This is a genomic window from Motilimonas thetidivivens, assembly GCF_046452435.1.
GTDB lineage: Bacteria > Pseudomonadota > Gammaproteobacteria > Enterobacterales > CBDFNC01 > Motilimonas.
Genome location: NZ_JBKFDK010000025.1, coordinates 1 through 55,789 on the forward strand (window position 1 = coordinate 1; position 55,789 = coordinate 55,789).

Annotated in this window: 57 protein-coding genes; 38 read left to right on the forward strand and 19 right to left on the reverse strand. The window is 46.1% G+C overall.

Annotated features, from left to right (window positions below):
- Nucleotides 1-348 precede the first annotated feature (348 nt).
- The 3 genes from ACK8OT_RS16075 to ACK8OT_RS16085 all read left to right on the forward strand — a co-directional run bounded on the left by ACK8OT_RS16075 (nt 349) and on the right by ACK8OT_RS16085 (nt 4,782).
- Nucleotides 349-1,590: a glycerophosphodiester phosphodiesterase family protein gene (locus ACK8OT_RS16075; RefSeq protein ID WP_410197588.1), complete on the forward strand. Its 1,242-nt coding sequence runs from the start codon at nt 349-351 to the stop codon at nt 1,588-1,590.
- Nucleotides 1,591-1,888: 298 nt separating this feature from the next.
- Nucleotides 1,889-2,941, forward strand: coding sequence for an alpha/beta hydrolase family protein (locus ACK8OT_RS16080; RefSeq protein ID WP_410197523.1), 1,053 nt, complete (start codon nt 1,889-1,891; stop codon nt 2,939-2,941).
- 200 nt (nt 2,942-3,141) lie between these two features.
- A complete protein-coding gene (locus tag ACK8OT_RS16085; protein ID WP_410197524.1) occupies nt 3,142-4,782 on the forward strand; it encodes a SulP family inorganic anion transporter in 1,641 nt (546 codons plus the stop codon).
- A 36-nt stretch (nt 4,783-4,818) separates the two neighbouring features.
- Here the strand turns inward: ACK8OT_RS16085 and ACK8OT_RS16090 are convergent, their stop codons facing one another.
- Entirely contained in the window at nt 4,819-5,481 is a 663-nt protein-coding gene (locus ACK8OT_RS16090) for a cupin domain-containing protein (protein ID WP_410197525.1), read from the reverse strand.
- 257 nt (nt 5,482-5,738) lie between these two features.
- Entirely contained in the window at nt 5,739-6,011 is a 273-nt protein-coding gene (locus ACK8OT_RS16095; RefSeq protein WP_410197526.1) for a RidA family protein, read from the reverse strand.
- Nucleotides 6,012-6,197: 186 nt separating this feature from the next.
- Between ACK8OT_RS16095 and ACK8OT_RS16100 the strand changes: the two genes are divergently transcribed.
- The 5 genes from ACK8OT_RS16100 (at nt 6,198) to ACK8OT_RS16120 (ending at nt 9,277) form a co-directional block, all read left to right on the forward strand.
- Nucleotides 6,198-6,773 carry a hypothetical protein gene (locus tag ACK8OT_RS16100; RefSeq protein WP_410197527.1) on the forward strand — a complete coding sequence of 192 codons (576 nt, stop codon included), beginning with the start codon at nt 6,198-6,200 and terminating at the stop codon, nt 6,771-6,773.
- 108 nt (nt 6,774-6,881) lie between these two features.
- On the forward strand, nt 6,882-7,553 hold the full coding sequence (locus ACK8OT_RS16105; RefSeq protein ID WP_410197528.1) for a DUF5680 domain-containing protein: 672 nt from the start codon (nt 6,882-6,884) through the stop codon (nt 7,551-7,553).
- A gap of 176 nt (nt 7,554-7,729) precedes the next feature.
- Nucleotides 7,730-7,999, forward strand: a complete 270-nt coding sequence (locus ACK8OT_RS16110) for a type II toxin-antitoxin system TacA family antitoxin (RefSeq protein ID WP_410197529.1) — start codon at nt 7,730-7,732, stop codon at nt 7,997-7,999.
- Nucleotides 7,996-8,529 (forward strand): GNAT family N-acetyltransferase, encoded by a 534-nt coding sequence (locus tag ACK8OT_RS16115; protein ID WP_410197530.1) that lies wholly within the window; start codon nt 7,996-7,998, stop codon nt 8,527-8,529. The genes ACK8OT_RS16110 and ACK8OT_RS16115 overlap by 4 nt, the downstream gene beginning before the upstream one ends.
- Before the next feature lie 310 nt (nt 8,530-8,839).
- Nucleotides 8,840-9,277 (forward strand): NUDIX hydrolase, encoded by a 438-nt coding sequence (locus ACK8OT_RS16120; protein ID WP_410197531.1) that lies wholly within the window; start codon nt 8,840-8,842, stop codon nt 9,275-9,277.
- 65 nt (nt 9,278-9,342) lie between these two features.
- Here the strand turns inward: ACK8OT_RS16120 and ACK8OT_RS16125 are convergent, their stop codons facing one another.
- Together ACK8OT_RS16125 and ACK8OT_RS16130 are read right to left on the reverse strand one after the other, a co-directional pair.
- Nucleotides 9,343-10,788 carry a S41 family peptidase gene (locus tag ACK8OT_RS16125; protein ID WP_410197532.1) on the reverse strand — a complete coding sequence of 482 codons (1,446 nt, stop codon included), beginning with the start codon at nt 10,786-10,788 and terminating at the stop codon, nt 9,343-9,345.
- A 248-nt stretch (nt 10,789-11,036) separates the two neighbouring features.
- Nucleotides 11,037-11,681: a hypothetical protein gene (locus ACK8OT_RS16130; protein ID WP_410197533.1), complete on the reverse strand. Its 645-nt coding sequence runs from the start codon at nt 11,679-11,681 to the stop codon at nt 11,037-11,039.
- Nucleotides 11,682-12,161: 480 nt separating this feature from the next.
- Here ACK8OT_RS16130 and coxB point away from each other — a divergent pair, with 480 nt between their 5' ends.
- From coxB to ACK8OT_RS16150, 4 genes are read left to right on the forward strand one after another with little or no spacing between them, the layout of a single operon-like run.
- A complete protein-coding gene (gene coxB, locus ACK8OT_RS16135; protein ID WP_410197589.1) occupies nt 12,162-13,232 on the forward strand; it encodes a cytochrome c oxidase subunit II in 1,071 nt (356 codons plus the stop codon).
- 1 nt (nt 13,233) lies between these two features.
- A complete protein-coding gene (gene ctaD / locus ACK8OT_RS16140; protein WP_410197534.1) occupies nt 13,234-14,841 on the forward strand; it encodes a cytochrome c oxidase subunit I in 1,608 nt (535 codons plus the stop codon).
- A gap of 1 nt (nt 14,842) precedes the next feature.
- Entirely contained in the window at nt 14,843-15,388 is a 546-nt protein-coding gene (locus ACK8OT_RS16145) for a cytochrome c oxidase assembly protein (RefSeq protein WP_410197535.1), read from the forward strand.
- A gap of 2 nt (nt 15,389-15,390) precedes the next feature.
- Nucleotides 15,391-16,281 carry a cytochrome c oxidase subunit 3 gene (locus ACK8OT_RS16150; RefSeq protein ID WP_410197536.1) on the forward strand — a complete coding sequence of 297 codons (891 nt, stop codon included), beginning with the start codon at nt 15,391-15,393 and terminating at the stop codon, nt 16,279-16,281.
- On the opposite strand, the gene ACK8OT_RS16155 is transcribed toward ACK8OT_RS16150, so the two are convergent.
- On the reverse strand, nt 16,255-16,515 hold the full coding sequence (locus ACK8OT_RS16155; protein WP_410197537.1) for a DUF2909 family protein: 261 nt from the start codon (nt 16,513-16,515) through the stop codon (nt 16,255-16,257). The genes ACK8OT_RS16150 and ACK8OT_RS16155 overlap by 27 nt on opposite strands.
- Before the next feature lie 29 nt (nt 16,516-16,544).
- Here ACK8OT_RS16155 and ACK8OT_RS16160 point away from each other — a divergent pair, with 29 nt between their 5' ends.
- The 7 genes from ACK8OT_RS16160 to ACK8OT_RS16190 all read left to right on the forward strand — a co-directional run bounded on the left by ACK8OT_RS16160 (nt 16,545) and on the right by ACK8OT_RS16190 (nt 22,034).
- Nucleotides 16,545-17,273 carry an SURF1 family protein gene (locus tag ACK8OT_RS16160; protein WP_410197538.1) on the forward strand — a complete coding sequence of 243 codons (729 nt, stop codon included), beginning with the start codon at nt 16,545-16,547 and terminating at the stop codon, nt 17,271-17,273.
- The gene (locus ACK8OT_RS16165) at nt 17,260-17,703 is read left to right on the forward strand and encodes a hypothetical protein (protein ID WP_410197539.1); all 444 of its coding nucleotides are present in this window, start codon (nt 17,260-17,262) and stop codon (nt 17,701-17,703) included. Before ACK8OT_RS16160 ends, ACK8OT_RS16165 begins: the two co-directional genes overlap by 14 nt.
- Nucleotides 17,704-17,747: 44 nt before the next feature.
- Nucleotides 17,748-18,803, forward strand: a complete 1,056-nt coding sequence (locus ACK8OT_RS16170) for a COX15/CtaA family protein (protein ID WP_410197540.1) — start codon at nt 17,748-17,750, stop codon at nt 18,801-18,803.
- On the forward strand, nt 18,796-19,701 hold the full coding sequence (gene cyoE / locus ACK8OT_RS16175; RefSeq protein WP_410197541.1) for a heme o synthase: 906 nt from the start codon (nt 18,796-18,798) through the stop codon (nt 19,699-19,701). Before ACK8OT_RS16170 ends, cyoE begins: the two co-directional genes overlap by 8 nt.
- Nucleotides 19,698-20,339, forward strand: a complete 642-nt coding sequence (locus ACK8OT_RS16180) for an SCO family protein (RefSeq protein ID WP_410197542.1) — start codon at nt 19,698-19,700, stop codon at nt 20,337-20,339. Before cyoE ends, ACK8OT_RS16180 begins: the two co-directional genes overlap by 4 nt.
- Nucleotides 20,340-20,734: 395 nt before the next feature.
- A complete protein-coding gene (locus ACK8OT_RS16185) occupies nt 20,735-20,971 on the forward strand; it encodes a type II toxin-antitoxin system ParD family antitoxin (protein ID WP_410197543.1) in 237 nt (78 codons plus the stop codon).
- Between the two features lie 166 nt (nt 20,972-21,137).
- Complete coding sequence (locus tag ACK8OT_RS16190; RefSeq protein WP_410197544.1) at nt 21,138-22,034, forward strand: LysR family transcriptional regulator; 897 nt, start codon at nt 21,138-21,140, stop codon at nt 22,032-22,034.
- Here ACK8OT_RS16190 and ACK8OT_RS16195 read toward each other — a convergent pair.
- Nucleotides 22,003-23,205, reverse strand: a complete 1,203-nt coding sequence (locus ACK8OT_RS16195) for an NnrS family protein (protein WP_410197545.1) — start codon at nt 23,203-23,205, stop codon at nt 22,003-22,005. The two genes, ACK8OT_RS16190 and ACK8OT_RS16195, sit on opposite strands and share 32 nt — an antisense overlap.
- 242 nt (nt 23,206-23,447) lie before the next feature.
- Between ACK8OT_RS16195 and ACK8OT_RS16200 the strand changes: the two genes are divergently transcribed.
- Complete coding sequence (locus ACK8OT_RS16200; RefSeq protein ID WP_410197546.1) at nt 23,448-24,185, forward strand: EexN family lipoprotein; 738 nt, start codon at nt 23,448-23,450, stop codon at nt 24,183-24,185.
- 16 nt (nt 24,186-24,201) lie between these two features.
- Here ACK8OT_RS16200 and trmL read toward each other — a convergent pair whose 3' ends face one another.
- Nucleotides 24,202-24,666 (reverse strand): tRNA (uridine(34)/cytosine(34)/5-carboxymethylaminomethyluridine(34)-2'-O)-methyltransferase TrmL, encoded by a 465-nt coding sequence (trmL, locus tag ACK8OT_RS16205; protein ID WP_410197547.1) that lies wholly within the window; start codon nt 24,664-24,666, stop codon nt 24,202-24,204.
- A gap of 159 nt (nt 24,667-24,825) precedes the next feature.
- On the opposite strand from trmL, the gene ACK8OT_RS16210 reads away from it, so the two are divergent.
- Nucleotides 24,826-25,089, forward strand: coding sequence for a hypothetical protein (locus tag ACK8OT_RS16210; protein ID WP_410197548.1), 264 nt, complete (start codon nt 24,826-24,828; stop codon nt 25,087-25,089).
- On the opposite strand, the gene ACK8OT_RS16215 is transcribed toward ACK8OT_RS16210, so the two are convergent.
- On the reverse strand, nt 25,086-26,429 hold the full coding sequence (locus tag ACK8OT_RS16215; protein WP_410197549.1) for an ATP-binding protein: 1,344 nt from the start codon (nt 26,427-26,429) through the stop codon (nt 25,086-25,088). The genes ACK8OT_RS16210 and ACK8OT_RS16215 overlap by 4 nt on opposite strands.
- A 1-nt stretch (nt 26,430) precedes the next feature.
- The gene (locus ACK8OT_RS16220) at nt 26,431-27,144 is read right to left on the reverse strand and encodes a response regulator (protein WP_410197550.1); all 714 of its coding nucleotides are present in this window, start codon (nt 27,142-27,144) and stop codon (nt 26,431-26,433) included.
- 158 nt (nt 27,145-27,302) lie between these two features.
- Between ACK8OT_RS16220 and ACK8OT_RS16225 the strand changes: the two genes are divergently transcribed.
- The 3 genes from ACK8OT_RS16225 (at nt 27,303) to cysE (ending at nt 29,563) form a co-directional block, all read left to right on the forward strand.
- Complete coding sequence (locus tag ACK8OT_RS16225) at nt 27,303-27,743, forward strand: Spy/CpxP family protein refolding chaperone (RefSeq protein ID WP_410197551.1); 441 nt, start codon at nt 27,303-27,305, stop codon at nt 27,741-27,743.
- Between the two features lie 42 nt (nt 27,744-27,785).
- Nucleotides 27,786-28,694, forward strand: coding sequence for a cation diffusion facilitator family transporter (locus ACK8OT_RS16230; protein ID WP_410197552.1), 909 nt, complete (start codon nt 27,786-27,788; stop codon nt 28,692-28,694).
- Between the two features lie 89 nt (nt 28,695-28,783).
- Nucleotides 28,784-29,563: a serine O-acetyltransferase gene (cysE, locus tag ACK8OT_RS16235; protein WP_410197553.1), complete on the forward strand. Its 780-nt coding sequence runs from the start codon at nt 28,784-28,786 to the stop codon at nt 29,561-29,563.
- Between the two features lie 26 nt (nt 29,564-29,589).
- Here the strand turns inward: cysE and ACK8OT_RS16240 are convergent, their stop codons facing one another.
- Nucleotides 29,590-29,811 carry a DUF1653 domain-containing protein gene (locus ACK8OT_RS16240; protein WP_410197554.1) on the reverse strand — a complete coding sequence of 74 codons (222 nt, stop codon included), beginning with the start codon at nt 29,809-29,811 and terminating at the stop codon, nt 29,590-29,592.
- A gap of 172 nt (nt 29,812-29,983) precedes the next feature.
- Between ACK8OT_RS16240 and ACK8OT_RS16245 the strand changes: the two genes are divergently transcribed.
- Complete coding sequence (locus ACK8OT_RS16245; protein WP_410197555.1) at nt 29,984-30,193, forward strand: cell division protein ZapB; 210 nt, start codon at nt 29,984-29,986, stop codon at nt 30,191-30,193.
- Nucleotides 30,194-30,265: 72 nt separating this feature from the next.
- Here the strand turns inward: ACK8OT_RS16245 and rraA are convergent, their stop codons facing one another.
- Entirely contained in the window at nt 30,266-30,751 is a 486-nt protein-coding gene (gene rraA, locus ACK8OT_RS16250; protein WP_410197556.1) for a ribonuclease E activity regulator RraA, read from the reverse strand.
- A 284-nt stretch (nt 30,752-31,035) separates the two neighbouring features.
- Here rraA and ACK8OT_RS16255 point away from each other — a divergent pair, with 284 nt between their 5' ends.
- The 6 genes from ACK8OT_RS16255 (at nt 31,036) to prsR (ending at nt 37,606) form a co-directional block, all read left to right on the forward strand.
- On the forward strand, nt 31,036-31,773 hold the full coding sequence (locus tag ACK8OT_RS16255; RefSeq protein WP_410197557.1) for a hypothetical protein: 738 nt from the start codon (nt 31,036-31,038) through the stop codon (nt 31,771-31,773).
- Entirely contained in the window at nt 31,766-32,062 is a 297-nt protein-coding gene (locus tag ACK8OT_RS16260) for a hypothetical protein (RefSeq protein ID WP_410197558.1), read from the forward strand. The genes ACK8OT_RS16255 and ACK8OT_RS16260 overlap by 8 nt, the downstream gene beginning before the upstream one ends.
- A 175-nt stretch (nt 32,063-32,237) precedes the next feature.
- Complete coding sequence (locus tag ACK8OT_RS16265) at nt 32,238-33,149, forward strand: HprK-related kinase A (protein WP_410197559.1); 912 nt, start codon at nt 32,238-32,240, stop codon at nt 33,147-33,149.
- Nucleotides 33,146-34,165 (forward strand): nucleotidyltransferase family protein, encoded by a 1,020-nt coding sequence (locus ACK8OT_RS16270; RefSeq protein ID WP_410197560.1) that lies wholly within the window; start codon nt 33,146-33,148, stop codon nt 34,163-34,165. Before ACK8OT_RS16265 ends, ACK8OT_RS16270 begins: the two co-directional genes overlap by 4 nt.
- Before the next feature lie 10 nt (nt 34,166-34,175).
- The gene (gene prsK, locus ACK8OT_RS16275; protein ID WP_410197561.1) at nt 34,176-36,224 is read left to right on the forward strand and encodes an XrtA/PEP-CTERM system histidine kinase PrsK; all 2,049 of its coding nucleotides are present in this window, start codon (nt 34,176-34,178) and stop codon (nt 36,222-36,224) included.
- Complete coding sequence (gene prsR / locus ACK8OT_RS16280; RefSeq protein ID WP_410197562.1) at nt 36,221-37,606, forward strand: PEP-CTERM-box response regulator transcription factor; 1,386 nt, start codon at nt 36,221-36,223, stop codon at nt 37,604-37,606. The genes prsK and prsR overlap by 4 nt, the downstream gene beginning before the upstream one ends.
- Before the next feature lie 94 nt (nt 37,607-37,700).
- Here prsR and hpf read toward each other — a convergent pair whose 3' ends face one another.
- The 8 genes from hpf to ACK8OT_RS16320 all read right to left on the reverse strand — a co-directional run bounded on the left by hpf (nt 37,701) and on the right by ACK8OT_RS16320 (nt 45,832).
- Nucleotides 37,701-38,063: a ribosome hibernation-promoting factor, HPF/YfiA family gene (gene hpf / locus ACK8OT_RS16285; RefSeq protein ID WP_410197563.1), complete on the reverse strand. Its 363-nt coding sequence runs from the start codon at nt 38,061-38,063 to the stop codon at nt 37,701-37,703.
- Between the two features lie 215 nt (nt 38,064-38,278).
- A complete protein-coding gene (locus ACK8OT_RS16290; RefSeq protein WP_410197564.1) occupies nt 38,279-38,656 on the reverse strand; it encodes a hypothetical protein in 378 nt (125 codons plus the stop codon).
- 24 nt (nt 38,657-38,680) lie between these two features.
- Nucleotides 38,681-39,694: a LacI family DNA-binding transcriptional regulator gene (locus ACK8OT_RS16295; RefSeq protein WP_410197565.1), complete on the reverse strand. Its 1,014-nt coding sequence runs from the start codon at nt 39,692-39,694 to the stop codon at nt 38,681-38,683.
- 235 nt (nt 39,695-39,929) lie between these two features.
- Nucleotides 39,930-40,970: an XrtA/PEP-CTERM system-associated ATPase gene (locus tag ACK8OT_RS16300; RefSeq protein WP_410197566.1), complete on the reverse strand. Its 1,041-nt coding sequence runs from the start codon at nt 40,968-40,970 to the stop codon at nt 39,930-39,932.
- Nucleotides 40,971-40,978: 8 nt separating this feature from the next.
- Nucleotides 40,979-42,523, reverse strand: coding sequence for a TIGR03016 family PEP-CTERM system-associated outer membrane protein (locus ACK8OT_RS16305; RefSeq protein WP_410197567.1), 1,545 nt, complete (start codon nt 42,521-42,523; stop codon nt 40,979-40,981).
- On the reverse strand, nt 42,507-43,544 hold the full coding sequence (locus tag ACK8OT_RS16310) for an XrtA-associated tyrosine autokinase (RefSeq protein WP_410197568.1): 1,038 nt from the start codon (nt 43,542-43,544) through the stop codon (nt 42,507-42,509). Before ACK8OT_RS16310 ends, ACK8OT_RS16305 begins: the two co-directional genes overlap by 17 nt.
- Before the next feature lie 8 nt (nt 43,545-43,552).
- Nucleotides 43,553-45,151: an XrtA system polysaccharide chain length determinant gene (locus tag ACK8OT_RS16315; protein ID WP_410197569.1), complete on the reverse strand. Its 1,599-nt coding sequence runs from the start codon at nt 45,149-45,151 to the stop codon at nt 43,553-43,555.
- Nucleotides 45,152-45,190: 39 nt separating this feature from the next.
- Nucleotides 45,191-45,832, reverse strand: coding sequence for an XrtA/PEP-CTERM system exopolysaccharide export protein (locus ACK8OT_RS16320; RefSeq protein ID WP_410197570.1), 642 nt, complete (start codon nt 45,830-45,832; stop codon nt 45,191-45,193).
- Nucleotides 45,833-46,082: 250 nt separating this feature from the next.
- Between ACK8OT_RS16320 and ACK8OT_RS16325 the strand changes: the two genes are divergently transcribed.
- The 7 genes from ACK8OT_RS16325 to ACK8OT_RS16355 all read left to right on the forward strand — a co-directional run bounded on the left by ACK8OT_RS16325 (nt 46,083) and on the right by ACK8OT_RS16355 (nt 55,780).
- On the forward strand, nt 46,083-47,483 hold the full coding sequence (locus tag ACK8OT_RS16325; protein WP_410197571.1) for a TIGR03013 family XrtA/PEP-CTERM system glycosyltransferase: 1,401 nt from the start codon (nt 46,083-46,085) through the stop codon (nt 47,481-47,483).
- 8 nt (nt 47,484-47,491) lie between these two features.
- A complete protein-coding gene (locus ACK8OT_RS16330; RefSeq protein ID WP_410197572.1) occupies nt 47,492-48,469 on the forward strand; it encodes an XrtA system polysaccharide deacetylase in 978 nt (325 codons plus the stop codon).
- Between the two features lie 154 nt (nt 48,470-48,623).
- Nucleotides 48,624-49,646 (forward strand): FemAB family XrtA/PEP-CTERM system-associated protein, encoded by a 1,023-nt coding sequence (locus ACK8OT_RS16335; protein WP_410197573.1) that lies wholly within the window; start codon nt 48,624-48,626, stop codon nt 49,644-49,646.
- Nucleotides 49,646-50,881 (forward strand): TIGR03087 family PEP-CTERM/XrtA system glycosyltransferase, encoded by a 1,236-nt coding sequence (locus ACK8OT_RS16340; protein WP_410197574.1) that lies wholly within the window; start codon nt 49,646-49,648, stop codon nt 50,879-50,881. Before ACK8OT_RS16335 ends, ACK8OT_RS16340 begins: the two co-directional genes overlap by 1 nt.
- 3 nt (nt 50,882-50,884) lie before the next feature.
- Nucleotides 50,885-52,471 (forward strand): exosortase A, encoded by a 1,587-nt coding sequence (gene xrtA / locus ACK8OT_RS16345; protein WP_410197575.1) that lies wholly within the window; start codon nt 50,885-50,887, stop codon nt 52,469-52,471.
- Nucleotides 52,458-53,666 carry a TIGR03088 family PEP-CTERM/XrtA system glycosyltransferase gene (locus tag ACK8OT_RS16350; protein ID WP_410197576.1) on the forward strand — a complete coding sequence of 403 codons (1,209 nt, stop codon included), beginning with the start codon at nt 52,458-52,460 and terminating at the stop codon, nt 53,664-53,666. Before xrtA ends, ACK8OT_RS16350 begins: the two co-directional genes overlap by 14 nt.
- 146 nt (nt 53,667-53,812) lie before the next feature.
- Nucleotides 53,813-55,780, forward strand: a complete 1,968-nt coding sequence (locus ACK8OT_RS16355; protein ID WP_410197577.1) for an XrtA/PEP-CTERM system amidotransferase — start codon at nt 53,813-53,815, stop codon at nt 55,778-55,780.
- The last annotated feature ends 9 nt before the right edge of the window (nt 55,781-55,789 follow it).

Consider the following 55,789-nt stretch of genomic DNA (forward strand, 5'->3'; position numbering starts at 1 on the left):
AAGTGTTGTAATACACTGTCTTATAAGGTTTTTCACGGTTTAAAAACCGCTCCTACGGCTAATGCTTGGGGGCAGCAAGTTGTCGGAGCCCAGTCTCTTCAGCGTAGATTTAAGCTAATATAGTGTTCCTTAACCTTTCCCCTTACCAAAGTGCTGTGCGACATGATGACTACAATTAAAACGCTCAGTTAAACTAAAAAAACATTCATTCGTATTTGTTATGGTCGTCATATTAATCACCTAGCTTGTTAGGCTTTACCAACTAAAGATTAAATCAGGCCATGGAGCGAAGTTATGTTAAGCAATTGGACAAGTAAATGGGGTGTGTTGGGGTTGTTTGGTGGCGTGATGCTGCTAAGCGCTTGTGATGACAACGACACGGTGTCATCAACCACACAGCAACAGAATGCCAGTAAACCAACTGAGCTGACCACCGCGGTGACAGTTGGCCCAAGGCCTTTGTTTTTAGTCGATGAAATGGCAGAAGGTGCGCTGAAAACCAAGCTAGCGCAATGCAAAACGGGGCCATTTTATCGCAGTGACTTTTCCATTGGTCATCGCGGTGCGGCAATGCAATTTCCGGAGCACACCAAGGAATCATACCAAGCGGCGATTGATACTGGCGCTGGGATAGTGGAGTGCGACGTTACCTTTACCAAAGATAAAGAACTGGTATGCCGTCATTCACAATGTGATTTAGCCACCACCACCAATATTTTGGCAGTGCCGGAATTGGCTAGCAAATGTTCATCGCCTTTCACCCCAGCCGATCCTGCCAATGGGATTGCCGCCAGCGCCACCTGTTGTACCAGTGATATCACCTTAGCTGAGTTTCTTAGCTTAGAAGGCAAAATGGACGGCAGTAACCCAAATGCAACTTCGGTGGCAGAGTTTATGGCAGGTACGCCATCATGGCGCACCGACTTATATTCGGGTAACGGCACTTTAATGACCCATGCGCAAAGTATTGCCATGTTTAAAGCGGCAGGGGTAAAAATGACTCCAGAGCTAAAAGCTGCCAGTGTCGATATGCCGTTCGATGGCTTTAGCCAGCAAGATTATGCTCAAAAGATGTTAGACGAGTATACCGCTGCGGGCGTTCCTGCTGCAGATGTTTACCCACAATCGTTTAATCTTGATGACGTAAAATATTGGATTGCCAACGCGCCGGAGTTTGCAAAGCAAGCCGTGTATTTGGATGATCGCTATGATCTAGCCGACTTTGACCCACAAAACGCCAATACATGGTCGCCCTCTATGGCGCAGCTGGCCGCCGATGGCGTTACCATCATTGCCCCGCCGTTATGGGTATTGCTCGCCTTAGACAGCAATAGCAACATAGTGCCATCTGAATATGCTAAAGCAGCAAAAGCCGCTAATTTAGACATCATAACGTGGACATTAGAGCGCTCAGGCTTACTGGCTAAAGCCAATGGCGGCTGGTATCACCAGTCTATTGCCAATGCCATTGATAACGAAGGCGACACCTTTGAAGTACTCGATGTACTGGCGCAGCAAGTAGGTGTGATTGGCGTTTTCTCTGACTGGCCGGCCACGGTTACTTATTACGCGAATTGTATGGGTAAATAACCTCACACGCGTGATTTAATGAGCCGCTAAGTGGCTGTCTAACACTTGCCCAACGATTGCCCAATGGTTACCGCAACATCAGGCAGTCGTTTGGCAAACAGCTACGAATAGTGGCCGACTAAAATGACTAAAGCCTGAGGGCCAATAACGGTAAGAGAGCATGAACCTTCTATTTCTCGCTCCGCAGAGCAATTGAAAAGTAGTTAAAACTAATTATTCAGCACTATACTAGTTGAGAATTTACAACATCTTACAACTCTGCTGATCTTGCGCTGTTCAATTGAATAAGGAAAGGGAAATGAAACGTACGCAACTGTTAATGATTACGGCTATGTTGTTTTTTACTTCGCTTTTTGCCTATGGTGCCAGCGCAAAAGCTGCAAATAATATAGGTTTTAAGAAGTATAACGTGGCAGCGAGTAAAGCAGGGCAAGTTTTTCCTGTGGCATTAATTTTCCCAACTCACACTCCAGATGAAGTGATTAATGTTGGCTCTTATAGTATGCGTTTAGCCAAAGATGCCGTTATCGCACCGGGTAAATATCCTTTAGTTGTGATATCTCATGGCTCAAAGGGGTCTAACTTAGCGCACCGTAGTATTGCTTTCGATCTCGTTAAAGCTGGATTTATGGTGGCGGCGCCGGTTCATCCAAGTGATAACTTTCAAAACTCTTCTGCGAGCAGTACGAAAAGTTGGCATGATAGACCCAATGAAATTAGCCAAACTCTTGATGTGATCTTGGCCGATAAGGCCATTGCAAAATACATAGACCAAGCAAGCATTGCGGTATTAGGTTACGCTGCCGGCGGATACACTGCTCTTGCCGCCGTGGGAGCCCATGGTGACACCGAACATCTCATTAAGTATTGTCGGCAAAGTAAATATAAATCATCCATTTGTCAGCCGCTAAGAGCAAAGAAGTTGCAGTCTAAATCACTTGAGTTCGACTCAGATGAACGGATTAAAGCCATTGTTTTGATGGCTCCGGTTGGGGTGTTGTTCCAAGCCGAGAATGCACTCGAAGACGTAAACGTGCCCACGCTATTGCTACAAGCAGAAAAAGATCAAGAACTACTGGAGCCATACCACTCTAAGGTGATCGTGAATAACTTTGCAAATAAGTCGTTATTAACTTATTGCGTTGTGCCTAATGCTGGTCATTATTCATTTATAACGCCTTTCCCAACTGAAATTAAAGACAAGGTTGGCATCATGGCTCGGGATCCAAAGGGCTTTAATCGTAGTAAATTTCATCAACAGTTAAGCGATGATATTCGTGATTATTTACAAGCTCAATTTTACCCCAGTCAGTATGAAGCTTTTTCAGCAACGTCTTGTCAGATAAATTAAGCGTTTTGTTGAAAAAAAACGCTAGCCACTGTTGAGCCTGATATGTTCCCTTAAGGGGGCAATATATCAGGCCTTCATCAGCCTGATTTACCAATTATATTTCAGCCATTGTTTTCTTGGAAATCGTTGAGTTAATGGCTCTTACTTTGGGACGATTCATAATATAATCATCAATATATAATTAATCATTGGAATGTAAAATGAGCGCTCAGAAGGAAACTGATGCTAAATCAACTTGGGGCTTTGACCTTGTTGCAGGTTTAACCGTTGCGGCAGTTGTTCTGCCTAAAGCACTGGCTTTTGCCACTGTTGCGGGCTTGCCTGTTTCGGTTGGTCTTTACACCGTATTTTTACCTATGCTGATTTACGCGGTGTTAGGTAGTTCAAAGGTGCTGAGTGTGAGCACCTCGTCTACGATAGGTATTTTAACTGGGGTGCAGTTGTTGCTTGTCGTCCCTGATGGAGATCCTCAGGCGCTATTGACGGCATCGGTCACCTTGACCGCTTTGGTCGGCTTGATTTTGATTTTAGCGTCAGTATTGCGGTTAGGTTTTGTCGCCAATTTTATTTCTACTCCCGTGCTAACAGGCTTTAAAGCTGGGGTAGGGATAGTGATAGTGCTGGATCAATTACCCAAATTATTAGGTTTTCATGTAGAGAGTGAGGGCTTTTTTCACACCGTTTTCAATATCGTGACGCAATTGCCGCAAACATCTTTCACCACTTTGGCGGTGGCATTGGTCACCCTTGCTTTGTTATTTGGCTTTGAGCGCTTTTTTCCACGGATCCCTGCGCCTTTAGTTGCTGTAGCTGCCTGTATTGCCGCTGTTTGGTACTTTAATTTGGGAGAGCAAGGGGTGGCGATTGTTGGTGAAATTCCGCAAGGCTTCCCGTCTTTAGTGATGCCTGAGCTTGCCTTGGTGCGTGATTTGTTGCCCGGTGCTATCGGGATAGCGTTAATGAGTTTCACTGAATCTACCGCAGCTGCCAGAGCTTTTCTTGGTCCGAATGATCCTCCGTTAAATGCCAATCGTGAATTGCTTGCGACGGGGGCTGCAAACCTTGGGAGCGCATTTATTGGTGCCATGCCGGGTGGCGGTGGTACCACTCAGACAGCGGTAATGCGCGCAAGTGGTGCTCGCTCACAAGTGGCTTCCGTCATGTGTGCGCTCGTGGCTCTTGCCACTATGATGTTTTTGGCGCCGGTGTTAGCAATGTTACCTTATGCCACGCTTGGCGCTGTGGTGATTGCATATTCGGTAGGCTTGATTAAGCCGAGTGAGTTTTTAGCTATTCGCTCAGTGCGCAAAATGGAGTTCTATTGGGCTGTCGTCGCTTGTTTGGGCGTGCTATTTTTTGGCACGCTAGAAGGGATTGTTGCTGCAATTGCAGTTTCCATGCTTGGTTTAGCCGCGCAAACCGCAAAACCTAAGGTGTCAGTGATTGTCCGCAAGTTAGGTGAGGACGTATTACGTCCGTTAGACACTAAGCATAATGACAATGAAGACATTCCCGGGCTACTGATAGTGCGCCCTGAGGGCCGTATTTATTTCGTCAATGTTCAATATGTCGCAGATGAGATTTCACGTTTAGTTAAATTACACCAACCTAAGGTGGTGGTATTAGATATGAGTAGGGTGTCGGATATTGAATACTCTGCGCTACAAATCTTAGTTGAAGGGGAGTCTAAAGTAAGCGAACCCGGTGCGGAGCTCTGGGTTGCGGATCTTAACCCTGAAGTATTAGAGGTGGTCAGACGCGTTGGATTAGCGGAACGCCTTGGACCTCGTCTACTTTATAACGCGCGTAGTGCAATTGCGCGTTATAAAGAACAACACTAAGTTAATTGCGCCCTCATAGAGGGGGCGCTGTTATGTTTACAAATGCCCCACTTTTACATAAATCAATGCACCATCCTCTTTGGTAAAAGGGGTATGTTGGCTCATGTGGGGGCTACGCAGCCATGTACCTTTAGGGTATTGGCCATGTTCATCATAAAACGTACCTTCTAAGACAAAGATTTCTTCCCCGCCCCAATGGTTGTGCGGTTGAAACTGAGTATGAGGAGCCCATTTTACTAACGCTACATGCTCGCCTTTAAAGTCATGCAGTGGCATGACAGTTAGCCCATCTACCAGACCTTGAAGCCAAGGACTACTTTGGGTATCTATTATTTTTTGTTCGGTGTCGTCTTGGTCAAATTGATGTAACTTGACCAAGATAGTCGCGCCTTCTTTACCTATCTTCGGCGTGTGAGCAGTGCCAATTGGATTACGCACATAGCTTCCCTTTGGATAGCGTTGATGTTCGTCGGCAAATACACCTTCTAGTACGAGAAATTCTTCCCCACCATGATGAGTGTGTGGCGAGAATGAACTGTTTGGTGCATAACGCACGATCGAGGTCGCTCGCGCAACTTCGCCCCCAATGCGATCAAGCATCATGCGCTCAACACCGGGCATCGGAGACTCAACCCATTTATAATCAGCGGGTTGGATCACCACACGTTGTTCGAAATTGGCATTGATTGAGGTAATCATGTTGGCCTCCCAATTAATCATTTCTTTCGATTCTACTCTCTGTTCTTTTGGCAATACCTGTGTCGCCAATAACCTTACTCACAGAAAGCAGATTCTTGCTAAATCAGCGTCATAATAGCATGGCATTTGCCAATATTTCGGCAGTGCTGGAATTGGTTAGCAAATGTTCATCGCCTTTTACCCCAGCACCTCTTGCCAATGGGTTTGCCGCTAGCGCCATCTGTAGGATACTCACTCCCATGCGCGGAGCTATTGGCTTAATCTTCGACTTCAAATATTGAATCTATGATGATGGGTAAGTTGCCTCTTACCGAGATGGCGCCAAACACTGCGCGGGCATGAACTCCTTTTGCACCAAACACGTCAGCCATAAGATCGGAGCAGCCATCTAGCACCTTAGGGGGCTGTTCAAAGTCGGCTGTTGCATTGACAAAGCCCTGTAACTTAACCACGCGAGCCACCTTGTACACTTGGCAAAGCTTGCCTTTGGGCACAACACTTAAACCGGCTACTGGTTCCTGGTAAAGCACAACTAACCCATCAGCTAAGTTCTTATTTTCAATGTGTTAGGTTGTCAAAATAGCATAGCCACTGCAAAATGGTATTGGCATTTCTGTAATTAATATTGTTGAGCCCTCAGATGAATTGCCTATGTACACAGTGTTTGTCATTACGTCATATGCTGCCTATCTTTTTCGGGAAACAAGGAGTGAGCCATGAGCGATACTATCGGGATGTCTGCAACGGAGTGGAGGCACATGTACTTTGTTGGAATAACCAAGCTACCGGTCAATCAAATTGATTTGACCCAGGCGCAGATGAGCGGTCTGCTTGCAATGGTTAACCTTAACGCCGTTATCTCAAGTGGCACTGCCGTTGAACCTCAATATTTGATTAATCAAAAGGGGACAACACCTTGGTTGGCTATGTATGCACTCGTTAACATAAATGATCCGACGGCTTTAAATCTGGTCGCCAATGGTCAGTCACGTATTCATGTACCATCAAAATTTATTCAGGGTGCGTTTGGTGAGCATATCAATTGGCCTGCAGCCATGCTGAAAAAGTATGATTTATCCTTAGGTGAGTATCGGGTGTTTGCCATCCCTTTTCTCGTTCATCAAGCTGTTGGCACAATAGGGCAGCTAGCTCAATCTATGAAGGCGCCTGATGGAAGTCTTGAGCTTTTTGGGGTGTATGAATGGCAGGACTCCCATCCCGAAGGGCTACTAAAAGACGTTGCTGAACTGGTTAGTTTTATCAAAGAGCAGCGCAGTGATGCCATGATTTAGGGTTTATTCGTAAAATAAAGCAACCAGCGGTTGCTAAAACGCAACGCTAGCATCATGGCTCTGAGTTTGCTAAGGCGAGTAAGATAACCCTTAAATAGGAGAGAGCGTATGAAACTTAAGGGTGAAATTGTCAGGTTGCGCAAGGCGAACGGACTAACTCAAGAGCAACTGGCCGAGCGGTTGGCGGTGTCAAGGCAAGCGGTTGCGAAGTGGGAGTCGGGTGAAGCCGTGCCAGAGCTGGAAAAGTTGGTTCGTTTGAGTGAGGTGTTTGCCACGCCGCTGGATGTGCTTATCCATGGCAGCGGCGACTGCACACCCGTGCCAGCTAAGTTGGATTATCAACAGCAGCAATTGATTGCGTTTTTGTGTCGCGCCAAGGTAAAAACGTATGCGGGCAAAGGGGCTGAGGTGGCATCTTGTCGTATCGGCTCCCATGATTTGCGCTACCAAGAAGGTGAGTTAAGTTATTTAGATAGTTATTTAGGCAATGAAAAGTTTGCTGGAGAAGAGGCTATCTGGTTGGGTGACACGCCGGTTTGGGCGATGAATTATGTGGGGCGAGTGCTATCGCCTCGTTTTTCCAGTGATTTTTTAAAGCAGGCGTTAACTGCGGTTGAGGACAGCATGCCGTATCGCGGGCCTCAGCTGTTTTCGCAAGGGGATTACACTTACCTTTGTCAGGTTGAGGGCTTTTTTAATTGGTTTAACGGCACTGAGCAGATATTTTTTCGACAAGAAAAGGTGTATGAGTGCGCGTTTCACGGTGGCGATATTATTTAGTGTTGTATATTGCTTGTTGCTGGCAAGTTGCATAATGAGTTACTTGCTTATCCCCGACTATGATTTGTTGTTGTGTCCTCTTTGTTCCGGTAGTTTTCCGTACGTATTGAGTTGATTCATTAAGCGCACTATAATCAGTTAATGATGACGGAATAGTTCCGTACGCGGGAGGTATTATGGCAACTGCGCGCTTAGATATTCGCCTTGATGAAGAGATCAAGGCAAAAGCAGAAAAAGCATCGGCGTTACTTGGTTTGAAAAGTTTAACCGAATATGTCGTTAGGTTAATGGACGAAGACGCTACGCACGTAATTAAAGAGCATGAAAGTATTGTCGTTAAGGACACTATTTTTGATGATTTTATGCGTGCGTGTGATAAAGCGAAAGCGCCAAATCAAGCTTTGCTTGAAGCGGCGAGATTTACTGATGAGAGTGGCATTAAGTGAGCTGGGGTAAAGAGTTCATTGAGCTAAGTAAATCAAAACATGATCGCAATTCGTTTGACTGTGGTGAACAAGAGTTAAATGTGTTTATCAAAACTCATGCGGCTAAACATATGCAAGCGGGGGTTAGCCGAACCATGGTGCTTCTTAGTGACCAGCCACTACTCAATCAAAAGTATGCAATTTGTGCATTTTACAGTGTATCGGCTAGTTCAATTAGCCGTGAAACCTTACCTGTGCAACTAGCAAAGAAGCTCCCGCATTATCCCATACCTGTTTTCTTAATTGCTCAACTTGCCGTGCACAAGGAGTATCACGGTTTGGGCTTGGGAAAGGTTAGCCTAATTCGGGCACTTAAGCACTTATGGGGGGTCAATCACCACATGAGAGCATATGCCATTGTGGTTGATTGCCTGACTGACTCGGCGCAAGCCTTTTACACGAAATTTGGCTTTGAAGTGTTATGTGAGCATAACGGTCGAGTTCGTATGTTTTTACCGATGAAGACGGTAGATCAGCTTTTTAATCAATAAAACAGCTGCTTTGTTGCAGTCGGGTATAACTTAGGGCCTGTTGACCTTTTGAGCTTGTTTTTGCAGCGATTTGTTGGGTATTTATACAAGGCAGTGGCTTTGTAGCATAGCCATCTATGCAAAAAGGCGCTAACGCAGTAGAAATGACCAACAAACGCTGCCCTACGGATTCGGCTAAAAGCGTTTTGTGCGTCGTTGAGCAGTATTTACTTAGAATGCTAAGCTACACACTGCTCGCCTTGCACAAAACGCTTTTATCTCGAACAAAAATTAACCGCGAAAGGTCAACAGGCCCTAATAGGTAAGTAGTTTGAATATTAGAAATATAGCGATATGCAAAATAAAAAAGGACGATCATATCTTTGTGCTAGAGGGATATGATGCCAAAAAGGATGAAACTTTCTATCGGCCAATAGGCGGTGGTATTGATTTTGGTGAATTGGCGAGAGATGCCGCTATTCGAGAATTCAAAGAGGAGCTAAACACCAATATAGTGGTCGCAAATGATTTTCAGGTTTTTGAAAATATCTTCGAGTTCAATGGTAAGCCTGGCCATGAGATCGTGTTCATTTTTGATGCGAAATTTGATGACCCTAAGTTCTATGAAATGCGTGAATTTATCGGTAATGAAGGTGGCAACACATTTAAAGCGCTTTGGGTTCATATCAGTGAGTTTACTAGTGGCAAAAAAATTCTTTACCCAGACGGTTTCGTTGCGTCCCTAGAAGCGAGTAACAAATCGCTGTAGTTGACTGGCCGCATCAAAAGGATACGATGCGGCTAGTTAGGTTAAACCAAACGCCAGTTCGGTTATTACTTCAAAATCGCGATGCCTTGCTCTATTCCCGCGTCGATGCCTTGTTCAATTTTCTCCGGTGAGAATAATGGCGCGCTGTGCTGCACTGGAATACCGATTGATTCATAGTCGTTGCCTTTACTATCTTGGTATTGCTCATTGGACAAAGAGAAAGACCAGCCGTTAGGCAAGGTTTTCGGCAAGCTGTCACTGAATGAGCCATTGGTGTTCTCGCCCACAAAGGTGACCTTATCTCTGGCCAACATAGCCAAGCCGAATACTTCGGCGGCGCTAGCGGTGTATTCACTGGTGAGTACCACAATAGGCCCTAAGTAGCGTTCGCCTTTGGCGGGTTGTACCTTAATGTCAAAGAATTCGGTGAAGCCGTCATCGGTTTTGATCCGTTTACGGCCAATCACGGTATCCGTGTCAATCAGGTGGGAAAATAATGCCATTGCCACCAGATCGTGACCACCACCATTGAGTCTTAAGTCAAGGATCAAGCCTTTGCTGCCGTTAATGACGGGGATTGCTTGGTTCATGATGTCATGGATCGCGGCGACATCAGCTAACACTTTTGCATCTTCGATATCTTCACTGCCAGTGATGCCAAACATGCTAGTGACATCTAAGTAAGCGATGTTGTCTTTGAGCATATTGAGTTTAAGCTTGCCATTGTGCAACGCTTGGGTCGAAAAGCTGGGCTCAACATAGCTGGCCTTAGTTTGTTGGTGTTTTTCCATCCATATTTCAAAAAAATCATCCACATCGTCGATTTCATCTTGCTCATAAAAGGCCGCGTAGATGTCTTGCTCTAATTCACCCCGTGGGTCGTAACTTATATCCTCACCTTCAGCATAGACAAAGCTACTATGGCCATCTTTTAGCTCGGCCAATATTTCGTCAATCAACATGAGCACTTCTGGTGGTGTGGCATCAGCGCTAATGCGGTTGCTGTAGCCTTGGTAATCATTTATCCAGTCAACGCGGTTGAAGTGGTTAAAAGCAAAGTGGGTTTGGTAGGTTTCCCAGAACAGGTTAAAAGTAACCAGGGGATTGAACACATCACTTTGGTGATCGAGCAGGTGCTCGCTTTGACAAGGCTCTGGCAACTGTTCAACTCGGTTAAACTTGATCGGCAGCATTTTGATGTCATTAAAGTCGACCGCAATTTCATTCGGGTGATTAAATACCGACGATTGCTTGACCACGTCATAACCAAATGCGCTGAGGGTGAGGCTTTTAATGCAGTATGAGGGTGTGACATCGTAAGCGGTATATTGTCCATTGTTGAAATCAAGATAAAAACCATGGGTTTGCGATTGCCAAATGCCATCTAACACCGCCTCCTTTACCTTGTCTTCTACTTTTTTAACTGTCTTTTTACTGTCGCTGCCGCCGCAGCCATAGAGGCCTAACGATAAGCCAATTAACGCGATAGTACCTGCTTGAGAAAATTTCATTGTTTGCTGCTCCTTGCTATTAACCTTGAGTTGACAGCATAGGAAGATTGGCCGCTAAAAACCGTTTGAAATCGTGGCACTTTTGTTAGGGATTGTAAGGAAATGTGTGGTTTGAGTGGACGGGATAAAGGCAGGGAGGGGCGTGAATCGCTGAATAAGCTTCATGCACCTTATTCAGCGGCTTGTTACTACTGTTATGACGGCTAAAAGGGCGAGCTAGCACCATAAGGTGCCAGCGAGTGGAAGGGCTATTGTTGTTTGTTAATGTATTCTTGCATTAGTCGTTCGCCATAGTCTTCACCGCTTAATTCAATCGCAGCTTGAATGGTCGGGTGATTTAGTGCTAACAGTGCCTTAAACCCTTCGGTTTGGGCGAATTGTTCTATTTCTTTTAATTCTTCAGCGGTAAAAATACGTAAAAATTCTTTGTCATCAATTTTTTGGGCTTGCATAAGTGAGTCGCGGATGTAATGAAACATACGCTGAGTTGACCCTTTTTCTGAGCTATTGGCTAGTTCATTTAGAGCTTCATAAGGTATATAGCGAGCATAAACTTTAGCAAAACCCAGCTCTAAATCTTCTGAATTTGCATTTTTTAATACATATTTAACTGTCTCTGCTAATTCTGGTTGCTCTATGGCCATAGCGTCTAGTTTTTGTTTAAGCCGTGATAAAGTGAGCTCTCCTAAACCTAGATTTCGAGCAAAGCGCAGTGCTGCTATGACACTTGGCGACAAAGCGTCATCCGTGATTTGTGTGGTGACTTGCTCTTTGGGAGTGGGGTGAGTCGTTTGCTCCGCTGTGACAGGGGTGTCGTTCGCGGCACAGGCCGACATCAATAGCGTCAGTAAAGCGATAGCGCCTAAACGGCAAGCGCGGTTTTGCAGTGGCATTTTGATCTATTCCATTATTATCAATTAGCAAGTTGTTTATTCTATCAAACTTGAATCAAGACTTATCAGTGGTTTATATATACAAATTAAAGTATTGAAATATATGGTTAAGATGTCGTTTTAATAAAATCTACATTGCTTTTTCCCTAATCTAGAACTGGATATTTTTTAACCTCTCGACTACGCCCTTTTTTCTCTCTGAGAAAAATTAACATAAGTTTTACAAACTGTTAAAAGCTGCTTTACTTGGATCAAGTGAGCCTTCGCGCTAGTGCCATTTTGGCCCCTATTGATTGGCGTTTATAAGCTCACAGCATTCGGTGCTGTGATGAGGTAAGCCTTGTATTGCACCGTTGGCGATGACAGAGGAGAGGTCATGTGAGCCAGCTATATCGATTCATTTTGCTGTTTTTGCAGCGAATCTGTTTAGGCATTTGTTGCGTCATTATCTTGCTTACGGGGCAGGTAAGCGCCAAATCCATGCCATTTAACCTCACCGAAGGGGTGACGGACATCAGTCAGCAGGTGTACGACTTGCATATGACGATTTTTATTATCTGCTGCGTGATTGGTCTAGTGGTGTTTGCCGCGATGTTTTGGGCGATTATTCATCATCGCAAAGACAAAGGCGCACAAGCGGCGCAGTTTCATGAAAACACTAAGGTTGAAATCATTTGGACCGCGATCCCCTTTGTTATTTTGATTGGCATGGCGATCCCAGCGACCAAAACCTTGATTGCGATGGAAGATCCTAGCAATGCCGATTTAACCATCCAAGTGACAGGCTCGCAGTGGAAATGGCATTACAAGTATTTTGGTCATGATGTCGAGTTTTACAGCTTATTGGCTAGCCGCCAAGATCAAATCCATAACCAAAAGAAAAAGCGCGAAAACTACCTGCTTGAAGTGGACTATCCCTTGGTGTTGCCGGTGGGAAAAAAGGTGCGTTTTTTGGTGACATCTGAAGACGTTATCCATTCTTGGTGGGTGCCTGCGTTTGCGGTGAAAAAAGACGCCAACCCCGGGTTTATTAATGAGGCGTGGACTCGCATCAACGAGCCGGGCATTTATCGCGGCCAATGCGCCGAGTTGTGCGGTAAAGACCATGGCTTTATGCCGATTGTGGTGATTGCAAAAGAACAAGATGAGTTTGATCTGTGGCTGGCAGCGCAGCAGCAAAAAGCGCTAGAAGCCAAGGCCGAGGAGCAAGCCATGCTGGCCATGAGTATGGATATGGCTGAAATGATGCAACTGGGTGAGCAGGTTTATAACAAGCATTGTGCGGCTTGTCATCAGCCTAATGGTGAGGGGCTAGCAGGTGTATTCCCTGCATTAAAAGGCAGCCAAATGGTGACTCAAGATGTGGCTGCGCATATCGATATCGTACTACACGGCAAGTCGGGCACGGCGATGCAAGCCTTTGGCAAACAGTTAACCCTAAAAGAACTCGCCGCGGTGATTGGCTATGAGCGTAATGCTTGGGGCAACAATACTGGCGATGTGATCCAACCAGCGCAAGTAAAAGCCGCGATGCAGCAGAAGGACCAATAGCATGAGTACAGGTGCCGCAACTAATACAGGCGTTAGTGATGACCATCATGATAATCATGATCACAAGCCCAGTGGCTTTTTTGCCCGCTGGGTGCTGACCACCAATCATAAGGATATTGGTAGCTTATATTTGCTGTTTAGTTTTGCCATGTTTTTAACCGGCGGTGCCATGGCCATGGTGATCCGCGCCGAGTTATTTCAACCGGGATTGCAATTGGTGGAGCCCAACTTCTTTAACCAAATGACCACGGTACATGGTTTGATCATGGTGTTTGGCGCCGTGATGCCGGCCTTTGTTGGGCTTGCCAACTGGATGATCCCGGTGATGATAGGGGCGCCCGATATGGCATTGCCACGGATGAACAACTGGAGCTTTTGGATTTTACCCTTTGCCTTTAGCTTGATGTTGTTAACGCTATTTATGGAAGGCGGTGGCCCCAACTTTGGTTGGACTTTTTATGCGCCACTGTCGACCAAATACAGCCCAGACAGCACGGCGGTGTTTGTGTTTGCGGTGCATTTAATGGGTATCAGCTCCATCATGGGGGCGATCAATGTCATTGTCACCATAGTGAATTTGCGCGCGCCGGGCATGACCATGATGAAGTTACCATTGTTTGTCTGGACTTGGCTGATCACGGCATTTTTATTGATTGCGGTCATGCCCGTGCTTGCGGGTGTGGTGACCATGGTGCTGACGGATAAATACTTTGGCACGAGCTTTTTTGATGCCGCGGGCGGCGGCGATCCCGTGATGTTTCAGCATATCTTTTGGTTTTTTGGCCACCCCGAGGTGTACATCATGATCTTGCCGTCGTTTGGCATTATCTCGGCCATTATTCCGACTTTTTCGCGCAAGCCTTTGTTTGGCTATGCCTCTATGGTGTATGCCACCGCGTCCATCGCTGGCCTGAGCTTTTTGGTGTGGGCGCACCATATGTTTACCACGGGCATGCCGGTGGCTGCAGAGCTGTTTTTTATGTATTGCACCATGCTGATTTCGGTGCCCACTGGGGTCAAGGTGTTTAACTGGGTGGCCACCATGTGGCGCGGCTCACTCACCTTTGAAGTGCCGATGCTGTTTGCCATTGCCTTTATTGTGTTGTTCACCATAGGTGGGTTTTCTGGCTTGATGTTGGCTATTACGCCGGTGGATTTTCAGTATCACGATACCTATTTTGTGGTGGCACATTTTCATTATGTGCTGGTATCGGGGGCGATATTTTCCATTATGGCGGCGAGCTATTACTGGCTGCCGAAATGGACTGGCTATATGTATGATGACTACTTGGCTAAGTGGCATTTTTGGTGCTCGCTGATTTCGGTGAATGTCTTATTTTTCCCAATGCACTTTTTAGGTTTAGCGGGGATGCCGCGCCGTATTCCCGATTACGCCTTGCAGTTTGCTAATGTGAATGCGGTGGTGAGTATTGGCGGTTTTGCCTTTGGTTTGTCGCAGCTGATTTTCTTGGTGGTGGTGATTAAATGTATGCGTGGCAAAGGCGAGCGGGCCAGTGCCAAGCCGTGGGAAGGGGCGCAAGGGTTGGAGTGGGAAATGCCATCGCCAGCGCCATATCACACCCATACCACGCCGCCTGAGATTAAGTAGCATGGCTTCTTCACGGCGTTTGATCACGGGATTATGTGCAATGGTGGTTGGCATGTTTGGCTTTGGTTTTGCTTTGGTGCCTTTGTATCAAGTGTTTTGCGACATTACCGGCTTTAATGGTAACACCAGCAATATCGCGCAAGCACAAACCCAAGCAAGTGATGGGGTCGATTACTCCCGCTTGGTCACGGTGGAATTTGTTACCTACATCAGCAAGGGTATGCAGTGGCAGCTCAAGCCACAAGTCGAGCAAATGCAGGTGCATCCGGGACAAATGATCGAGATGGATTTTATTGCCACTAATTTAAGTCGTGTAGATCAAGTTGGCCAAGCCGTGCCTTCGGTATCACCGGGGCAAGGGGCGAACTATTTCAATAAAACCGAGTGTTTTTGTTTTAATCAGCAGCCTTTGAAGGCGGGTGACAGTGCGGCGTTGCCGCTGCGGTTTTTTGTCGCAACCGACTTGCCGCAAGATATTCATACTTTGACCTTGTCTTACACCTTATACGAATTGCCTGCGCCTGAGCAAAAGGCTAAAGGAGTTTAGTTATGTCTAGTTCAGCCCAGCATCAACCGAGTGACAAGACGACAAATTATTACGTGCCGAGTCAGAGCGTGTGGCCGATTGTGGGCGCGATTGGCTTGTTTTTGATGGCCTTAGGCGCGGCTATGTGGATAGCGAATGGGTCTGCCCAGTACAGTTGGCTGTTATTTTTTGGCGCTGTTATCATCGTTTTTATGCTGTTTGGTTGGTTCGGCAATGTCATTACCGAGTCGATGACGGGGCTGTATAGTGCGCAAATGGATAGATCATTTCGTCAAGGTATGAGCTGGTTTATTTTTTCCGAAGTGATGTTCTTTTTGGCGTTTTTCGGCGCGCTATTTTATGCCCGCATGATAGCTGTGCCTTGGCTGGGCGGAGCGGGCAATAATGCCATGACCCATGAAATTCTTTGGCCTGAATTTGTGGCTCATTGGCCTTTAGTGACAACGCCGGATGGCTCCACCACCACGGCCATGCCATGGCAAGGCTTGCCGTTGATGAATACGGTGATCTTACTGATCTCTTCCGTCACCTTACATTATGGCCACATTAGTTTAGAGCACGGGCGACGCACCGAGACTAAGTTAGGTTTAGGTTTAACCGTATTGCTCGGCATTATCTTTTTGGTATTACAGGTCGAAGAATATATCCATGCTTATCAAGAAATGGGCTTAACTCTGAGCTCGGGGCTCTATGGCAATACCTTTTTCTTATTAACCGGTTTTCACGGTCTACACGTGACGCTAGGTACCATTATTTTATTTGTGCTGTTTTGTCGTGTACTTAAAGGCCACTTTACCCCAGCGCAGCATTTTGGTTTTCAGGCGGGAAGTTGGTATTGGCATTTTGTCGATGTGGTGTGGCTGTGTTTATTCGTGTTTGTTTATATTTTGTGAGCTGGCGGCGGGAGCCAAATTAGCCTTGTTGTGCCAAGGGGCGGGGTTAGGTTGGATCCAGCCTAAGGCGATGGCGATAAACAGCAACAATAAAATTATCGCCGAGCCGATCAAGCGTCGCCCTAAAAACTGGGTGAGTTTGCTTTGGTCGTTTTGCCGCAGCAAGGTCGGCAGCGCCATGGCGAGGTTGGCGATAACCAAAATCAAGATGCCGATGACGATGATTTTAATCATGGGGCTGCCTATTGTTGATTGAGGGTGATATGGCTTGGAGAAGGATCTCTTTCTTATTGTTAAATCTGGTCTTAATTGCCGTGATGGTCAAGGCCGGATTTTGGCAGTTGGATCGAGCCGAGCAAAAACAAGCCATCATAAGCCAAGGGCAGCAGCAAGTTTGGCTCAGTGATCTCAGTCAGTTATGGTCTGGCGAGCCTAAGCAGCTGCAGGCCAAATGGGTGAATATTAAAGGTCAGTTCGATACCGAGCAGGTTTGGTTGCTGGATAACAAGGTACATCAAGGTCAGGTGGGCTATGAAGTGCTTGTGGCGTTGACACCGCAGACTGAAGGCAAGCAGCGAATTTTGGTCAATCTGGGTTGGATCCCCGCGGGTTTAGATCGCGCACAATTACCGGATCTATCGGCACTGAAACAGTGGCAAGCTGGATTAGAGGTTAGCGCTCAAGCTTATCTTCCAAGCCAACCTTGGTTATTAAGTGAAGACCAGCTGCAACAAACTTGGCCACAGCGGATACAGGGATTGGCCATGGATAAGCTGGTGGCCTTTTATGCCAAGCTCGGCTGGCAATTGTCACCCGTGATATTACGTATTTCCGAAGATTCTCAACTAGGCTTTATAAAACAGTGGCCTATTGTGGCAATGACGCCCGCTAAGCATCAAGGGTATGCGCTGCAATGGTTTTTGATGGCGCTGGTTTCAACGGGGTTATTTATTTGGTTTTATCGGCGAGGAGGCATGTATGTTAAAGAATAAATCCTTGCTGCTGTTGATTTTGGTGTTTGTATTGCCCTTTGTGTTGGCCAATTTGGTTCATCACCAGCATTGGTATCGTGCGGGCGAGCTAAATCAGGGCGAGTTTTTACCCGAGCAGGTGATGTTACTGCTACCCGAAAATCGCCAGTGGTTGCTATTGCATCCACAAACAGCTCAAGCATCCCAATTATTGCCTCAGTTAATCAGTTCACTCGGCCGTGAACAACACCGAGTGCGCACTTTTGCTATCAATCAGCTATCGGAACAAGAGCAGGCTCGTTTGAGTCCTGATTATTGGTATATCTGTGATCCCACGGGGTTGGTGCTGTTGCGTTATGTTATCCCCCCTACCGAAGCTGAAAAGCTGCAAATGGCCAAGGCCATGCAAACCGATTTACGCCGGTTGTTGAAAATGTCTAAGGTAGGATGAGATTGGCGTAGGCCAATTCGCTTTTAAGATACAGGGAGAGTGCGATGACCAGTACCAAACTGAAAATAACCGCTATGGTTGCACTTGTTTTGGCTGTGTTTGTGGTCGGTATGGGGGCATATACTCGTTTAACCGAAGCGGGATTAGGTTGTCCAGATTGGCCGGGGTGTTATGGCCATCATAGCGTGCCCACCACTGCGGCTGATATCGCCAAAGCTAACGCAGCGTTTCCTGATACTCCCTTAGAGCCCCATAAAGCGTGGAATGAAATGATCCACCGCTATTTAGCGGGCGCGTTGGGGTTGTTGATTTTAGGGTTAGCGATCCGAGCATTATGGCAACGCCATGAGCGCATATTGTGCGTTAGTTTGCTTTTGGTGGTGATATTTCAGGCTGCACTTGGCATGTGGACGGTGACCCTAAACTTGATGCCGCTGGTGGTGATGGGGCATTTATTGGGCGGTTTTTTGGTGCTGGCCTTACTCTGGTTATTGGTATTGAAGCAGTGGGAAGTACCTTCCCCCAATGTAAGGGGGACTCCCCGTTTAATCGCATTGGCGTGGGGGGGATTATTGATACTGGTTGCGCAAATCGCCTTAGGTGGCTGGACATCGGCTAATTATGCGGCCGTGGTGTGTACTCAATTGCCCCTGTGTGAAGGCAACTGGTGGCAAAATTATAATATCAGCGCCGCCTTGCATGTGCCGCCCGCCGAGACTTATCAATATGGGGTGTTAGATTATGGCGCGCGTACCACTATTCATGTTACCCATCGTATTGGCGCGGTGATCACGGCGTGTTATTTACTTTTTTTGGCGAGTATATGGTGGCGCAGCAGTCAGGAGCATGTGAGTAAAGGGCTGGCGGTGGCGCTGGTGTTGGCGCTATTTACTCAAGTTGGTTTGGGGATTAGCAATGTGGTGTTGCAATTACCCTTGGCCATCGCGGTGGCGCATAACCTAGTGGCGGCCAGTTTAGTTTTAGTGTTGGTGGCTATGCTATGGCGTTTGCATCAGGCCCACGCCCTAGGGGCTAAGCAGCAGGTCGACTTACCAACGTTAACTGCGGCCCGCGTTTTATCAGGAGGTCAACATGGCTAAGTTGCTTAATTTAACGACGCACCCTATTGTTCGACAACGTATTCATTGGCGCGACTATTATCAATTAACTAAACCTAAAGTGATTTATCTGTTGATGCTGACGGCGCTGGTGGGCATGTGCTTGGCGGTAGACACTTGGCTCCCGCCGTTAACGGCCAGCCTATCGTTATTAGGGATTGGACTGGTTTGTGCTTCGGCGGCGGCAATTAATCAAATACTGGATCGCAATATTGACGACAAGATGGCTCGCACCCAAGGGCGGCCTTTGCCCAAGGGGCGGGTCGATGTGCTTCATGCGAGTGTGTTTGCAGCCCTATTGGCTTTGCTTGGCTTTAGCCTATTGTTTATTGCTGCTAATGCGCTAACAGCTTGGCTCACCCTTGCGAGTATGCTGGGCTATGCCGTGGTTTATACCTTATTTCTCAAGCGAGCAACGCCACAAAATATCGTTATTGGCGGCTTAGCTGGCGCGATGCCGCCGCTTTTAGGTTGGACCGCGATGACCGGGCAATTGGACGGTAATGCCTTGCTGTTGGTGATGATTATCTTTACTTGGACACCGCCGCATTTTTGGGCGCTGGCCATTCATCGCCGTGATGATTATGCCAAGGCCAATATTCCCATGTTGCCCGTGACTCACGGCATCGAATTTACCAAAACCTGCGTCTTGCTTTATACCTTGCTGTTATGTGCGGTTGCCTTGTTGCCCTGCTTAACGGGGCTTTCTTCTTGGTTATATGGCGCTGTGGTGATGGCACTCAATTTACGCTTTTTACAACATGCTTGGCGCTTAAAGTTTAAGCCGCAGCCCAATAGTGCAATAAATACCTTTAAATTTTCCATCATTCACCTCATGATCTTGTTTTTGGCTTTATTGTTGGATCATTGGTTGTTATGAAATTTAAAAAAACAGGGATGTTGTCGTGGGTTTTTATCGGGATTTTAGCCTTAATTGCAGGAGTTTGGGCTTGGCAACAAATAGCTAACCGTCCGCCTGCGGTTGAGGCGGTTTATTATCAAACCCCTAAGGTGCTGCCAAACTTTGAATTAAACCGTGATGGCGGCGTATTTACGCCAGCGGACTTACAAGGAAAGTGGAGTGTGGTGTTTATTGGCTACACCTTTTGCCCTGATATTTGCCCGACCACGTTAGCCGATTTAAACCGGATTTATCCTAAGCTCAAAGACAATCCAGCTGGGGATGAAGTGCAAGTGGTGTTTATTTCGGTGGATCCTAACCGCGATATTCCCAAGAACTTGGCCGAATACAGCCACTACTTTAATCCCGAGTTTATTGGCGTAACCGCTGCGCACGAGGTGCTATTTCCGTTAACCCGCGCCATGAGCATGGTTTATAGCATAGTGGAAGAGGGCACCGAAGGCAGTTACTTAGTTGATCACAGCGCCTCTATTGCTCTATTAAATCCTCAAGGCCAGCTGCAAGCTTTGTTTCGACCTAAGCTTGAGTCTGGTAGCTTACCTGCGGTTGATATGACGCAATTAGTGAAGGATTTTCATACTATTGTCAGTAACTGATAGTGACTGATTTGCCCCGTTGAACAATCTGCTGAATATCTTGTTTGAGCGGCAGTCCTGTGGGAGCTGCAGTCATGCAGCGATTTAAATTGAGGCCAAATCGCCCCATAACTGGGGCGCTTACAGCTCTCTGGATCTCGCGTGGCAATTTATTAGTTGTTAATTTTTAATTTTATATCAATGTATTGCCCATCAATTGATGATGGTTACAGTCATTAATTATTACTTTATAGGTATTTTTTTTAATTATTAACTGGCTGTTTTGGGTGTGTTGACTAATATCGTTTTAGACGGTTTTTTAGGCTTGGGCAAGTCAGCCACTTTAGCTTGTCATCGAGGTTGTTTGAGCTCGAGTTGCGAAGAGTAGTGAGTCCATGGTCAGCTTGGAGGTTTTGATGACAGTTGATATTCATATGGTGCTAGATGCTCATTTCGAGAGCTTTGTTTCACGTCAACTAGCAACAGGGCGCTACCAATCTGAGCGAGAAGTGATTATCGCGGGCTTAATGGCACTGGAGCATGCTCAGGCCAAAGTTCAGGCGCTGCAACATATTCAGCGCGCAGGTGGAGATCATCAGGTAGAGTATTCTTTTGACCAATTAATTGCAGAATTTAACGACTTCGCGGCTTAACTGATTTGACTATATGGGGCGTTTTGCCCCGAACTATATGGTTTTTGATCGGCCCCTTTAAAGTCAATATGTTCACTCTCCCCATACCTCATTATCAAGCGGAAAAGATGCGACAATGGTGTTAGCATTAAAAATATCAAAGAATCAATTTTGAGTACGTTTTTTAATGATCAATCCCGTATGGCTACGTACTTTTTGTACCTTGGTTGAAACAGGCCATTTCACCCAAACCGCAGACAAATTGTTTATGACTCAGTCGGGTGTTAGCCAACAAGTTAAAAAGCTAGAGCAACAGCTTAATTGCGAGTTATTGATCCGAGAGGGCAAGCGCTTCAGTCTGACTTCGGCGGGCAAGCAAGTATTTAGCCAAGGGCAAGATATTCTGGCCTCGTTAAATGCGTTAAGCCAAGGAGTACAGCAAGATCCGCCTTATGTTGGTGCGGTTAGCTTGGCCACGCCGGGCAGCATTGGCTTGTATTTATATCCCAAACTTTTAGATTTTCAGCAGCAGCATCCGGATTTATCGCTTGCGCATACCTTTGCTCCCAATCGTTCCATTGAACAAGGGGTTGCTAAACGGCATTTTGATCTCGGTATAGTAACGCAGTTAACGGGTTTGGATGAGCTAGCAACCCTAAAGTTAGGCAGTGAGCCTCTGGTGTTAGTAACGTCACATCAGCAGCAGCGGGTAGATTGGCAAAGTTTATTGGCGATGGGGTTTATTGCGCACCCTGATGGACATCACCATAGCCAACTATTATTGAGTGCTAACTTTGCTGAGTTTGAGTCTTGTGCACAGTTTGTACAGCGTGGTTTTTCTAATCAAATTAGTTTGATATTAGAGCCTGTCAGTCGCGGTTTAGGCTTTACCGTCCTACCTATTAATGCGGTTAATTCATTTGCGCGCCGCGACTTGCTTAAAATCCATTCGTTGCCGACTGCCGTCAGTGAGCCGCTCTATTTGTGCTATCACCGCCGCGGATTATTGCCGCAGCGGGTCAAAACCATCATTGATTTTATCACTGCTAATATTAGCCCGGATGGCCGTCAATACGAGGTTTGAGTAACATGGGGCCAAAGTAATAGGCAAACAAGGCGAAGGCAAAGCACCATAGCGCCGCTGATAACCACAATAGTGATGCCATCCATTGTGGCCAGATGATCACTGCGAATGTTCTTAGTACAGCAGCACAGGCAAGGGCTGCAAAAGCCCAGCCCATATTTGGTCCTTGATATATATTTCGACCCGTGTGGCCCATGGTGACACGGGTTATCATGGCTAAGATCACCCCGCCAATACTGCCGATACTGATTAAGTGCAACAAAATAGGCCAATAGCCGGGAAACAGGTTCAAGCCAAACAGTAATAAACTAAGCGGGATGAACGCATAGCCGAGGTGCAGTGACCACAGCAGCGGCTCCGATAAAGTTTTATAACCTTGCCAACGACTTAACCTTATCCCTTGAAACAGCGCACCAATCAGTAAGATTGGGCCTGTCCAAGCACTATCAAATACAGGCATAAAACTGACCATAAACAGGGCTATTAATGGGATGTTGGCGCCCCATTCTAGCCAGAGAATAGGTTTGGCAGCTTCACTTTGTAGCCGTTTTGCGGTGAAAAACGGAATAACGCGACCCCCCATGATGGACAATAAAAGTGCAAACCACCAAATCATCGCCTGCCAAAGGCTGGAGCTGCTAAAGGGTAAATCAAGGCTAATCAGAGTTTGTCCGGGAATACTTAAATAGCTCAAACCATTAACTAACATAGCGGCAAGAAACAGCGGAATAAAAAACAAATTTCGCCAACGCTTCATGGCTATCACTCGCTTACCTACCGCTGTGGCACAGGCCAGAATAAAGGTCGATTCAGCCAGTAATATGAGCCAAAGGGGGGCAGGGGTCCAAAACAAGATGCGCGGTATTAACCACAACACGACTAAACCAGCCAATGGCCAGCTTTTTGTGCCTGGGATACCGGTCCAATTTTGCACTGCGGTAAGTACAAATCCCATTACAACAGCCATGGCAAAGCCAAATATCAACTCATGGGCATGCCACCACAGCGCGGGGACTGCCAATATATCAAACAGACCTTGGCTGCGCAGCCATAGCCAAACTGGAATGCACAGAATAGCGTACAAACTCGCGAGTAAGAAAAAGGGACGAAAACCAAGGCGAAATAGTGGTGCCACCTTATCTTCCTTGGCTTTATCTACGATGTTTAACATTCTCTTCCTAAATAGCCCTGTAGTAATAAAGCGGACTATTTTAACTTAGCGTGCGTAATAAACATTGCGCTTTCATAGCAATCAGTTGCCGACAGCATAATTTTACCCTTTAGGGATAGTTGGTGGGCAAATGATGAGCCGAACGCCGTTAAATTAATGATATTGGTTGGTTGAAATATCACTAGACTTCGTTAGACTTTGTTTGATTTTAATTTGATGGTAAACATCGGAGTTAATACGCAATGCAATGGCGGCTAGGGTGGTTGGTGTTTTTTCTGTTTGCTTGTACTGAGAAAACGACTGCTTATTATGAGTTAAATGAGGATGAAGCAAAGTCCAAGCTGGTGGAATGTAGTTTTAACTACTTTTCAGCGGTCAATGTTCCCAGTGATCTTACCGAATTAACTTTTGCCGATAAAGAATGCGAGGCTGCGCGTACGGCGCGTTTAGTTGAAAAACATCGCCAACTACAGGTATTGCAGCAACGAACCGATCACCAAGTATTGCAGCAATACGACCAGCAAAAGCAACAGTTACTGGCGTTAAGTTATGCTGATTATATTGAGGTAAATAACAGCTGTGGCTGGGCCGATGTGCGCTTGCTTTGCCAAGTTGCCCGCGATATTGAAGACGATATGTTTGTCAAAGAAGTCGCTCGGTTACGCGGCGACTATGATCTGGCTGAGTTGACAGGCTTAACTAGCCAGCTATGTCGCGGCGGTGAGCAATTTGTGCGTGCTATTTGTTATGCAGCAGAAACGGCCTTAGGCCAACAGCAAACACAACAAGTCTCTTATTTACTGAGTAATCACGACGCCCTAAAGCATCAATACAATGCCTGCCGAGTAGAGTTAATGACCCAAGAGGCGCTGAACAATGAAGCGGCCATTGTCGATTTTATGGCTGCAGAGCCCCAATGTGCTTTAGTGATGAAAACCGCTAAGTTAATGGGGCAACACGATCTAACCGAGCCACTGTAGCTACTCGATTAATTTGTTACACCGCCCCCGGGTAGCCAAGTTGACGCCAACCTTCATAAACAAATACCGACACCGCATTGGATAGGTTCATTGAACGGCTGTTGGGATTCATTGGGATCCGCAGTTTTTGTTCAACGGGTAAGTTGTCTAAAATCTCTGCTGGTAGGCCGCGGGTTTCTGGGCCAAACAGCAGTATATCGCCATCTTGAAAAGCGCAATCGCTATGGAATGTCGTGGTTTTGGTGGTACACGCAAATAGGCGTCTGTTGCCCACATATGCGAGAAAATCTTGGTAACTTGCGTGGCGCGTCACGTGGGTCATTTCATGGTAATCCAAGCCGGCACGTCGCACCTTTTTGTCATCTAAATCAAACCCAAGAGGTTCAATTAAGTGCAGCTTACAGCCGGTGTTAGCGCATAGACGAATGATATTGCCTGTATTTGGCGGGATCTCAGGTTGGTATAGTGCAACTTCTAGCATGGTGGTTACTCAATCAAAAACGAGCCCGTAGAATAGCATATACCCAATCAACTTGAAGATGCTGAACATGCATCTTGAGGTAACTTGGGTATATTGGCTTTTGCTGAATTAGCGCTTTATCCGTTAAGATAGCGCTGGATTGAATTATTGGACCCGACTATGAAAGAGTTTAAATGGGTTGCACCGGCCGTTATTTTGGTGAGTGCCTTACCTATTACCTTAAATTTTGTGCTGAATGAATATTTTGCCAATCTGGATGAACAGCTGGCGGCCGACAAAAAACAACGGGAGCTGGCGCAATATTACCAAAACAAGGCGCGAATTGAGTCGCGCCGTTTTGCCGAAAAGATGTTTCCCGGGCTAGTGTCACCGGGGTTACTTGAACCCCGTGGCTGGCAAGAGAGGATGCCTGTAGAGCATTAAAGCGGTAAGGTTAAACTCACTTTTAGCCCAGGGTTGACGTTTTCTGCCTTAACACTGCCGCCATGTTTGTGCATGGCATTATCACAAATGGCCAGGCCTAATCCTGTGCCCCCCGTTTCGCGATCGCGGGCTTGCGAAACACGATAAAAGGGGCGAAATATTTCACTTAACTCATGCTCGGGAATACCGGGGCCATCATCTTGCACCACAAAAGTGAGCGCTTGAGGCGTTTGCGCTATCGTGAGCTTAATTTCATGCTGGCCATAATGAATGGCGTTACGGATAACGTTCTCTATCGCGCTTGATAGCAAGGCCGGATAGGCTTGCAGTTCAATCGCGGGCGGCGGATCGTAGTGAAACTGTTTTCCGGTTTGCTCGGCCTCAAACTGAGCATCTTCTAACAAGGCTTCAAGCAAACTATCTAAGCGGATGGTTTGCATCTCTTGGGGCTGAAATTGGCTGCGCGATAAGCTCAATAGGTCACTGATCATTTGCTCGAGGCGCTCGGCTTCGACATCAATGCGATTAAGCTCATTGGATTCACCTTGGTGTTTGCGACTAATGGCCAGCGCCAAACGTAACCGAGTTAAGGGCGAGCGCAGCTCGTGAGAAATGTCACTGAGTAAGCGCTGCTGGCTAGACAACATGGTTTTTAGCGACAGCACCATCTTATCCATACTGTTAGCAAGTTGGCCTATTTCATCGCGCCGACTGAGCTGAGGAATTTGGGTTTCTAATTCCCCTTTGGCTATCTTATGTGATGCACTTTGCAATTGGCGTAGCGGCGAGGTGAGATGCCACGCTAAGAATAGACAAATAGGGGTGCTGACAATGAGTGCGATCAGGATCAGTAAGCCTGGGTTGTCTAGCAACCAGCGAATGATTAAGCGGCCACTTTGTTGGTCGACAAATTTATGGGCGTAAATAAGTAATGGTTGGCCGTTGTAAATCAATTGAATAGGGCCTAGTACCACGCCATCATGGCGTTGCCACATTTGCGGCAAGGTGACGCTTTCGCTTTCAATCGCAAAGCGGCGCACCGCCTTAGGCACTCGGTCATTGAGAAATCGACCTTGTTGATCGAGGGCGTAAAAGCGAAAACCATTTTGTGGTCTGAAATTGCGCAATGTGCTGGCCAGATCGCGCTCGGGATGGCGACCTATGCGCAGGACAAGGTGATGGCTGGATTTATTTAATAGCTCGATGCCAAATTGATCGATTGGCCTAACACTGCGGTTGTCGAGCATAGGCAAGGCCACCAAGATGGCGACCAAGATAAAAATGAGCAACCAAAAGCCGGTAAATATTTTAAAAAATAAGCTATTAAAGGGGATTTTCATATCAGCCTTCGTTGCCTTCAAGCCAAATGTAGCCGCGCCCTCGTAAGGTTTTAACGCGGTCTTGGCTGTCTTCGCGTTCAGGTAATTTACGTCTTAGGTTACTTAAATGCATGTCGATACTGCGATCAAACGGCATCAGTTTTTTGCCTAATACCCGCTCGCTAAGCTCAGATTTAGACAACACTTGGCCGGGATGCTCGATAAATTCTTGCAGTAATAAAAATTCGGTGCCGGTAAGCTCGATTTGCTGACCTTGGCATTGCACGGTTTGTTTGCCAGGATTAAGCTCGATATCGAGATGTCTGAGCACATTTGACGCCCCATTGGCTAAATGGTTTGCTGGTTGGTTATTAGCCGCAGTGCGCCGTAAAATGGCTTTGATACGTGCGACTAGCTCGCGGTCGCTAAAGGGTTTAGCCAAATAATCGTCGGCGCCCATTTCAAGGCCAAGTACACGGTCGATTTCATCCCCTTTGGCGGTTAGCATCAATACCGGCTGCTGGCTGGTTTGACGCAGCTGCTTTAAGGTATCAAAGCCATTGAGCTTGGGCATCATCACGTCAAGCAAGATGAGGTCATATTGGCCTTGTTGTGCTTTTGCTAGGCCAGCTTCACCATCGTGCGCTAACTCGGTGTTAAAGCCTTCTAGACTGAGAAACTCTTTGAGTAATGCAGCTAGCTCGCGATCATCATCAATCAATAGCAGTTGATACATGTCAGCCTCCAAATAGATATATTAGCTATAGCATAACGTGAGTTGATCTCACGACAGTCGCCCTTTACTTATATTTACACTGTCGTGACGTTGGTTTTCATTGCAAGGTATAGACTTATTAACAGTTAAGTAAGTCAATCATTACAGAGGAAAACAACATGAATAAGTGGATTAAAGTCGCGGCGCTTGCTATTGCCTTGCCATTGAGTTTATCAGTCAATGCGAAAAATATGGAGATGGGTTATGGCCATCACCGTGGTGGTATGCAAAAAATCATCACCCAATTGGACTTAACTGATGCCCAGCAACAGCAAGTTCGCGATATTATGCAACAGATGAAAGGCAATGTTGATCGTGAAAGCCGACAAGCTTTGCGGGCTCAGCATCAAGCAGAGCGTTTGGCGATATTAAGCGCGCCAGAGTTTGATGAAGCTAAAGCAAAGAACATGATCGCCAGTCATCAAGCCACGATGGTTGAGAAAAAGCTACAAATGCTGCGCACTCAACATCAGGTATTTCAAGTATTAACCCCGCAGCAGCAAGCTAAATTTGCTGAATTAATGGCGCAAGGTAAAGGACGTGGCAGTCAGCGTCAATAAGAGTATAATTTCGCCCTCTCTGGTTTTTAGATTGGGCGTAATGTGCAACAAACTAACTATTCAAAACTGGTTACTGTAGCGGGATGGGCTGCTGCCTCTACCGCTACCTTGCTGATCGCTATCAAGCTGATTGCTTGGTTTTACACAGGGTCGACCAGTATTTTGGCTTCCTTGACCGACTCCTTGATGGATGTCGCCGCTTCTGTCATTAATCTTATTGCAATTAAAGTCGCCCTGACCCCAGCTGATGACGACCATAAATTTGGTCACGGAAAAGCTGAAAGTTTGGCGGGTTTAGCGCAAGCCGCGTTTATCTCAGGTAGTGCTTGTTTACTTATTTTGGGTGGCTTTAATGCCTTGATTAAGGGCACGCCGATACAAGATCCAGGCTTGGGTATTTGGGTGATGGTCGCATCCATTGTCATTACGTTAATGTTGGTTTCATTTCAAACTTATGTGGTGAAAAAAACCGGTAGCGTAGCCATTAAAGCCGATTCTTTGCATTATAAATCCGATATTTTTATGAACGCTGCGGTGTTGTTAGCGCTGGCTTTAGCCTCGATTGGTTTTAATTGGGCGGACGGTATTTTTGCTGTCGGTGTGGGGGGCTATATTTTATTTGGTGCTTGGCAAATTGGTCGTGAGTCGGTTGATTCTTTAATGGATAAAACCTTACTGCCAGAGGAAGAAACTAAGATCATTGAATTGGCTTACAGTCACCCCAAAGTAAGAGGGATCCATGACTTGCGCACCCGTCAGTCTGGAAGTACTAAGTTTATTCAGTTACATTTAGAGCTTGATGACCACTTATCTCTGTATGATGCCCATGAGATAGCAGACAAGTTAGAGGCGGAATTAGCGGATGCTTTTGTTCGGGCGGACATTATCATTCACCTTGATCCCGTTTCGGTGGTGCCATCGGGCAATAAGTTACCAAGGCCACAAAGCTGACACATGAGTTAGCAACATTAAGTTAGGTGCTGAGCGGAATTTATGCCGTTGCACCTAATCATTTTTAAGTTTTAATCCAAGGTAGTTACATGGACGCACTGCAACAGCAAACTTGGCAGCGAATTCGCGAAGAAGCCAACCAGATGGCGCAAGATGAGCCGATGCTTGCCAGCTTCTTTTATTCAACAATTCTTAACCACGACACCTTGCTTGCTGCGTTGAGTTTTCAGTTAGCGAATCGATTAGATAGCCCGACGATGCCGGCTATCTTGATGCGTGAAATCATTGAGTCGGCATTTACGGCAGATAAAACCATTTTAACATCTGTGGTTGCCGATATTGTCGCGGTGCAAGAGCGTGATCCTGCGGTGGAGTTTTTCTCCACTCCGTTACTGTATTTGAAAGGTTTCCACGCGATCCAAGGCTACCGCGTTGCGCATTGGCTTTGGCATCAAAATCGTCGTCCGTTGGCGATGTATATTCAAAGCCAAATTGCGGTGGTGTTTGGTGTTGATGTACACCCTGCTGCTCGCATAGGTAAAGGCATTATGTTTGACCACGCGACGGGGATCGTGGTCGGCGAAACTGCCGTGATAGAAGATGATGTGTCCATTTTACAAAACGTAACCTTAGGCGGTACTGGTAAAGAGTGCGGTGATCGCCATCCTAAAATCCGTGAAGGCGTGATGATAGGCGCAGGTGCTAAGGTGTTAGGAAATATCGAAGTAGGGGCGGGAGCCAAAGTCGGAGCCGGCAGCGTGGTGCTTAAAAATGTTCCTGCTCATACCACAGTGACAGGGGTGCCAGCCAAGGTTGTGGGTGTACCAAGTTGCGATAAACCATCGTTGGATATGAGCCAAAATTTGTAAGCGAGTATTGGGGGTGTTACCACCCCTTATTCCGCTTGTATAAATTCAAAACGCGGCACTTCTTCTCCCGCAATGGTGACATTTTCCACGAACATGTCATAAGGTCTCACCCACAGCTCTCCCGCACCATATAGGGGTCGATACAGCACTAGCCATTCTTCGGTTTCACTGTGTATGACTAAATCAATCACTTGATAGCGGTTGCCCTTATAGTGCTGGTAAATTCCTTGCCTTAATGTTGGCTTCATAAGTATCCTTTTTCGCTGCTTTTAGCCCTGTTGCAGACTGAGATTAGCCCTAGATTAAGTATTTTTCATCGATTTTTTTCCAGCCTAGCTTAGCTAGGGTTGAATAACATTAGCCTAAAGCTTATGCTCAGTCTCATTACGCGATAGTGTCTTGTTTAAGGGTTAAATTATTATGTCTTTTGAAGTATTAGAACAGTTAGAAGCTAAAGTGCAAAGTGCCGTTGATACCATTTCTATTCTGCAAATGGAAATTGACGAATTAAAGCAAACCAATGCCAGCCTAAGCGAGAAAAATGAGCAGCTGCAGGGTGAGCACCAGCTATGGCAAGAACGCCTACGCACCTTATTAGGTAAAATGGATCAAATGGAGCAAGCTGGCTAAGCAAGCCTAGCGCAATAAAAAAGCCCACACGTTAACGTCTGGGCTTTTTTTATGCGTGAGTAAATATGGAAATTATTCGATATCGAGTGGCTCAGGCGAAAGGATAATGCCAGTGCTATCGGCATATAAATGATCTTCAGGTAGAAAGCTAACGCCGCCAAAGTTAACAGGGACATCCACTTCACCAATGCTGGTATCATCGGCCCCAACAGGGATAGAGGCGAGGGCTTGAATACCTACTTCAAATTCCTCAATGGCATCAACATCGCGCACCGCGCCATACACTACAATGCCTTCCCATTCGTTTTCAGCAGCAAGTTCGGCCAGTTCTGCATCGATTAACGCGCGGCGTACTGAGCCACCGCCATCGACAAGTAACACTTTACCTATCCCCGATTCTTGCAGCGCCTGACGAATCAGACCATTTGACTCAAAACATTTAATTGTTGTTATTTCGCCACCAAATGAATGCCTACCCCCGAAGTTAGCGAACATAGGTTCCACTACATCAATGGTATCGGCATAGGTGTCGCATAGTTCTGAAGTATTGTATTCCATTGTATATCACCTTACTAAAATGACAGTGGTGGTGGCCAAACCAATTGAATTTATTTGTTTTGTCCCCGTTTAAAACTTAGTCAGTATATACCTAAAACCAACTTGGGTGCGAGCGTCTAAATCAATATATAGCCAAGTTGCCTCAAGATTGTTGCGCTAGCATGACGCTAATGTGGCAGCGGTCTTGTCGATTTGATTAATAAATATCCAATGTGCGATTGGTCACAAAGTGAATTTCGTTACTATACTAGTAATAATCGGTGGGTGACAAAACGGACATGACCATGAGACAAGTAAGTAACAAAACGGCCCAGGAACAAGCCGCTCAGGATAGTCGTCGTAAATTTCTTATTCGTGGCAGTAAGTTAGGTGTCGGCCTGCCATTGGTATCAAGTTTCTTTAGCCGCTCAGCCATGGGGGCGGGTACTTGTTATACCGCCAGTGCAGCCCATTCTTTAGCCCCCTCTACTGCGCGTGAACCCGAGAGTTGTATTGCTTCAGGCAGAAGTCCTGGTTACTACAAGGTGCACGTTGGTGCCAAAGTTGGCGATGAATGGAATTTAGGCTGGCCTGCGTATGGTGATGCTCATTACTATTGTGGCGCTGAAAATGGTATTCCACGTTATGACAAGCCTTCTTTAGAAGGTATCAATGATAGAGGCTTGCTTACCAATAATGGTAAAAGTTGGTTTCAGGGGACGCTCAACGGAGCGATGCCCGTTGTGTCAGTGAGCCCTGTTACCTTATTGGGTGAAATAAGCTGTTTTGCATCTTCGCCTTATAGCAATATGCCCATTATGGAAGTGCTCTGGCAAAAACCAGGCTCTGAAGAGTTTATCGGCATTGCGACTTACTTCAATATCGTGCATTTAGCGCATCATCCCGAATTAACTTATCCCATCGACTTTGCCTTTGGCTGTGAGTTAATAGAGGCTATGCTTGAAGGGCGTGATGATGATTACAATTTGCCTAGCTTCGCCAATGGCTCGATTAAGACCTTTTTAGATAGCTTATATGTCTGATAGAGTCGAGCAGACTTGTCTTTATCACACTCAAAGGCAGCTGGATTGGCGCTTGTTTGGCGATGAACTAGTCGTCTTTAATCCTTTGGATAACAGCTTGCATATTATGCAAGCATCGCTTTTACCTTTACTCAGCTGCTTTACCGAGGGCTCAGGTGTGTCGATTGATGCCCTGAAAGAAGTCTATCAGTCTTTGAATTTGGCGACCGATGAGCCCGAAGCCAGCTTTAACTCCTTACTTAGACAATGGCTTGCCTTGAATATTATCAGCTGCCGTTATTTGCATTAACCCCATCCTTCAATCAACCCTCCCTGAGTTTGAGTTTTCGCTTGGGTATATGTATTTGCCGTTACGTACTTGCCCTGTCTTATTCCCTCGTCGCATCTTCAGGTTGCTTGGATATATGGTGCTATAGTTATTAACAGAGCTTTTTTGTCTGGAATTACAGTACAAGGTGGCACGGATGCTAACAATTGCTGCACATAAAGATGTCCTGGTCAGTGCACTTGCTTCACAAGGTTTATTTATTGATATACCTCCATTTTTAGTAAGGGTTCGCTGCCCCTTGGCAAGTTTTGGCCAATTCTTATTGGAGCACTATCCGCATCATCTTTGTTCGACCGAGCCACAAGTCGCGAGTTTTGATATTGAGATTAAATATGAAAATAGTTGGCGACGGTTGATCAAGGCGCAAATTCGCTTTTATCAAAGCGAGTCTGCTCCCTTTTATTCGATGCCTACATCGCATTTGCCTATTCTGTGGGAGTGGGGGCTCAATTATTGTATTGCATCTAAGTATCATAGTTGTTTAACCCTGCATGCTGCGGTGGTAGCAAAAGCTGGTCAAGCCATGGTGATCCCGGCACCGCCCGGCTCGGGAAAAAGCACATTTTGTGCGTTGTTATGCCTACATGGTTGGCAGCTGTTGTCCGATGAATTTGCCATTATTGATTTGGCTTCAGGTGAAGTTAGGCCGCTGCCTCGCCCTATTAGCCTGAAAAATGAATCTATCGAGGTGATTAAAGCGGCTCTGCAGCAAGGGGGAGAGGGAATATTATCGGCTGAATTCTGTGGCACGAGTAAGGGGCGGGTAGCACTTTATTCTCCCCCGGTGAGTTGTCATGCTCCGCAAGATCGAACTTACCCCATTAAGCATGTGATTTTTCCCAAGTTTAATCCTCAGCAGCGCTGTCAGCTTGAAGTGATGAGCCCCGCGCAGTGCTTGATGCTGCTTGCTGATAACAGTTTTAATTTTGCGATTTTAGGGCAGCAAGCCTTCTCATGTTTGGCTGATATAGTGGCTAACAGTCGCGCCTATCAATTGGATTATTCGGATTTTAGCCGGGTTCTGGTTGAGTTAGAGGAAGGCCTATGAAGCCCTTGTCACTTGACCGCAGCAATGCTAATCAATGCTTCTTGGCCTTGTTAAGGGGCGACCAAATCGATTTGCAGTTCGATGCTAGCGTTTGGAACCAAATTTTACAGCTTGGTGAGCGCACCCAACTTATTGGCGTGTTAGCCGAAAGCCTACTGCCGGTTGCAGAGTGTATTCCCGAGCGGGCAAGTCAGCGGTTACATTGGGCTAAGCAATTAGTGCTGCATCAACAGCAAAGTGTCAATATGGCGTTGTTGCAGCTAGGTGATGCGTTAGCGCCTTATTCGCCTATATTGCTAAAGGGCGCGGCCTACCAAATGGCAAATACGCCTAATGCTGCGGGGCGTATGATGTCTGATATCGACATCCTTATTGCCAAGCAAGATTTACCCCGTGCTGAGCGCAGCTTATGGTTACATGGTTGGGATAATCGCGGTAAAACCCCTTATGATGACAAATATTATCGAACTTGGATGCACGAGCTGCCGCCCTTTGTACATAAAAAAACGGGTATTGTCTTGGACTTACACCATCATTGGCTGCCCAATCAATGCCGCTGGCAGTTTGATATTGAGCTAGTGAGAGAGCGTGCTAGGCCTCTTGCGGATACGGCTTTTTCACTCCCTGATCCCCTTGATTTGTGTTTGCATGCCTGTGCTCATTTGTTGCTTGGAGGGGAAGGTGATAAGGGTTGGCGCGATCTAAGAGATATCTTTTTACTCTCACAAAACGTGGCATCGGATCGTTTATTTCTAAGAGCCTCTGAGCTTAATTTAATCCAGCCATTGGCCAAAGCGAGTCTACTTGCCAACCAGCTATTTGCAGAAGAACTGCCTCATTTTGACAAAGGCTGGGCATTAAAGGCCATGTTGCCGCCCAGTCAGTTTAATCAATCTTGGGCTGTGACATGGTCGAAACTGAATTTCTATTGTCAGGGTCACTTATTGCGTATGCCGCTGTCTTTGTTGTTACCGCATCTGCTGCGCAAGGCAATGATTCGCTACCGTCAAACATAGGGAGATAAGCATGGCTTTTTTGAGCTATTTTGCTGCAGGTTTAGCTTATCTATTTTTTGCTGCTTTGTTGCTGGCGGCAAAGGCCAAATCCAATTCGGGTAAGTTATTGTTGTTGGTTAGCTTAGTCGCGGTGGCTTGGGCGCTGCAGGTGTTGGTTTATTATGAGTTAGATTGGGGCGAGATATCTCTTTTCTTGGTGTTTGATGGCCTGCGCAGCCTTAGTTGGTTGATTTTTATTGTGTGCTTGATGCAGCCCGAAGTCAGGATCAGACAGCAGCTGTTTCAAAGCGGTAGCGTTTGGGTCTCGCTACTAGCTTGGTTGTTATTGGTCTTTTGCTTTTACTTCGATACTTATTTTGCGCCTGCTTGGAGCTTCTACCTCAATATCTTCTTAGCCATTCAGGTGATGGTGAAACTTGAGCGAGTATATCGGCACCTAACGCCTGAGCATCGTTGGCGCTTAAAGCCTTTAGTGCTGTATTTGGGAGTGGTTTTTGGCTTTGACTTTTTCTTCTATGCACAAGCTGCGCTGTTTAACCAATTCGACCAAGATATTTGGCAAGTCAGAGGGTTTGTGCATTGCGTTTGTTTGCCATTGCTAGTGTTGGCAACCCGCCGCACAACCCATTGGACCGCACGTATCTATGTGTCACGCGAGGTGGTTTTCCACAGTAGTTTGTTAGTGTTGGCTGGATTGTATCTGCTGTTGATGGCCTTGTTTGGCTATTACATCAAGTACATGGGTGGGGAGTGGGGCGGCGCTATCCAAGCTTTGTTTGTGGTCGTGGCGATTTTGATGTTGGCGGTTGTGTATTTTTCACAGTCGTTTAGGCAAAAGGTGAAGGTCTTTATTGCCAAACATTTTTTTGCCAATCGCTACGAATACCGAGATGAGTGGTTGTCTTTAACGCAAGATTTAATGGAGCAGCCCAAGCAGCAATCGCCCTATCAATATGCATTAGAAATTATGCTCAAGCGCTTGAGTACGGATACCGGTGCCATCTATCAGGTGCAAGACAATCAGGTGACCTTAATGGCGGCTTGTCAGCTGTCTCAGCCGGTAGCGCCGGAGCAATTGACGGGGTTGATGCAATATTTCAGTCAGTCGTCGTGGATTATTGATGTCCCTGAGTTTCGTAATTCGCCGCAGCGTTATCCCGGCTTAGTGATGCCTCAGGGGGTCATGGCAATGAGGCAACTTTGGTTGGTGGTGCCTGCGTTTTATCAACACCGTTTAGTGGCGCTTATCTTTATCGGTCAATCGCGAGCGTTAACCCAGTTAAATTGGGAAGACAGGGATTACATTAAGGTATTAGCAAAGCAATTAGCGCATTATTTGGTGTTGCACCAAGCCCATAGAGATTTATCTGAAGCTAAGCAATTTCAGGCGTTTAACCAAATGTCTGCATTTTTGGTGCATGACTTAAAAAATACCCTTTCCCAGCTTTCTATGATTATCAGTAATGCCGAAAAGCATAAGCGTAATCCAGAATTTATTGATGACAGCTTGGCGACGGTGGCTAATGCGGTGCAACGCATTAGCCGAGTGGTTGACCACTTTAGATTAAATGCGCGGCAATCTGCAGCCGCAACCGAAGTTGATCTCGCTGATTTGCTGCAACAGGCCTGCCAGCGATGCAGTCAAGAGCAACCCGAGCCCAAGCTTGAGGTGTTGGCATCGGCGCGCACCTGTGTTGATCAAATGCAGCTATTAGAAGTGGTACAGCATCTAATTAAAAATGCACAAGATGCGACCGAGCCAGAGGGCGAGGTTAGGGTGCGTTTATCGGTTGAACAAGGGCGCGCCTTGATTGCCATCCAAGATACGGGGTGTGGCATGGACGAAGAATTTATTCGCTCGCGTTTATTTGCCCCTTTTGATACCACAAAAGGGAATGCTGGTATGGGGATAGGTGTCTACGAAGCGAAACAGTTTGCTATGGTTAATAAGGGACAATTGAATGTGGTAAGTGAACTGGGAGTGGGCAGCTGCTTTACCTTAACCCTGCCGATATACGCCAATTGCCAAGAGCAAGCGCGACACAAGGAGGCCGAATGAAAACAACCGATAAACCCTTATTACTGGTGGTGGAAGATGACCTCGGCATTCAGAAGCAGCTTAAGTGGGGATTAGATCAGTTTGAGTTGATTTTTGCTCAAGATCGCGCTTCGGCGATTAAACAATTACGTCGCTATGAGCCTAAAGTGGTGACCTTAGATCTGGGGTTGCCTCCGGATCCTGCCAATGCCAGTGAAGGTTTAGCCACATTGAGCGAAATTGTGGCGTTAAGCCCACTGACTAAGGTGATAGTGGTCACCGGCAATGAAGATAAGGCAAATGCTATCGAGGCGGTGAAATTAGGGGCGTATGACTTTTATCATAAACCTATCGATACCGATATTTTGACCATTTTAATTAAGCGCGCCTTATGGCTGCACGAATTAGAACTGGCGAATCAGCAATTTAGTAAAATAGATCTGCGCTTGGCTCGAATAATTGGTGATAGTCCCGAAATTCAAAAACTATGTCGTGTGGTAGAAAAGATAGCACCAACCGAAATTACCACCCTCATACTGGGTGAAAGTGGTACGGGGAAAGAGGTTTTTGCCCGTGCCATTCATGATTGCAGCCTACGTAAAGACGCCCCATTTATTGCCATAAACTGTGCCTCCATTCCTGAAAATTTATTAGAAAGTGAATTATTTGGTTATGAGCGCGGGGCGTTTACCGGCGCCCATAAAAAGACCAAGGGTAAGGTTGAATGCGCCCAAGGGGGAACCCTGTTTTTAGATGAGATAGGTGATATGCCCTTGCCGCTACAAGCCAAGATGTTGCGGTTTTTACAGGAAAGGGTGATAGAGCCGGTAGGCAGCCGCCAGCAAATTGATGTCGATGTTAGGGTGATTTGTGCGACCAATAAGGACGTGTTGGCGATGGCGCAGCAACAACAATTTCGCGAGGATTTGTATTATCGGATTAGCGAGATGACTCTACAGTTACCTGCGCTGCGTGAGCGTGGCAGTGATGTGCTATTACTGGCTCGCGCATTTTTGGTCAATATTAATAAAGAGCTAGGGGCACATATTAAGGGGTTTGATGACTCCGCATTACAAGCTTTGTACCAATATCATTGGCCGGGAAATATTCGAGAGCTGCAAAACAAGCTGAAATCCGCTGTGATTATGGCTGAAGGCGGACGAATAACGGCAATGGATCTGGCTTTACCTAGCCCCGTGCTCAGCAATACAAATCAGCCCTTTAATTTACGTGAAATACGCGAGCAAGCAGAGAAAAATGCCGTCACCGAAGCGTTAAGTTTTAGTGATTATAATGTCTCTAAAGCCGCAGAATTATTGGGTATTACGCGGCCAACTCTCTATGCCTTACTGGATAAATACGCCATCAATTCGCAGGTGGACAGTACCAGCCAATTAACTTAAAAGGGGCAATGATAATCGCTTACTTGAGTCGGTGGTTTAGGGCAAAAAAAAGCCGGCAGCATGCCGGCTTGGTAAAGGTTAAATCAATAACCCATTAATCATTCACAAGTTTCATTTCTTGAATGATTTCATGCGCAATTTCAGGCGTGGTTGAGACCGGCTTAGTATGACGGTCCGCTTTTAGTTGGCCTTTTCTGTGAGTGAGTGCGGCATCTAACTTTTTAACCGCGTTGGCAATAGCGGGGTAAAGTTGTTCAGCGGTACCGCGAGCCGAGATTTGTGCTCCTTCGTAAGTGGTGCTGACTTCTAAATGTGACTCAGAATGCTGCTGTGAAATGATCACGTTTAACGAAATGATACTTGGAAAATGTGAAGCGATTTTGGCAAACTTTTCTTCTAAATGTTGGATGATGTTATCGGTGATCTTGGTATTGTGGCCAGTAACATTTATTTTCATATGAAGTCCCTCTTCACTGTGATAGGCGGTTACAATTTTGTAACCCATTGTTTTAGGGTTGCTTTCAGTTTAACGCTTTAAGAAAAAAAACCTATAGTCAAATACAATTAAACGCATAGGTATTTATCTATATAAGGCTTTAGCTCCCCTGTTTCAAGCTACATGTGAAGTTTAGTTGTCATCTAAACGTCATAGTTGTGAGTGGTCATACAGTTTTACAAACCGCATTCGATGATTTCATAAGCTAAGCCCTGTTCGGTTAACTTATCTATGCTGTCAAATCCAGCTTGATTGGCTTGATTTAAATCTTTGCTGTTAATTTGGTGAAGATGAATACCCGTTCCACCAGCGCCACACATCGAAATGACGCCCATGTCTTTGATTTGACCACAGTCCGATTTGAGAACCGTCACATTGGCTTGTTGTAAAAGTGCTGCGGTATCGACTAACGGGGCTGGTGGCTGTTCGCATTGTACATATCCATCCGAAATGTACACTAGGCTGGTGCTGTCAGGGGAAGTGCTGTTACAGCCACTCAAGGCGACTGAGGCTGATAATGTGCTTATAAGAACCAGTAAATTTCGTTTTATCAATTAGGTCTCCTTAAATAACACTGATTAAATACTGTTGACGGCAGGGCCGACGCTGTCTCGCTCCACTAACTCTGGCTTTAAGATAATATCTTTGCCTACGTGGCTTGGGTTAGCCATAATATCAAGCAACAAATCGGTTGCCGTCGCGCCAAGCATCTCAATAGGTTGGCGCACAGTGGTGAGGGCTGGATAAGTATGCTTAGCATGAAAGTTATCATCATACCCGATCACTGAGATGTCTTGTGGTACTTTAACTCTGGCTTGCCTTAATGCCAATAACACTCCGGCGGCGATATCGTCGTCGCCAGCACAAATAGCGGTATAGTTACAATTAAATCGTAGCAGCTTTTGGGTCTCTTGGTAGCCAAACTCTTCACTAAATTCGCCATGTATAATTTGATAACTAGACTCTTCAATACCTGCATCTTGCATCGCTTTGATAAATCCAGCTTTCCGTTTGATGGCGTCGGGGTAGCGTGTTAATCCCGCCAGCATAAGTATTTTTCGATGACCATGCTGAATTAAGTGCTGTGCAGCGAGATAGCCGCCATACTCATTGTCTACCAGTACCGAGTTAGGGGACAAAGTAGGAGCAGAGAGTCCTAAGGTGACAACAGGTGTTTGACTGAAATTGAGTCGCTTTATGGTGGCAGGATCTGGCTGGTTCTCAAGATATACGATGAGGCCATCACATTGTCGTGACTTAAATGTCTGGATCGCATTCGCCTCTTTTTCTGGTTTTCCAAAGCTACTGGTTGTCAGGATACTATGTTGATCATGATTGAGGCGGCTTTGGATACCCCCCAACAGCATGGCATAGTAAGGGCTGGATATATCAACCATAACCACGCCTATCATGCCTGAGCGGTTGCTTTTTAATCCTTGAGCAAAGCCATTTGGGTGAAAGTTAAGCTCCATGATAGCCTGTTCGACTATGCTTCGGGTTTTTGAGGAAACACTGCCACCCGGGTTAAGTACGCGTGAAACGGTTGATTTGGAAACACCTGCTTTTTTCGCTACGTCAGATATTGAGGCCATTGGTTCCATTGCTATTTTGAAGGATGGATACTGAGCTTGTTAGCACACCTTCGTGTGCTGCAATTCACTGCCAAACTCTACAACTTAATCAACTTTTCAGTCTAAGGCGAGTATTGATAAAAGCAACACCAAGTGCTGCGAAACGTGAGCGCCACCAACGACGAGCTTGTACATCTGTGCATCGCTGCACAGTTACACCCACACCGCCCAATGGGGCTTTGTTTGTGAGGGAGAATTAGTGATTCACCTTATTCTGAATGTTTTTTTCTTTGATTATCTTATCCAGATAGCGCAGCAGTTTAAGCTTATCCATCATGGTTTTATCTAGGTATTGAAAAACTTCTTCTAAATGGTCGTAGAGCAACTTTACTTGGCTATTGGCATCTGGGTTGCCCCCTGGGCTGTTGGCATTAGCTGGCCCCACCTGCGCGCCCACAGAGCTAGGAGGCAAGGTGGCATACTCTTGCTCTTGGATAAATTCGGCATTAACGGTTTCGATGGCCTCTTCATTGATAAAGTTTGCTTCTTCAAGAAAGGTAAACAGCATAAGCCGATCACAAAAAAGATTGATGATCCGTGGTATTCCACGGGTATAACGGTGGATCAAGGGAAAGCAACCCGGTGCAAATGCGGGATTGTTTTGCCAACCAACGTGTTTAAGCCGGTGTTCTATGTAATGGCGACATTCTTCACTGGTTAACGGGGGAAGGTGGCAGGAAGCGATAATTCTCTGGCGAAATTGCTCCATATTGGCCCCCTTTAGGGTGTCTCTTAGTTCTTCTTGCCCCAGTAAAAAGCTCTGGAGTAAGGGACGGTTGTCATGCTGAATATTAGACAGCATACGCAGCTCTTCAATTGACTCCGCCGGTAAGTTTTGAGCCTCATCCACGAGTAATAAGGTGCGTTTGCCTTGGCTGAAATTGTGGTTGAGGTAGTGCTCTATGTGTTGCAATAAACCGGCTTTGTCGATATCAGCGGGCAATTGAAGATTAAATCCACTGGCAATCAATTTGAGCAGATCCATTGGCGCTAGACTGGTGGTCACTAATTGAACAGCTTCAACTTGCTGTGCGTTTAAATTTGAAACCAAGTGTTTAGCTAGGGTCGATTTACCTGTGCCAATAGAGCCAGAGATGACAATAAAGCCTTCACCTTGGTCAAGGCCATATTGTAGATATGACATGGCTCGCTTGTGTTCTTTACTGGCAAAGAAAAATTCAGGATCGGGCGTGAGCTGAAAAGGCTTGGCGTTAAGAGAAAAAAACGCTTCGTACATAACGCCTCCTAGAATACGATTTGATAGCTTAGCTTGAGGCTATTCTCATCTGTGTTTCGCGCTTCGCTTTTACGATGAGTATAGGTATAACCCAACACGATAAGCGATCGACGTCCAAGCGTGTGACTTAAACTAATACCATGATTTTGCTCTTGATCTGTGTATGACACATCATCTTGATCAAGAAACCTTAACTCAGAGCTTAATTGAATACTGGTTTTTTGACCGACGCGCCAAGCCCATGCAAGTTGGCCGCCGTAGTCATCGGTGTCCGCTGTGTCGCTGAAGTAATCCCTTTGAATATAAAACAAGCTCACGCTAAAGGTGTGCTTACGGGCTTTAAACACGCTACTTAACTTGCCATCGCGGCTTAAAAATAGTTCGTTGTCGATGGAAGGCAGTGCGCTATAAATATTCACTACTTGCTGATCTGGCCCGACCTGAGGATTAGTGAGGCTAGAAAATTCACATTTGCTTAAATCGTTAATGGGTCCTGCTGGACAGATTAACGAGCCAGCATTATTAAACTGGTTATTGAGTTGGCTAGCAAACGACTCGATAGATTCTTTGTAGGTAGCTTGGCTGCGGATCTTACGAACATTGTGATACAAGCTGACATCATAAGCATCACCATAAAAACGTTTGCTGTAAGAAGCATTGAAGCCGGTACGCAAGCTTGGCACCCAATTAACGCGCGCAGCCCAATAATCGTCATTGGATTTTTTTAAGCTAAAGTTATAGCTCACATCAATATAGCTTCTCTCGCTAGGGCTAAAACGAATACCCGGCCCCCAAGCTGCGGTATCCAGATCATTGCTATCGGCTACATCATTTTCTTCCCAATAGCCATTGATAAATAGCGCCCAATGTTCAATCAAACCATAACCAAATGTGGCCTCTGCCGATTGACTGAGACTGCGTTTTTCTTGGTGTGCCTTTTGGTGGCTCAAATCATACCCTATTTGCCAAAAGCTGCGGCGAAAATCGCTACCACTTAGGCCATTAAAACTGAGGTTGTAACCTAAGGTGTCATTACTCGATTTTTCATCAACATAATAAATATCACTGGTTAAACTGAGGTCAGCGATATTGGCGATAGGCTGCAACCATTCAATCCCCACTTGGTAGTTGCCAACGGTTTCAAGGTTATCAGGATTGTTGCCATAATCGGGTATTAGCCCATTATTGATATTGCTGATTTGTTGGTTAGCGCTAACGTTGCTGAATAAGCGAATGCGGTCTTGCCACGCTTTAACATCTGCTTGCAGTGAGAGATCGTGGAAATTTTCCGTTTCACCCGCATTGGTATAATACTGACCTTGAAAGTCGTATCTTGCCCTTAGTGAGGCATTGTTGCCGTTACCCGTAATACCAAAACCGGGTCGAATTGCCAAAATAACATCGTCGCTGGCCTTGATTGCGCCAACGGTCACGCTGTCTGAATATTCGATACTGGTTTCAATAGAAGCACTACGTTGCCAGTCAGCAGCAAGTGCATAGGGTGACAATAAAGTGGTAATGATGATGACAAAACAACTATTGGTTTTCGGCATATTGGTATCCATACCCAGCATAAAGGTTTTTAGTTTGTACTGATTTATTCAGCACTAAGCCTATTGCCCGATCTGCGTTTAAAAGACTAATGGCAGTTTCCAAGCTATGTAAAGGCGTTTTATTTTCTTCTACTACGATCAACTGCTGCCCAACAAAACTGGTTAGCGCTTGTGTTTCATTAATACCCAGTAATGGTGGGGCATCAAAGATAATTACCCTATCGGCATAACGCTCGGCAAGCTCACTCGCTAAACTGGCCATGCGCTCACTGGCTAACAGCTCACTGGTCAGGTGGTGCTTTCCACCCGCCGGCATAATGCGCAAATTAGGTATATTGGTATTATAGATAATTTCTTGTAATGTCGATGTTTTTCCTAGCAAATAGTCGATCAGACCCACACCTGCGCGCACGCCTAAGGTGTGGCAAATGGATGGACTCAGTACATCTGCATCTACCAAGAGGACGGTTTTCTCCGGCTCCATGGCGATACTTAAGGCCAAATTGATGGCCGTATGGGTTTTGCCTTCATTGCTTAAAGCACTGGTCAGTAATACCAAGTTGGCATTAGGCAAGGTGTCTTTGAGGGGGCCAAAGGCCGTTTTCAGAACCCGGCGTTTAACAAAGCGAAACTCCTCGTGAGTTTGGCTGCGCTCATTGCTGTCGACTAAAAAACCTTGTTGTTTTAAGTGATTAAGGTTGAGGTTCAAGCTTTGTAATTCGGATGCTTGATGCGCAGGTCGCGGGGATGGTTGATATGGTGTTGGTGGCGCATCTTTGTTCGTCTGCTGAGGCTGAGCGGTTGATGCCGGTGACGAAGAGCTAACCGGATTGCTGGGGGGGGCAGTGTTGAGTGTGGCTGGGTTGGCAACCTTATTTTGCGAGTCGGATGTTTGCTCGCTGTTGGTAACAGTTTGCGTCACTTCTGAAGGCGATGCATCCGCTTGATCTTGAGCTTGTTGCTTTGCTAATTCATCTGCATGTTGCTGCTTTTTGGCTAGCGCTTTTTCAATAATGCTCATCTGTATCCCTACCTATTCATGGCCACTAGCGATTTAAATTGCTCGACATAGGGGCTATTACTGGTTTGGCTAAATAACAGTCCGGCATAGACGAGTAACAAGGTTGCAATCACCAAGGCGAAAGCAAAATTATGGCGTCGTCTGACTTGCAACATCTTGTCAATATTGGTGTGAGAAATAGCGCCTAATACAGGTACCTTGGTGAGCGTTGCAAGCTCCTTCGGACCGGTAATGATAGGTTTAATCTGGCTAATGGCAAAGGCGACAAATATACCAAGACCAAGCCCAAGTAAGGTCACGACACTGAGGAATATGACTCGATTCGGGCCGACAGGATCGCTGGGTACACGGGGTGGCTCGATAACCTTAAACTCGACACCTTCGGTAGATTGATCGGCCTTTTGCGACATAATGGCGGACTCACGACGCTCCAATAGTTGGTTGTACTGGCTTTTGGTTATGTCATAGCCTCGGGTCAAGGCCGCTAAATCTGCTTCAACCTTAGGCACTAGGTGCACCTTTTCCTGTAGTTTGGCTACTTTTTCACGGTAATTTTCCACGCGCACTTTAAGTGATGCGACTTCATTTTCAAGTTGACTCACGTTGAGTCTTAAAGATTGTACAAAAGGTGATTCAAGTGCTTCAGCTGGTCGATTTTGCTGATATTGGATAGACGCTAATTCGGCGCGCTCTTGGCGTTGTTTTACTACTAAATCGGCAATTTGTCTTTTTAGTTCTATGATGTCGGGATGTTTACTGGTGTAACGTAAATTCATTTCATCTAGCATTTGATTAAGCTGAACTAGGCGGCTGTCATACTGAGTAATGATGTTACTGCTTAATACCGCTTGGCGCGGGGTTGGGGCTCTTGGTAGCGCCTCTTCATCTTCTAACTGGATACGCGCGGAGAATAAACGGGTTTGCGCCTCTTTTAATGCGAGCTCAGTATTCTCGAGTTGTTCCTGTTCGGTGCTGAGTAGATCGTAATAGGAACTACCTTGGCCTGGTAATAGATCTGCATATTGGCGTTTAAACTCGGTTAATGCTGCATCATCGGCGGCCATGCGTTTTTCAAAATCGCTAATTTGTTGATTTAGGAAGCGCTGCGCATTGTCGGTGTCGGTACGCGTCTCACCTAAGGTATCCTCAACAAAAATGGTCAACACAGATTGCACCACAGATTTGGCTGAATCTGGGTTGGGGTGGGTATAACTAATGGTAAAAATCTTCTCGCGCTTGGTGCGACCAATTTTGATCTCTTTGCTGAGATTATCCACCAAGGCATCAAATTCGTCGCTGTTGTTGGTGAGGATGTCGAGATCAGACATGCGCGCAATTTTTTCGACGTTGGGTCGACTTAATAAGGTCTTCACCATCAGGTTGAGCTGCTGATCTTTAAAGGTATCAACGGTCAACCCGCGCAACAAGGGCTTGAGTAATGAGTCGGTGTCAACGTACACCCGAGCAGATGCCTGATATTGATCTGGCATCTGCATGACATAAAACCAACCAACAGGGCAAAGTAGCCAAGCAATAATGATGATGAAGCGACGCTTCATCCAAACTCCCTTGATATAGAAGAGAGCTTTATCAATTAACTCCTTCATCAGCGGCCTCCTTGCTGGTTGTAATCGATCCGAGTAGGGTTAAAACCAAGCTTCAGGAATAATCAATATGTCGCCAGGAAGCATATTGGTGTTGGCGCTGACATCTCCTTTACGAATTAAATCATCAAGGCGAACGCGATATTGCTTTTGTTGACCGTTTTCGATGCGAACGAGGGCGGTATTATTGCCATCGGCAAATTCGGTTAATCCACCCACCGCAATCATTACATCAAGTACTGTCATGTATTGACTGTAATTTAATGCTTTGGGCTCGGTTGCCTCACCAACAATTCGTACCTGTTCACTGTATGGGCCGTTAAATCCGGCGACCGTCACGGTGACAATGGGTTCGCGCAAATAGGTGGCAAGCACATCCTCAATTTCTCTTGCTAGCTGGGTAGGGGTTTTACCACTTACCGGAATATCTTCGACTAATGAAGTCGTTATCATACCGTCCGGTCTGACCACAAAGGAGCCGGAGATTTCTGGGTTACGCCAGACAAAAATATTGAGATTGTCGCCCGGTCCAATTAAGTATTGATATTGGTCGGCTTGAGTTGTTAATGAGGGGGTTAAGGTTGCTGAACTTGCTAGCGGTGCCGAATTTTGGCTACTACAACCACTCAAACCAAAACACACAAACAAAATGAACAATGAGTATTGCTTGAACATGCTTTCCATTGCTTTTCTCTCTCTGTGGTGAATAAGTAAGAGGTAAATACCTCAACTTTTATCAGCATAGTTCATGAAATTGTGTTCGCGCAAAATTTGCACAGATAATAAAAGAATCATTTAGTTAGTGGCGGAAAGTGATGGAATAAAGATATCAAATGTTAGAATTATGTTAATTTGATGAATTGTTTACAACTTAGTGTGACAGGGATCAACTATCTTTAAATGAGTCGGTATGTAGGCAAAGGGACAACGCCTTATGAGTCATTTCGCATTTGCAAGTACGGGTAAAGCCAGCAAGCTATTAGTGCTATCTGAATTGACCATAGTTTACTTAGGCTTCCTCGTCGTATGTTTATTCTTTTACGCCAACCAATATGAACAACTATTCAGTCAGCCACAGTTACTGCTAGAGATTATTTTCTTACCATTAATGATAGTGCTGTTGATGCTCAGCTTAGGCTTGTACAACCCCCGCCTAAGATGCGGCGGTGATGGTGTTGGGCGACGCTTGATCATCATTTGTAGTCTGGTGTTGGTGTTTGCCCTTTCTTTGTCGACGATTAATGCCATCAGTTTATCTTTTACGATGGCAGCCAGCTCGGTACTGTTATCTTTAGTTATGTTGATGAGCTTTAGATACTTTGTATCGCGTCGATTTGATGCATTATTTCGCCGTAAGGTGTTAGTCATGGGGGCAGGGAAACGCGCCGAAATCATCTTACAGCGGATGCGCCGAGAATCAGACAAAAAAGGCTTTAATCTGATTGGCTTTATTCCAATGCCTGGTGATGCTGAAGTGGAGATGGGCTCGCTAAAACTGCAAACCGTCGACCTAGAGCAACCGAGTTCGTTAATTGAGCTAGTTAAAAATCAGCACATAGATGAAATCGTGGTTGCCTGCGATGAGCGCCGTGGCCATTTGCCGCTACAAGCTTTGTTTGCTTGCAAGCTGTACGGTGTTGAAGTGATGGACGTGCTAAGTTTTATTGAGCGGGAAACGGGCCAAATCGCGGTAAATCAGCTTTATCCAAGCTGGCTGGTCTATTCAAATGGTTTTGTTCGTGCCGACAGCATTCGAAATATAGCTTCAAATCTACTCAATCTGTCTCTAGCCATTATTATTCTTGCGTTTTTATGGCCGCTGTTGCTGTTTGTGATGGTGGCGATTTATATGGAAGATAAAGGGCCGATTTTTTATCGTCAAACTCGAGTTGGTTATGGCGGTAAACCTTTCCAAATTCTCAAGTTCCGTAGTATGCGGGTGGATGCTCAAGCCAATGGTGCACAATGGGCGGCAAAGAATGACTGCCGAGCAACGCGTATTGGCCAGTTTATGCGTAAGTATCACATCGACGAATTACCGCAAATATTCAATATCCTCAAAGGTGAAATGTCGTTTATTGGTCCACGCCCTGAGCAACCCGAATTTGTAGAGCGTCTATGTAGCCAGTTACCTTATTATGCTGAGCGTCATAATGTAAAACCGGGTTTAGCAGGTTGGGCGCAATTAAAATACCCCTATGGCGCGAGCGATAAAGACGCATTAGAAAAGCTTAAATACGATTTGTATTATGTTAAGCATCGTAACATTTGGTTTGACTTAGCTATTTTCGTGCAAACCATTGAGGTTGTCTGCTTTGCTCAAGGCTCACGTTAGGAGCCATTATGATCAATCTTGCAGAGCTATCTAAAGAGCAAAAAAATGGCGATTCGCTGTTACACAAAAAAAGTGAGCGATTGCCGCCTCAGGCTAATATGAGTGCCATGACGGTCGACTTAGAAGACTACTTTCAGGTCTCTGCGTTTGAGTCGTTTAGCCAACGTGAACAATGGCAACAGTTTGAGTGTCGGGTTGAGGCTAATACCGAAAAGTTATTAACGCTTTTTTCCCAGCACGGAATTCGCGCTACCTTTTTTGTTCTGGGGTGGATTGCTGAGCGTTACCCCAAGCTGATCCGAACCATAGCGCAAGCGGGGCATGAAATTGCCAGCCATGGTTATGATCACCAGCGGGTTCATAATCTATCTCGTAAGGCTTTTGGCAGTGATATTCGGCGCAGTAAAGCCCTGCTAGAAGAGATTAGCGGGATGCCCGTTTTAGGCTATCGCGCCCCCAGCTTTTCAATCAGTGAACGTACGCCTTGGGCTTATGATGAATTAGCCCTTGCTGGTTACCGTTACAGCTCGAGTGTTTATCCCGTAAAGCATGATCATTATGGCTCGCCCTTATTGCCTCGATTCGCTTTTTTAGCCCATCCCGATATTTTGGAAGTACCCATTTCAACCCTACAGTTGATGGGGAAAAACTTCCCCATTGGTGGGGGGGGCTATTTTCGTTTATACCCAGAGTCGGTAATGCAATGGGCCTTGCGCCGTTTTCATCGTCAGGCACAACAGCCCTATATTTTCTACATCCATCCTTGGGAGCTCGATCCTGATCAGCCGCGGCCATTTCAACTGAGTCGTAAAACCCAATTTAGACATTATTTAAATTTGCATAAGACAGAACAACGCATTGCTCATTTATTAAGCAAATATCCATGGCGGCGAATGGATGAGCTATTCTTAAACAAGAGTGAGCAAACCTCAGAACAAACCCAGCAGGCGTATAATTACACCCAAACTAGTTGGAGTTGCAGGTAGGCGGTGAGCGAGGGGCGTCAAGGCATTAAGAACATAGTTAAACTATGTAATTGGGACTTGACCTAGCTAATACCGCAGCAGTTTCAAGTGGCAAAGGTAAAGCAGTAGCCTAAAGTTAAAGGCCAAGATGGCCGCAATGGCGAGGGAATAGGCTGTGCAACTAAAGCTATTAACACCCGATATGAGAAAGCAGTGGGATGAATTTGTTTTATCTCACCCCGAAGGCGAGTTTTTCCACCTGTCAGGATGGCAGCAAATTTTTGAGCAGGTCTATCATCATCCTTGTTGGTTTTATTATGTTGAAGAACAAGGGCGTATCTTGGGTATTTTGCCTTTAACTCAGATTAAAAGTTGGTTGTTTGGCAACAAACTTATCTCTTTGCCATTTTCAGTCTGCGCTGGGGTTTTGTCGATTGATCCCGACGCAACACAATTGTTGCTTTGGCAAGCCAAGAGTTTAGGTGAAAGCCTCAACGTCGATTGCATTGAATTACGCCATCGACGTGAAACCTTACCAGATTGGTTAACTAAGCCCAGCCATGAAAATTTTGCCTGTGAGCTCGCTGCCTCGCCGGAGCAAATATTAGCAGGCATTAAGAAAAAGCAACGAGCGGTGGTTCGTCAATCCTTGGCAAATGGACTGAATTATCAAATAGAAACAAATATTGAGCCTTTTTATTCCATTTATTCCGAGAGTGTACGCAATCTAGGCACCCCAGTATTTGCCAAGGCATACTTTGAGGCCTTGCTACAAACCTTTCCTGAGTACATTGATATTTTAACGGTCAGCTCACAAGGCAAGCCCGTATCGAGTGTGATGAGTTTTTATTTTAAACATCAAGTGATGCCGTTTTATGGCGGCGGCACTCCCTTGGCGCGAGATCTGAAAAGCAATGATTACATGTACTACCAACTGATGTGCCACGGTGCGCAACAAGGCATGGTGAAATTTGATTTTGGCCGTAGCAAGTTAGGCAGTGGTGCCCACGCTTATAAAAAGCACTGGGGCATGGCGGCGCAGCCGTTGTTTTATGAAAGCTATTTGGTGAAAGGCCAAGAATTGCCCAACATTAGTCCAAATAATCCAAAATATCAGTTGTTTATTAAAGCGTGGAAAAAATTACCTCTACCAATTAGCAGGGCGTTAGGGCCTGTGCTAGCAAAGGACTTGGGCTAATGGAAAAGATTCTCTACCTCTGCCATCGGATCCCTTACCCCCCCAATAAGGGGGATAAAATTCGCTCCTATCATTGGTTACAGTATTTAAAACAAAGATATGAGGTTTATCTGGGAGCCTTTATTGATGATCCCGATGATTGGCAATACCAAGCCGTGTTGCAGCCGCAATTAGCGGGCTGCCATTTGGTGGCGAGACATCCGCTGTGGCATAAGATGACCAGTTTGCGCGGTTTATTGGATCAGCGGCCGTTGAGTTTGGCCTATTATCAAAGCAAGCAGATGCAAACTTGGGTTGAAGCCATCATGCGCGAGCATCCTGATATTAAGGTGTTGGCCTTTTCGTCGGTGATGGCTCAGTTTGTTACTCAAGGTGAACAGTTTCGGGTGATGGACTTTGTTGATATAGACTCAGATAAATGGCAGCAATATGCCGATAAAAAGAAAGGCTTGATGGCTTGGCTTTATCGACGTGAATACAACACATTAGCGCAATATGAAAGCCATGTGGCTAGCACATTTAACCTCAGCTTATTTGTTTCACAAAGTGAGGCTGATGATTTTCAGCAACGCCAAGGTGTGAAGCAAACAACTCAAACAATTGAAAATATCAACTGGGTGCAAAATGGGGTCGATCTCGATTATTTTGATCCCAGCAGCGTAACTGACGCCTCTCCTTATGCCGAAGGTGAGCAAGCGCTGGTGTTTACCGGTGCGATGGATTATTGGGCTAACGTCGAGGGCGTTACTTGGTTCGCACAACAGGTATGGCCTCGTGTTATTGCGCAAAAGCCAAAAGCGACTTTCTACATAGTGGGTTCAAACCCAACTAAAGCAGTTAAAAAACTCGCAAGCCAGCGGGGGATCGTGGTCACGGGGCGCGTTGCTGATGTGCGACCTTATTTAAAACATGCTTATTTGGCGGTTGCGCCGCTGCGTATTAGCCGGGGGATCCAAAACAAGGTGCTAGAAGCATTGGCGATGAACAAGGTGGTGGTGGGAAGTCGCCATGCCTTTGTTGGCATAGGTAATGCGTCTGGCTCGCGAGTGGCAGACACCAAGCAAGATTTTGCCCGCCACTGTGTTGCGGCGCTTAATCAGGTTGAGCAGCTAAATGGTGATAACACAGGCAATAAGGCGGTTGAATCGCTAGCGCGACACTGGGTGCAGCAGCATTTTAGTTGGCAAAGTAGTTTTAACCGGCTTGAGCATTTAATTGGTCAGGCCAAGGGTTAATCCATGATGGCCATCTCTCGACCTCTTATTCAGCTGCAACAGCCGATAGCAAACGTGGCAAGACTACCTTGGGTTGGCCTTGGTTGTTTGATTTTACTTTGGCTGTATAGCTTTGCTTCTACTTGGCTGGCAATGGTCAAGATTTGGTACAACATAGAAACCTTTGCCCATTGCTTCTTCATTATCCCCATTAGCTTGTATTTGATTTGGCAGCGCCGAGTGGCCTTAGCGGCAACACCGATGGCGTTTTCTTGGTGGCCGGTTTGGTTGCATCTTGGGTTAATGCTGGCTTGGTTGTTTGGTCAGCGTTTGGGCATTCAAGTGATAGAGCAATTGGCGGTGCTGGCAATGCTGCCTAACTTTGTCTGGTTGCTGTGGGGCTCAGCCAAATGTCGGGTGATTTTATTTCCTTTGCTGTACAGCTTATTCGCGTTGCCGTTTGGTGAATTTCTCATTCCTTCTTTACAACATATTACCGCTGAAATGGCGGTGTGGTTATTGCGCATCAGTGGTGTGCCGGTTTACCAAGAAGGCATGTTTCTTTATATCCCAGATGCGCGCTTTGAGGTGGCTTGGACTTGTAGTGGTATTCGCTATTTGTTGGCCGCTTTAAGTTTAGGTTGTTTGTTTGCCTATTTACATTTTCAGAGCTACAGCAAGCGATTGCTTTTTATCTCTTTCTCTATCGTGCTGCCGATAGTGGCCAATGGCCTTAGGGCGTGGTCAATCATTATGATTTATCACTTTATAGACCAAGGGATCGCAGGTGATGTCGACCACTTAATTTATGGCTGGGTGTTTTTCTCGTTGGTGATAGGCGTCTTGTTCTTTGTCGGCTGGTGGTTTGCTGAGCCGGCTAAAACCGAGCAAGTTGAGCCTGCAGGTAGGGTATACAAGACGCAATCAGCTCAATTTTACGGTCATTTAACCAGTGGGGCTGGGTTGCTATTAGTCGTTTGTAGTTTAGCGTTCGCCGCTGCCTTAAGTGGGCACAGCCAGCGGGTTGTCGAGCCTTTGTTGGCTAAACCCTTGCCGGTAGCGAGTTCAGACTGGCAGGGGCCAGAGCAAGGTGACAAGGTGGTTGATTTTCTGTTCTGGCAGCCGCGTTTTGTTAATGCCGATCATTACTGGCAAGCGCAATATCGTCAAGCGGGGCAAGTGGTCACTGTTTATAGCGCTTACTATTTCCAAGAGCACCAAGGCAAAGAATTAGTGAGTGTGCTCAATCGTTTATACGATCCCAGTCGTTGGCGTGCTGTAAGCCACCATCGCTACACAGGGCAATTCAATAACCGCGAATTGACCAGTAACTTAGTCAAGTTGCGCAATGATCAAGGCGAGCAGATCAGTGTCTATTATTGGTATCAGATAGGTGAATATGATTCGTTAGGTGGTATCAGTACTAAGCTTTTGCAGTGGTGGAATGCCCCCTTTGAACCAAGCCGTGGGCAGGTATTTGCCATCATGGTGCCTAGTCAAGGCGATCGGCAGTTGGTCGATGCCTTTCTTAATAGCCATATGGCATCGCTACAACAGTGGTTTGCCGAGCCTGTCACGTTAGCCAAGGAGGCAGATAATGGAATGCAATGAAGACGTAAGGCCATTAATCATGCACGTTGTTTATCGTTTCTACGCGGGCGGCCTAGAGAATGGATTGGTCAATATCATTAATCAGATGCCAACCAATGCGGTGCGCCATGTGATTGTCTGTTTAACCGATCATGATGATTTTATTGAACGGATAAAAGTGCCCGTTGAGATCATTGATTTGCACAAAAAACCGGGTTTTGATTGGGGTTGTTACTATCATTTTTATAAGTTGGTTAAGCGCTTACGTCCAGACATAGTGCATAGTCGAAACTTGGCTGCGCTCGAATATCAGCTCCCTGCGTGGCTTGCTACTCGGCCTTTGTCGTGCCATGGCGAACATGGTTGGGATGTGGCCGATCTTACGGGGCGGCTGAAGTATCGGTTGATTCGATGGTTCTATTCTCATTGGGTGGATGCTTATATTGCCCTGTCGAAACACACTTATCAGTACCTTGTTGAACGAGTCAAAATTCCGCGATCTAAGGTCACTCATATCTGTAATGGGGTTGATATTGATGCATTTTTGCCTATGGCCAAGCCCAACCTGTTACCCCCAGAGAAGGTAGATAAAGATTGCTTCGTGATTGGCACCGTGGGGCGATTGGCGCTGGTTAAGAATCAGCTGATGTTACTCCAAGCCTTTGCTTCGTTATTGGATAACCCCGCAGGAGACGGCAAAAAAGTACGTTTATTGATCATTGGCTCGGGTGAATGTGAAGCAAGTTTAAAACACTTTGTGGCTGAGCATCACCTTGAGCAGTTTGTGTTCTTTATGGGACAACAACAAGACATCAATAAATGGCTGCAATACATGGATTTATTTGTATTGCCATCGTTAGCCGAAGGTATTTGTAACACCATATTAGAGGCCATGGCTGCGGGCAAGGCGGTGATCGCCACCGATGTGGGGGGCAATGGCGAACTGGTGGTAAATGGCGAAACCGGCACCTTAGTCGAGTCGCAAAATTGCGCTGAACTCGAGCGCGCCATGCTGGCTTATATTTTACGACCCGCCATGTTAGCTAAACATGCTAAGGCGGCGCGTGAGCGCGCTGTTGCTGAGTTTTCTTTGCCTGTGATGGTAGCTAAATACAGCCGCTTTTATCGCGATTTATTGGCGCAACATCATCATGCTAAGCGTTTGCCCGATGACAACTTAACCGAGCTGGCAAAATCAACCAAGCGTCATCATTAAGCTGCCTAAAGTAAAAGATTAAAAATTCAGCATAAATGCAAAACAAGCCCTAGGCTTATAGAGAAATGGCGATCTGATTGTAACTCATCAATCTTGCCAAGGCGCCAAGTCACTAAGGGATAACATAGCTTGATTCTGGAGGCTTTATGTGTGGAATTGCAGGGATAGTGTTAGCTCAAAATGAAGAGGTTAATGCGCAGCTCATTCGGGATATGAATCAGGCGCTATTTCATCGTGGGCCCGACGAAGGCGGTGTTTATCTTGGTGCGGGGGTTGGCTTAGGGCATCGCCGTTTATCCATCATAGATGTCGCCAGTGGCCAACAACCAATGCTGAGTGAAGATCAACGTGCTTGTATCGTATTTAATGGCGAAATTTATAACCACCAATTATTAAGACAAGAGCTGATTGAATTAGGCCACCATTTTAATACCACCTGTGATACCGAAGTGATCCTACAAGGCTGGCTGGCTTGGGGGCCAAAAGTGGTTAATCGGTTGCGAGGTATGTTTGCCTTTGCCATTTGGGATCAAGCGCAGCAGCAAGTGTTTTTAGCCCGAGATCGCCTTGGTATCAAGCCGCTATATTATGCCATGCTGCCTCATGGCGAGTTGCTATTTGGCAGTGAACTAAAAGCGCTGCAAGTGCATCCTCAGTTACCTAATGAACTCAATCCTCAAGCCATTTCAGATTACTTTTCATTGGGTTATATTCCAGAGCCTAAAACCATCTTTGATCAAGTCTATAAGCTGCGTCCGGGCCACACCTTAACCCTAAACCAAGGCACGACAAGCCTGCCAAATAGTGAGTGTTATTGGGATGTGTCATTTGCGCCATCCGCTGCGTCGGCACCGGAGTCAAGTGAGCCAGCCGAGCCATTGGCGCAGCCTTTGGCACAGCAATTAGCACAGCGGTTACGTGATGCGGTAGATATTCACCTTGAGGCCGAGGTGCCCTTGGGCGCCTTTTTATCCGGCGGCGTTGATTCCAGCGCTGTGGTGGCCATGATGGCGCAATTGCAATCTGAGCCCGTCAATACCTGCGCGATTGGCTTTGATGTGGCGGATTTCAACGAGACGGAATTCGCTGAGATGGTCGCTAAGCGCTATCAAACTAACCATCGCGTAGCGACCGTGGCCAGTGATGATTTTGCCCTGATCGACAAGCTGGCCTATTTTTACGATGAGCCCTTTGCCGATAGCTCGGCCATGCCGACCTATCGCGTTTGTGAATTAGCCAAACAGCAAGTAACGGTGGCGTTGTCGGGTGATGGTGGCGATGAATTATTTGCTGGTTACCGACGCTATCAATGGCATCTGCGTGAGGAGCGTATTCGCCGCCTGGTTCCTGAAGTCGCTCGCAAGCCGGTTTTTTCATTGTTGGCTAAGGCCTACCCTAAGGCCGATTGGGCGCCCAAATTTCTGCGCGCCAAAACCACCTTTCAAGCCATCGCCAGAGACACGGTTGAAGGCTATTTCCATAATTTTTCGATCTTCAGCGAAGCGCAAAAAAGCGAGTTATTTAGCGAACAGTTAAAGGCGCAGCTAGGGGATTATCGCAGCATCAGTGTGTTTAATGAGCATTACGCCAATTTTGATGGTGCAGATAGCTTGTCCTTGGTGCAGTACCTAGATTTAAAAACGTATCTGCCGGGGGATATTCTCACTAAGGTTGACCGCGTTAGCATGGCTCATGCCTTAGAGGTTAGGGTGCCTATCTTAGATCATGAGCTGGTGGAATGGAGTGCTAAACTGCCCGCGGCGACTAAACTCGCTAAAGGGGTCAGTAAGGCTATTTTAAAGCAAGCCTTAGAGCCTCATTTGCCCCAAGATGTGTTGTATCGCCGTAAAATGGGATTTGCCGTGCCCCTATGCCGATGGTTTCGCGGGCCCTTGAAAGACAAATTACATCACGCCTTATCATCGGGTTGTATTGCCCAAAGCCAGCTATTTAATCTCGATTATATCAAGCAACTACTTGAGCAGCACAGCAGTGGCCTGCGCGATCACAGCGCTGCCTTGTGGGCGTTATTGATGTTTGAGGCCTTCTTAGCCAAGCAACAAGCTGCCAGCGTAACCCAGTCAGACTCGGCTGTCGCATCGGCATTGGCATAGCAGGAGAGC

What these genes read in the sequence shown, in the direction of transcription:
- ACK8OT_RS16075 (WP_410197588.1), top strand. Translation starts at nt 349, where the DNA reads ATGCTGCTAAGCGCTTGTGATGACAACGACACGGTGTCATCAACCACA.
- ACK8OT_RS16080 (WP_410197523.1), top strand. Translation starts at nt 1,889, where the DNA reads ATGAAACGTACGCAACTGTTAATGATTACGGCTATGTTGTTTTTTACT.
- ACK8OT_RS16085 (WP_410197524.1), top strand. Translation starts at nt 3,142, where the DNA reads ATGAGCGCTCAGAAGGAAACTGATGCTAAATCAACTTGGGGCTTTGAC.
- ACK8OT_RS16090 (WP_410197525.1), bottom strand. Translation starts at nt 5,481, where the DNA reads ATGATTACCTCAATCAATGCCAATTTCGAACAACGTGTGGTGATCCAA.
- ACK8OT_RS16100 (WP_410197527.1), top strand. Translation starts at nt 6,198, where the DNA reads ATGAGCGATACTATCGGGATGTCTGCAACGGAGTGGAGGCACATGTAC.
- ACK8OT_RS16105 (WP_410197528.1), top strand. Translation starts at nt 6,882, where the DNA reads ATGAAACTTAAGGGTGAAATTGTCAGGTTGCGCAAGGCGAACGGACTA.
- ACK8OT_RS16110 (WP_410197529.1), top strand. Translation starts at nt 7,730, where the DNA reads ATGGCAACTGCGCGCTTAGATATTCGCCTTGATGAAGAGATCAAGGCA.
- ACK8OT_RS16125 (WP_410197532.1), bottom strand. Translation starts at nt 10,788, where the DNA reads ATGAAATTTTCTCAAGCAGGTACTATCGCGTTAATTGGCTTATCGTTA.
- ACK8OT_RS16130 (WP_410197533.1), bottom strand. Translation starts at nt 11,681, where the DNA reads ATGCCACTGCAAAACCGCGCTTGCCGTTTAGGCGCTATCGCTTTACTG.
- coxB (WP_410197589.1), top strand. Translation starts at nt 12,162, where the DNA reads ATGCCATTTAACCTCACCGAAGGGGTGACGGACATCAGTCAGCAGGTG.
- ctaD (WP_410197534.1), top strand. Translation starts at nt 13,234, where the DNA reads ATGAGTACAGGTGCCGCAACTAATACAGGCGTTAGTGATGACCATCAT.
- ACK8OT_RS16145 (WP_410197535.1), top strand. Translation starts at nt 14,843, where the DNA reads ATGGCTTCTTCACGGCGTTTGATCACGGGATTATGTGCAATGGTGGTT.
- ACK8OT_RS16150 (WP_410197536.1), top strand. Translation starts at nt 15,391, where the DNA reads ATGTCTAGTTCAGCCCAGCATCAACCGAGTGACAAGACGACAAATTAT.
- ACK8OT_RS16155 (WP_410197537.1), bottom strand. Translation starts at nt 16,515, where the DNA reads ATGATTAAAATCATCGTCATCGGCATCTTGATTTTGGTTATCGCCAAC.
- ACK8OT_RS16160 (WP_410197538.1), top strand. Translation starts at nt 16,545, where the DNA reads ATGGCTTGGAGAAGGATCTCTTTCTTATTGTTAAATCTGGTCTTAATT.
- ACK8OT_RS16165 (WP_410197539.1), top strand. Translation starts at nt 17,260, where the DNA reads ATGTTAAAGAATAAATCCTTGCTGCTGTTGATTTTGGTGTTTGTATTG.
- ACK8OT_RS16170 (WP_410197540.1), top strand. Translation starts at nt 17,748, where the DNA reads ATGACCAGTACCAAACTGAAAATAACCGCTATGGTTGCACTTGTTTTG.
- cyoE (WP_410197541.1), top strand. Translation starts at nt 18,796, where the DNA reads ATGGCTAAGTTGCTTAATTTAACGACGCACCCTATTGTTCGACAACGT.
- ACK8OT_RS16180 (WP_410197542.1), top strand. Translation starts at nt 19,698, where the DNA reads ATGAAATTTAAAAAAACAGGGATGTTGTCGTGGGTTTTTATCGGGATT.
- ACK8OT_RS16185 (WP_410197543.1), top strand. Translation starts at nt 20,735, where the DNA reads ATGACAGTTGATATTCATATGGTGCTAGATGCTCATTTCGAGAGCTTT.
- ACK8OT_RS16190 (WP_410197544.1), top strand. Translation starts at nt 21,138, where the DNA reads ATGATCAATCCCGTATGGCTACGTACTTTTTGTACCTTGGTTGAAACA.
- ACK8OT_RS16195 (WP_410197545.1), bottom strand. Translation starts at nt 23,205, where the DNA reads ATGTTAAACATCGTAGATAAAGCCAAGGAAGATAAGGTGGCACCACTA.
- ACK8OT_RS16200 (WP_410197546.1), top strand. Translation starts at nt 23,448, where the DNA reads ATGCAATGGCGGCTAGGGTGGTTGGTGTTTTTTCTGTTTGCTTGTACT.
- trmL (WP_410197547.1), bottom strand. Translation starts at nt 24,666, where the DNA reads ATGCTAGAAGTTGCACTATACCAACCTGAGATCCCGCCAAATACAGGC.
- ACK8OT_RS16210 (WP_410197548.1), top strand. Translation starts at nt 24,826, where the DNA reads ATGAAAGAGTTTAAATGGGTTGCACCGGCCGTTATTTTGGTGAGTGCC.
- ACK8OT_RS16215 (WP_410197549.1), bottom strand. Translation starts at nt 26,429, where the DNA reads ATGAAAATCCCCTTTAATAGCTTATTTTTTAAAATATTTACCGGCTTT.
- ACK8OT_RS16220 (WP_410197550.1), bottom strand. Translation starts at nt 27,144, where the DNA reads ATGTATCAACTGCTATTGATTGATGATGATCGCGAGCTAGCTGCATTA.
- ACK8OT_RS16225 (WP_410197551.1), top strand. Translation starts at nt 27,303, where the DNA reads ATGAATAAGTGGATTAAAGTCGCGGCGCTTGCTATTGCCTTGCCATTG.
- cysE (WP_410197553.1), top strand. Translation starts at nt 28,784, where the DNA reads ATGGACGCACTGCAACAGCAAACTTGGCAGCGAATTCGCGAAGAAGCC.
- ACK8OT_RS16240 (WP_410197554.1), bottom strand. Translation starts at nt 29,811, where the DNA reads ATGAAGCCAACATTAAGGCAAGGAATTTACCAGCACTATAAGGGCAAC.
- ACK8OT_RS16245 (WP_410197555.1), top strand. Translation starts at nt 29,984, where the DNA reads ATGTCTTTTGAAGTATTAGAACAGTTAGAAGCTAAAGTGCAAAGTGCC.
- rraA (WP_410197556.1), bottom strand. Translation starts at nt 30,751, where the DNA reads ATGGAATACAATACTTCAGAACTATGCGACACCTATGCCGATACCATT.
- ACK8OT_RS16255 (WP_410197557.1), top strand. Translation starts at nt 31,036, where the DNA reads ATGAGACAAGTAAGTAACAAAACGGCCCAGGAACAAGCCGCTCAGGAT.
- ACK8OT_RS16260 (WP_410197558.1), top strand. Translation starts at nt 31,766, where the DNA reads ATGTCTGATAGAGTCGAGCAGACTTGTCTTTATCACACTCAAAGGCAG.
- ACK8OT_RS16265 (WP_410197559.1), top strand. Translation starts at nt 32,238, where the DNA reads ATGCTAACAATTGCTGCACATAAAGATGTCCTGGTCAGTGCACTTGCT.
- ACK8OT_RS16270 (WP_410197560.1), top strand. Translation starts at nt 33,146, where the DNA reads ATGAAGCCCTTGTCACTTGACCGCAGCAATGCTAATCAATGCTTCTTG.
- prsK (WP_410197561.1), top strand. Translation starts at nt 34,176, where the DNA reads ATGGCTTTTTTGAGCTATTTTGCTGCAGGTTTAGCTTATCTATTTTTT.
- prsR (WP_410197562.1), top strand. Translation starts at nt 36,221, where the DNA reads ATGAAAACAACCGATAAACCCTTATTACTGGTGGTGGAAGATGACCTC.
- hpf (WP_410197563.1), bottom strand. Translation starts at nt 38,063, where the DNA reads ATGAAAATAAATGTTACTGGCCACAATACCAAGATCACCGATAACATC.
- ACK8OT_RS16295 (WP_410197565.1), bottom strand. Translation starts at nt 39,694, where the DNA reads ATGGCCTCAATATCTGACGTAGCGAAAAAAGCAGGTGTTTCCAAATCA.
- ACK8OT_RS16300 (WP_410197566.1), bottom strand. Translation starts at nt 40,970, where the DNA reads ATGTACGAAGCGTTTTTTTCTCTTAACGCCAAGCCTTTTCAGCTCACG.
- ACK8OT_RS16305 (WP_410197567.1), bottom strand. Translation starts at nt 42,523, where the DNA reads ATGCCGAAAACCAATAGTTGTTTTGTCATCATCATTACCACTTTATTG.
- ACK8OT_RS16310 (WP_410197568.1), bottom strand. Translation starts at nt 43,544, where the DNA reads ATGAGCATTATTGAAAAAGCGCTAGCCAAAAAGCAGCAACATGCAGAT.
- ACK8OT_RS16315 (WP_410197569.1), bottom strand. Translation starts at nt 45,151, where the DNA reads ATGAAGGAGTTAATTGATAAAGCTCTCTTCTATATCAAGGGAGTTTGG.
- ACK8OT_RS16320 (WP_410197570.1), bottom strand. Translation starts at nt 45,832, where the DNA reads ATGGAAAGCATGTTCAAGCAATACTCATTGTTCATTTTGTTTGTGTGT.
- ACK8OT_RS16325 (WP_410197571.1), top strand. Translation starts at nt 46,083, where the DNA reads ATGAGTCATTTCGCATTTGCAAGTACGGGTAAAGCCAGCAAGCTATTA.
- ACK8OT_RS16330 (WP_410197572.1), top strand. Translation starts at nt 47,492, where the DNA reads ATGATCAATCTTGCAGAGCTATCTAAAGAGCAAAAAAATGGCGATTCG.
- ACK8OT_RS16340 (WP_410197574.1), top strand. Translation starts at nt 49,646, where the DNA reads ATGGAAAAGATTCTCTACCTCTGCCATCGGATCCCTTACCCCCCCAAT.
- xrtA (WP_410197575.1), top strand. Translation starts at nt 50,885, where the DNA reads ATGATGGCCATCTCTCGACCTCTTATTCAGCTGCAACAGCCGATAGCA.
- ACK8OT_RS16350 (WP_410197576.1), top strand. Translation starts at nt 52,458, where the DNA reads ATGGAATGCAATGAAGACGTAAGGCCATTAATCATGCACGTTGTTTAT.
- ACK8OT_RS16355 (WP_410197577.1), top strand. Translation starts at nt 53,813, where the DNA reads ATGTGTGGAATTGCAGGGATAGTGTTAGCTCAAAATGAAGAGGTTAAT.